50 protein-coding genes and 1 pseudogene (1 of these 51 only partly in view) are annotated in these 57,021 nt (G+C 60.8%); 33 read left to right on the forward strand and 18 right to left on the reverse strand.

What is annotated here, in order from left to right; genetic code table 11:
• The 5 genes from B2J69_RS00240 to B2J69_RS00260 form a co-directional block, all read left to right on the forward strand.
• Positions 1–470: sarcosine oxidase subunit gamma (locus B2J69_RS00240; RefSeq protein WP_143806235.1), on the forward strand; the 470-nt coding region annotated here is incomplete at its 5' end.
• A 57-nt stretch (positions 471–527) separates the two neighbouring features.
• Positions 528–1,394 carry a formyltetrahydrofolate deformylase gene (gene purU, locus B2J69_RS00245; RefSeq protein WP_081134633.1) on the forward strand — a complete coding sequence of 289 codons (867 nt, stop codon included), beginning with the start codon at positions 528–530 and terminating at the stop codon, positions 1,392–1,394.
• Between the two features lie 12 nt (positions 1,395–1,406).
• On the forward strand, positions 1,407–2,450 hold the full coding sequence (locus B2J69_RS00250; RefSeq protein ID WP_081134635.1) for a GlxA family transcriptional regulator: 1,044 nt from the start codon (positions 1,407–1,409) through the stop codon (positions 2,448–2,450).
• Positions 2,451–2,833: 383 nt separating this feature from the next.
• Entirely contained in the window at positions 2,834–3,055 is a 222-nt protein-coding gene (locus B2J69_RS00255) for a hypothetical protein (protein ID WP_081134637.1), read from the forward strand.
• 216 nt (positions 3,056–3,271) lie between these two features.
• Positions 3,272–4,660: an MFS transporter gene (locus B2J69_RS00260; RefSeq protein WP_081134639.1), complete on the forward strand. Its 1,389-nt coding sequence runs from the start codon at positions 3,272–3,274 to the stop codon at positions 4,658–4,660.
• Here the strand turns inward: B2J69_RS00260 and B2J69_RS00265 are convergent.
• From B2J69_RS00265 to B2J69_RS00300, 8 genes are read right to left on the reverse strand one after another with little or no spacing between them, the layout of a single operon-like run.
• Complete coding sequence (locus B2J69_RS00265) at positions 4,651–5,499, reverse strand: VOC family protein (RefSeq protein ID WP_081134641.1); 849 nt, start codon at positions 5,497–5,499, stop codon at positions 4,651–4,653. The genes B2J69_RS00260 and B2J69_RS00265 overlap by 10 nt on opposite strands.
• Before the next feature lie 20 nt (positions 5,500–5,519).
• A complete protein-coding gene (locus B2J69_RS00270; protein WP_081134643.1) occupies positions 5,520–6,656 on the reverse strand; it encodes an amidohydrolase in 1,137 nt (378 codons plus the stop codon).
• Positions 6,653–7,765 (reverse strand): alkylhydroperoxidase domain protein, encoded by a 1,113-nt coding sequence (locus B2J69_RS00275; RefSeq protein ID WP_081134645.1) that lies wholly within the window; start codon positions 7,763–7,765, stop codon positions 6,653–6,655. Before B2J69_RS00275 ends, B2J69_RS00270 begins: the two co-directional genes overlap by 4 nt.
• Positions 7,762–8,772, reverse strand: coding sequence for a putative FMN-dependent luciferase-like monooxygenase (locus B2J69_RS00280; protein ID WP_081134647.1), 1,011 nt, complete (start codon positions 8,770–8,772; stop codon positions 7,762–7,764). The genes B2J69_RS00275 and B2J69_RS00280 overlap by 4 nt, the downstream gene beginning before the upstream one ends.
• Positions 8,769–10,382 carry a dipeptide ABC transporter ATP-binding protein gene (locus tag B2J69_RS00285; RefSeq protein ID WP_081134650.1) on the reverse strand — a complete coding sequence of 538 codons (1,614 nt, stop codon included), beginning with the start codon at positions 10,380–10,382 and terminating at the stop codon, positions 8,769–8,771. Before B2J69_RS00285 ends, B2J69_RS00280 begins: the two co-directional genes overlap by 4 nt.
• Complete coding sequence (locus tag B2J69_RS00290; protein WP_081134652.1) at positions 10,379–11,233, reverse strand: ABC transporter permease; 855 nt, start codon at positions 11,231–11,233, stop codon at positions 10,379–10,381. Before B2J69_RS00290 ends, B2J69_RS00285 begins: the two co-directional genes overlap by 4 nt.
• Positions 11,230–12,174, reverse strand: a complete 945-nt coding sequence (locus B2J69_RS00295; RefSeq protein WP_081134654.1) for an ABC transporter permease — start codon at positions 12,172–12,174, stop codon at positions 11,230–11,232. The genes B2J69_RS00290 and B2J69_RS00295 overlap by 4 nt, the downstream gene beginning before the upstream one ends.
• A gap of 12 nt (positions 12,175–12,186) precedes the next feature.
• On the reverse strand, positions 12,187–13,776 hold the full coding sequence (locus B2J69_RS00300) for a TIGR04028 family ABC transporter substrate-binding protein (RefSeq protein WP_407944727.1): 1,590 nt from the start codon (positions 13,774–13,776) through the stop codon (positions 12,187–12,189).
• 365 nt (positions 13,777–14,141) lie between these two features.
• Between B2J69_RS00300 and B2J69_RS00305 the strand changes: the two genes are divergently transcribed.
• The 11 genes from B2J69_RS00305 to B2J69_RS00355 all read left to right on the forward strand — a co-directional run bounded on the left by B2J69_RS00305 (position 14,142) and on the right by B2J69_RS00355 (position 23,887).
• The gene (locus B2J69_RS00305) at positions 14,142–15,140 is read left to right on the forward strand and encodes an MsnO8 family LLM class oxidoreductase (protein WP_081134658.1); all 999 of its coding nucleotides are present in this window, start codon (positions 14,142–14,144) and stop codon (positions 15,138–15,140) included.
• Between the two features lie 16 nt (positions 15,141–15,156).
• The gene (locus B2J69_RS00310) at positions 15,157–16,314 is read left to right on the forward strand and encodes an amidohydrolase (protein WP_081134660.1); all 1,158 of its coding nucleotides are present in this window, start codon (positions 15,157–15,159) and stop codon (positions 16,312–16,314) included.
• 79 nt (positions 16,315–16,393) lie between these two features.
• Positions 16,394–17,707 carry an LLM class flavin-dependent oxidoreductase gene (locus tag B2J69_RS00315; RefSeq protein ID WP_081134662.1) on the forward strand — a complete coding sequence of 438 codons (1,314 nt, stop codon included), beginning with the start codon at positions 16,394–16,396 and terminating at the stop codon, positions 17,705–17,707.
• A gap of 13 nt (positions 17,708–17,720) precedes the next feature.
• Positions 17,721–18,662 carry an ABC transporter substrate-binding protein gene (locus tag B2J69_RS00320; RefSeq protein WP_081134664.1) on the forward strand — a complete coding sequence of 314 codons (942 nt, stop codon included), beginning with the start codon at positions 17,721–17,723 and terminating at the stop codon, positions 18,660–18,662.
• Positions 18,663–18,671: 9 nt separating this feature from the next.
• Positions 18,672–19,184, forward strand: coding sequence for a GNAT family N-acetyltransferase (locus B2J69_RS00325; protein WP_081134666.1), 513 nt, complete (start codon positions 18,672–18,674; stop codon positions 19,182–19,184).
• A 9-nt stretch (positions 19,185–19,193) separates the two neighbouring features.
• Entirely contained in the window at positions 19,194–20,123 is a 930-nt protein-coding gene (locus B2J69_RS00330; protein ID WP_081134668.1) for an amino acid ABC transporter permease, read from the forward strand.
• Positions 20,107–20,901 carry an amino acid ABC transporter ATP-binding protein gene (locus B2J69_RS00335; protein WP_081134670.1) on the forward strand — a complete coding sequence of 265 codons (795 nt, stop codon included), beginning with the start codon at positions 20,107–20,109 and terminating at the stop codon, positions 20,899–20,901. Before B2J69_RS00330 ends, B2J69_RS00335 begins: the two co-directional genes overlap by 17 nt.
• Positions 20,864–21,808 carry an ABC transporter substrate-binding protein gene (locus B2J69_RS00340; protein WP_081134672.1) on the forward strand — a complete coding sequence of 315 codons (945 nt, stop codon included), beginning with the start codon at positions 20,864–20,866 and terminating at the stop codon, positions 21,806–21,808. Before B2J69_RS00335 ends, B2J69_RS00340 begins: the two co-directional genes overlap by 38 nt.
• Positions 21,809–22,079: 271 nt before the next feature.
• A complete protein-coding gene (locus B2J69_RS00345) occupies positions 22,080–22,640 on the forward strand; it encodes a non-canonical purine NTP pyrophosphatase (protein ID WP_081134675.1) in 561 nt (186 codons plus the stop codon).
• Positions 22,637–23,431 carry an SIR2 family protein gene (locus B2J69_RS00350; protein WP_081134678.1) on the forward strand — a complete coding sequence of 265 codons (795 nt, stop codon included), beginning with the start codon at positions 22,637–22,639 and terminating at the stop codon, positions 23,429–23,431. The genes B2J69_RS00345 and B2J69_RS00350 overlap by 4 nt, the downstream gene beginning before the upstream one ends.
• A 105-nt stretch (positions 23,432–23,536) precedes the next feature.
• On the forward strand, positions 23,537–23,887 hold the full coding sequence (locus B2J69_RS00355; RefSeq protein ID WP_081134680.1) for a YebG family protein: 351 nt from the start codon (positions 23,537–23,539) through the stop codon (positions 23,885–23,887).
• Positions 23,888–24,239: 352 nt separating this feature from the next.
• On the opposite strand, the gene B2J69_RS00360 is transcribed toward B2J69_RS00355, so the two are convergent.
• Both B2J69_RS00360 and B2J69_RS00365 read right to left on the reverse strand, forming a co-directional pair.
• Complete coding sequence (locus B2J69_RS00360; RefSeq protein ID WP_236722667.1) at positions 24,240–25,607, reverse strand: amidohydrolase family protein; 1,368 nt, start codon at positions 25,605–25,607, stop codon at positions 24,240–24,242.
• Between the two features lie 106 nt (positions 25,608–25,713).
• The gene (locus B2J69_RS00365; RefSeq protein WP_081134683.1) at positions 25,714–26,052 is read right to left on the reverse strand and encodes a cupin domain-containing protein; all 339 of its coding nucleotides are present in this window, start codon (positions 26,050–26,052) and stop codon (positions 25,714–25,716) included.
• Between the two features lie 483 nt (positions 26,053–26,535).
• Between B2J69_RS00365 and B2J69_RS00370 the strand changes: the two genes are divergently transcribed.
• The gene (locus B2J69_RS00370) at positions 26,536–27,474 is read left to right on the forward strand and encodes an omptin family outer membrane protease (RefSeq protein ID WP_081134686.1); all 939 of its coding nucleotides are present in this window, start codon (positions 26,536–26,538) and stop codon (positions 27,472–27,474) included.
• A gap of 669 nt (positions 27,475–28,143) precedes the next feature.
• On the opposite strand, the gene proP is transcribed toward B2J69_RS00370, so the two are convergent.
• Complete coding sequence (gene proP / locus B2J69_RS00380) at positions 28,144–29,604, reverse strand: glycine betaine/L-proline transporter ProP (protein ID WP_081134689.1); 1,461 nt, start codon at positions 29,602–29,604, stop codon at positions 28,144–28,146.
• Between the two features lie 535 nt (positions 29,605–30,139).
• On the opposite strand from proP, the gene B2J69_RS00385 reads away from it, so the two are divergent.
• On the forward strand, positions 30,140–30,880 hold the full coding sequence (locus B2J69_RS00385) for an SDR family oxidoreductase (protein WP_081134691.1): 741 nt from the start codon (positions 30,140–30,142) through the stop codon (positions 30,878–30,880).
• 33 nt (positions 30,881–30,913) lie between these two features.
• On the opposite strand, the gene B2J69_RS00390 is transcribed toward B2J69_RS00385, so the two are convergent.
• From B2J69_RS00390 to B2J69_RS00395, 3 genes and pseudogenes are all read right to left on the reverse strand, one after another.
• Positions 30,914–32,188: a Glu/Leu/Phe/Val family dehydrogenase gene (locus tag B2J69_RS00390; RefSeq protein ID WP_081134693.1), complete on the reverse strand. Its 1,275-nt coding sequence runs from the start codon at positions 32,186–32,188 to the stop codon at positions 30,914–30,916.
• A gap of 15 nt (positions 32,189–32,203) precedes the next feature.
• On the reverse strand, positions 32,204–32,428 hold the full coding sequence (locus B2J69_RS23695) for a hypothetical protein (RefSeq protein WP_143806236.1): 225 nt from the start codon (positions 32,426–32,428) through the stop codon (positions 32,204–32,206).
• A 138-nt stretch (positions 32,429–32,566) separates the two neighbouring features.
• Positions 32,567–32,815 (reverse strand): annotated as a pseudogene (locus tag B2J69_RS00395) (RidA family protein); the annotation flags it as partial.
• Positions 32,816–32,974: 159 nt separating this feature from the next.
• Here B2J69_RS00395 and B2J69_RS00400 point away from each other — a divergent pair.
• The 7 genes from B2J69_RS00400 (at position 32,975) to B2J69_RS00430 (ending at position 40,861) form a co-directional block, all read left to right on the forward strand.
• The gene (locus tag B2J69_RS00400; RefSeq protein ID WP_081134699.1) at positions 32,975–35,104 is read left to right on the forward strand and encodes a TonB-dependent receptor; all 2,130 of its coding nucleotides are present in this window, start codon (positions 32,975–32,977) and stop codon (positions 35,102–35,104) included.
• A 12-nt stretch (positions 35,105–35,116) separates the two neighbouring features.
• On the forward strand, positions 35,117–36,136 hold the full coding sequence (locus B2J69_RS00405; RefSeq protein WP_081134702.1) for an ABC transporter substrate-binding protein: 1,020 nt from the start codon (positions 35,117–35,119) through the stop codon (positions 36,134–36,136).
• Positions 36,137–36,293: 157 nt separating this feature from the next.
• On the forward strand, positions 36,294–36,692 hold the full coding sequence (locus B2J69_RS00410; RefSeq protein WP_081134705.1) for a hypothetical protein: 399 nt from the start codon (positions 36,294–36,296) through the stop codon (positions 36,690–36,692).
• 440 nt (positions 36,693–37,132) lie between these two features.
• A complete protein-coding gene (locus tag B2J69_RS00415) occupies positions 37,133–38,545 on the forward strand; it encodes a sodium:solute symporter family protein (protein WP_081134707.1) in 1,413 nt (470 codons plus the stop codon).
• A 1-nt stretch (position 38,546) separates the two neighbouring features.
• On the forward strand, positions 38,547–39,716 hold the full coding sequence (locus tag B2J69_RS00420; protein WP_081134710.1) for a sialidase family protein: 1,170 nt from the start codon (positions 38,547–38,549) through the stop codon (positions 39,714–39,716).
• Positions 39,713–40,183: a YhcH/YjgK/YiaL family protein gene (locus B2J69_RS00425; protein WP_081134713.1), complete on the forward strand. Its 471-nt coding sequence runs from the start codon at positions 39,713–39,715 to the stop codon at positions 40,181–40,183. Before B2J69_RS00420 ends, B2J69_RS00425 begins: the two co-directional genes overlap by 4 nt.
• A complete protein-coding gene (locus B2J69_RS00430; RefSeq protein WP_081134716.1) occupies positions 40,184–40,861 on the forward strand; it encodes an SDR family NAD(P)-dependent oxidoreductase in 678 nt (225 codons plus the stop codon).
• On the opposite strand, the gene B2J69_RS00435 is transcribed toward B2J69_RS00430, so the two are convergent.
• Positions 40,858–41,631 carry an SGNH/GDSL hydrolase family protein gene (locus B2J69_RS00435; RefSeq protein ID WP_081134718.1) on the reverse strand — a complete coding sequence of 258 codons (774 nt, stop codon included), beginning with the start codon at positions 41,629–41,631 and terminating at the stop codon, positions 40,858–40,860. The genes B2J69_RS00430 and B2J69_RS00435 overlap by 4 nt on opposite strands.
• 633 nt (positions 41,632–42,264) lie before the next feature.
• Between B2J69_RS00435 and B2J69_RS00440 the strand changes: the two genes are divergently transcribed.
• Both B2J69_RS00440 and corA read left to right on the forward strand, forming a co-directional pair.
• Positions 42,265–43,392 (forward strand): acyltransferase family protein, encoded by a 1,128-nt coding sequence (locus B2J69_RS00440; RefSeq protein WP_081134721.1) that lies wholly within the window; start codon positions 42,265–42,267, stop codon positions 43,390–43,392.
• A gap of 116 nt (positions 43,393–43,508) precedes the next feature.
• Positions 43,509–44,474: a magnesium/cobalt transporter CorA gene (gene corA / locus B2J69_RS00445; RefSeq protein WP_081134724.1), complete on the forward strand. Its 966-nt coding sequence runs from the start codon at positions 43,509–43,511 to the stop codon at positions 44,472–44,474.
• A 42-nt stretch (positions 44,475–44,516) separates the two neighbouring features.
• Here the strand turns inward: corA and B2J69_RS00450 are convergent, their stop codons facing one another.
• Positions 44,517–45,509 (reverse strand): sugar phosphate isomerase/epimerase family protein, encoded by a 993-nt coding sequence (locus B2J69_RS00450; protein ID WP_081134727.1) that lies wholly within the window; start codon positions 45,507–45,509, stop codon positions 44,517–44,519.
• A gap of 305 nt (positions 45,510–45,814) precedes the next feature.
• Between B2J69_RS00450 and B2J69_RS00455 the strand changes: the two genes are divergently transcribed.
• The gene (locus B2J69_RS00455; protein WP_081134729.1) at positions 45,815–46,540 is read left to right on the forward strand and encodes a YoaK family protein; all 726 of its coding nucleotides are present in this window, start codon (positions 45,815–45,817) and stop codon (positions 46,538–46,540) included.
• A gap of 12 nt (positions 46,541–46,552) precedes the next feature.
• On the opposite strand, the gene B2J69_RS00460 is transcribed toward B2J69_RS00455, so the two are convergent.
• The gene (locus tag B2J69_RS00460; protein WP_081134732.1) at positions 46,553–47,248 is read right to left on the reverse strand and encodes a B3/B4 domain-containing protein; all 696 of its coding nucleotides are present in this window, start codon (positions 47,246–47,248) and stop codon (positions 46,553–46,555) included.
• A 178-nt stretch (positions 47,249–47,426) separates the two neighbouring features.
• On the opposite strand from B2J69_RS00460, the gene B2J69_RS00465 reads away from it, so the two are divergent.
• Positions 47,427–47,750 (forward strand): hypothetical protein, encoded by a 324-nt coding sequence (locus B2J69_RS00465; protein WP_081134735.1) that lies wholly within the window; start codon positions 47,427–47,429, stop codon positions 47,748–47,750.
• 15 nt (positions 47,751–47,765) lie between these two features.
• Here B2J69_RS00465 and B2J69_RS00470 read toward each other — a convergent pair whose 3' ends face one another.
• Positions 47,766–48,983, reverse strand: a complete 1,218-nt coding sequence (locus B2J69_RS00470) for an MFS transporter (RefSeq protein ID WP_081134737.1) — start codon at positions 48,981–48,983, stop codon at positions 47,766–47,768.
• A gap of 121 nt (positions 48,984–49,104) precedes the next feature.
• Between B2J69_RS00470 and B2J69_RS00475 the strand changes: the two genes are divergently transcribed.
• From B2J69_RS00475 to narH, 4 genes are all read left to right on the forward strand, one after another.
• The gene (locus B2J69_RS00475) at positions 49,105–49,662 is read left to right on the forward strand and encodes a TetR/AcrR family transcriptional regulator (RefSeq protein ID WP_081134740.1); all 558 of its coding nucleotides are present in this window, start codon (positions 49,105–49,107) and stop codon (positions 49,660–49,662) included.
• A 763-nt stretch (positions 49,663–50,425) separates the two neighbouring features.
• Positions 50,426–51,799, forward strand: coding sequence for a NarK family nitrate/nitrite MFS transporter (locus B2J69_RS00480; RefSeq protein ID WP_081134742.1), 1,374 nt, complete (start codon positions 50,426–50,428; stop codon positions 51,797–51,799).
• A gap of 37 nt (positions 51,800–51,836) precedes the next feature.
• Positions 51,837–55,571, forward strand: a complete 3,735-nt coding sequence (locus B2J69_RS00485; RefSeq protein WP_081134745.1) for a nitrate reductase subunit alpha — start codon at positions 51,837–51,839, stop codon at positions 55,569–55,571.
• Positions 55,568–57,021 carry the 5' portion of a nitrate reductase subunit beta gene (narH, locus tag B2J69_RS00490; protein WP_081134748.1) on the forward strand. The gene runs 82 nt beyond the window's last position, so the window shows 1,454 of its 1,536 coding nt (coding positions 1–1,454); it begins with the start codon at positions 55,568–55,570; its stop codon lies off the right edge, out of view. Before B2J69_RS00485 ends, narH begins: the two co-directional genes overlap by 4 nt.

A 57,021-nucleotide genomic window follows, 5' to 3' on the forward strand; every position in this document is an offset into this window, starting at 1 on the left:
CTATCGCGCTGGACAAGGCGCTGCGTGCCACGCTGGGGATATCGTTGCCGTCGCAGCCGCTGTCGCTGACCCAGGACGCATCCGGTACTTATAGTGCGCAGTGGCTGTCGCCAGACGAATGGCTGCTGATCGTGCCGCCCGGCGAAGCCTGGCGCGTGGAAAGCCAGCTGCGCGCCGAAATGGGCGGCGAACATTACGCCATCACCGACGTCAGCGGCGGTCAGACGCTGCTGGAGCTAGAGGGGGGATCCGTGCGATTGCTGCTGCAAAAATCGGTGATCTGCGACGTGCACCCGCACGCGTTCCCGGTGGGCAAAGGCGTCGTGACCTGCTTTGCGCGCGCGTCGGTCAACCTGCGTCGTCCAGATGAAGCGCGCTGGCAGCTGGTGGTGCGGCGCAGCTTTGCCGACTACAGCTACCGCTGGCTGCTGGACGCCGGCGCGGAGTACGGCATTAACGTCCTGCTTTAACCGCCTGTAATCACTATCTGAGGGCCGCTGCGGCGGCCCTGTCTGAGGATGCCCGCGATGAGTCGTAATAACGCCAACTGGATTATTACCGCGCAGTGCCCGAGCAAGCTGGGCAGCGTGGATGTGGTGACACGCTTTTTAAAAGAGCAGCAGTGCTATATCAATGAGCAGCACACCTTTGATGACAAATGTGCGAAGCGGTTTTTTATCCGTAGCGAATTCCAGCCGCAGCGGGAGGATTTTAACCCGGCGGCTTTTCGCGACGCGTTCAGCCTGCGCGCTGCGGATTTCGCCATGTCATTTGAGCTGACCGAGCCGGGCTACCGCGTGCCGGTGATTATCATGGTGTCGAAAACCGATCACTGCCTGAACGATCTGCTCTATCGCCATCGCGCGGGAAAGCTGGCGATCGATATCAAAGCGGTGATTTCCAACCACGCGCTGCTGGAACCGCTGGTCGCCTGGCACGGCCTGCCTTACTACCATTTCCCTGTGTCGGCGCAGAATCGCGCCGAGCAGGAGAGGCAGATCTGGCAGGTGGTGGAGGAGACGGGCGCGGAGCTGGTAGTGCTGGCGCGCTATATGCAGGTGCTGTCGGCGGAGATGTGCCACCGGCTCGCCGGTCGCGCCATTAATATTCACCATTCGCTGCTGCCGGGTTTTAAAGGGGCGAAACCCTATCATCAGGCCTATGACAAAGGGGTGAAGCTGGTGGGCGCCACCGCGCACTTTATCAATGAAGATCTGGATGAGGGACCGATTATCAGCCAGAAAGTCGAGGTGGTCAGCCATGCCGACTATGCCGACGATCTGGTGGATAAAGGGCGCGACATCGAGCGGCTGACGCTGGCGCATGCGCTCTCCTGCTATGCCGAACGGCGCGTGTTTCTCTATGAGAACCGCACCGTGGTCTTCTCCCGCTGAGGCGCGGCCGTGATGGATAACGAAGGACGCGGATCTGAGGCAGAGGCCAGCGCCGCGCCGCTGCGGCCGGATATTCGTATTGGCCTGGTGCTGATGAATAAATTTACGCTGCACAGCGTGGCGGAGCTGATTGAGCCCATCCGTTTCGCGGCCGACGTCTCTTTTCTCAGCCGGCAGATTTTTTGCCAGTGGGAGTGGATGAGCTGCGATAACCAACCGGTGACCGCCAGCTGCGGCATGATGGTGACGCCGACGGCGCCGTTTAACCTGCACGCTGGCTGGGACTATGTGGTCTTTGCCGGCGGCCTGCTGGATGAAACGCGCCACCCGCCGCCGTGGCTGCTGCACGAAATGGCGGGGCTGCAGCGACGGCGCATCCCGATTATCGCGCTGTGCAGCGCGACGTTTATGGTGGCGCAGGCCGGTCTGCTGGATGGCAAGAAATGCGCTATTCACTTCACCACGCGCGACGAGTTTCGCCAGCGCTTCCCTCAGGTCACGCCGATCGTCGATCAGACCTGGGTCAGCGACGGCGGCATCATCTCTTGCCCGGTCGGCGCTTCGCGCGCGCTGGCGCTGGATATCATCCGGCAGCACTGCGATGAGCTGCGGGCGAAAAAGGTGCACAAATATTTGCTTATGGAGGAGGGGAAGAAAAAAGCCGGGGCGCCACACGGCATACCCGCAGGCGGAGAGTTGAAAACCTGGGATGACGACCTGGTGCGACGCGCTATCGTCTATATGCGCCAGCATCTCTCTTCACCGGAGCCGCTGCATCATATTACCGACTATTTACAGGTCAGCAGCCGACAGCTGAATCGCGCGTTTATATGCCATACCGGCGATACGGCGGCGGCACACTGGCGCAAACTTCGGCTGGAGCAGGCAAGGAAATTAATGGTCAGCAGCAGCGAGAGTATTAACAATATTGCGCGAACCTGTGGCTTTTCCGACGCGTCACACTTAATCGTCTGGTTTAGAAAACAGTATGGCGAGACGCCGGCAGATTATCGTAAGCGACGACGCGATGTCGGGCGACTTATTCATCCCTGCTGATTTCTCTCTGGTATAAAAAGCCGATAAACACAGATTTCGGCTTTTTTTCGTTTTAAAAAATGCGTGTCAGCACGCATAATTTCTCTTTTACTATGCCCCCTTAAACTTTGCTGTCGCGATAATGTTATTGCTCAGTGTGCGGTTTATTTTTTAAGTGTCGCCTGCATCAATTTTGGCCTGTTTCACAAAAATAAGAAAAGGATATGAATAAATTGTTAATTGCATAAATTATTGCTTTTAAATGATTTAAATGAAAGCAAGTGCACAAACCTTCTACAATCTTGCTTTTTCATATTATGACGTCAGGGAAGCAATGTTGACCATTTGTTATAGGCGGTGCAATGATTAATTTGCGAATTCACAGAAAGAGTGTGAGGCTTAAAATGAAAGGTCAAACCTGTAATCTGATAGCGCGCAATACGCTTTCCCTGAATAGATATGAAATGCCGAAGGTGAAAAGCAAGAAAAATGACGTGGTGTTCTGCGCAGTGGGCAACGGCATGATAGAGACGTCTTATATTAAACCGGAAAAAAGCCTGATGCGCCTGCTTTCGTTATGCTGGCAATATATCAATGAATCGGGCGTAATGCGTTCAATAAAGTAAACGCGGTTGCCCATATTCCCCACGGGCTCACCGAGCCCTTTTTACTTTTTTTTCAGGCGCCAATGATAGCGGCTCACTATCGTTTACCCACGCCAGCTTTCCGCCTGGTGTATGAGCGCTTATTCAGACCGGAATAGTGTACGCACGTCGACCTGCTGAAACAGGGCGGGTGCTGGCATCTCTGCGCAAACGTCCATTCACTGGAGAGATAACTGCATGTCTACCAACCTGTCTGTAGAAGATGTTCCTTTTAACCGTTTTCATACCTTGCTGACGGTGCGTTCAGTCGGCGGGCTGTTTGTTGACGGCTATGTGCTGAGCATTATCGGCGTGGCGCTCGCCACGCTCTCGCCGCAGTTAGGGCTGGACGCTTTCTGGCAAGGCACGATCGCCGCCTCGGCGCTACTGGGCATTTTTGTCGGCGGCTTTATTGGCGGCATGCTTACCGATCGCCTCGGTCGTCGATTACTCTATTTTGTCGGACCCGCGATGTTCGTGATTTTCTCCGTGCTGCAGTTCTGGGTGACAAGCGGAACCGAACTGTTTGCGTTGCGTTTTATAACTGGTATTGCGGTGGGGATTGAATACCCGGTTGCCACCGCTTTTCTGGTGGAGTTCCTGCCGAAGAAGCAGCGCGGCCCCTGTCTGGCGTCGCTTAATGTGCTGTGGTTCGCGGGTGCCGCCTGCGCCTTTGTCGTGGCGGAGGCGCTGCTGCACTTTGGCGGTGAAAACGGCTGGCGCTGGACATTGTCCAGTACGGCAGTGTTCGGCGCGCTGCTGTTTTTGATCCGCATCGGCACGCCGGAATCGCCGCGCTGGCTGCTGAGCAAAGGGCGCGCCGAAGAAGCGGAGCGGATTATCCGCCGCGTGTATGGCGCTCACTTCGGGCTGGCAAACTTAAAAGAAAATCGCGAGGGCAAAAAGCTACGGCTTAACGATCTGCTGCATTCAGGTTATGGCAAACGGATGGCGTTTGTTGCCATTTTCTGGACCTGCTCCGTTACGCCAGTATTTGCCGTCTACGCCTTCGCGCCGCGCGTGCTGGATGCGTTACACCTGCGCGGCGACTGGGCCTCATGGGGATCGATCGCCATTACCTTGCTCTTCGTTGTCGGCTGTATTCTGGCTATGCGCCAGGTGAATACGCTGGGACGACGAAAATTGCTGATCCGCAGTTTTCTCTGGTCAGGTCTCGCTTTGCTGCTGCTGGGCTGGATGAATAATGGCCCTTCGCTGCTGATTCTGGCGCTGTTCGGCGCCTATGCGCTGCTTATCGGCGGCGCGCAGGTGCTGCAGTTTGTCTATCCCAACGAGATCTTCCCGACTGAGATCCGCGCCGGCGCGGTGGGCTTTACCGCCTCATTGTCGCGCATCGGCGCGGCGGCGGGCACCTGGCTGGTGCCGCTGTCGCTACAGAACGCTGGTATTGAGGCGACGATGTATATCGCCGCCGCCATTACCTTTACCGGCCTGCTGGTTTCCTGGCTCATGGCGCCTGAGACAAAGAATCTTACGCTCAATGAAGCCGCCTCGCTGGGTGAGGAGGCGCCGCTCAACCCTGCCCGACAGCCGGTTTTCTTTGAGCGACCCTCACCTTACAAATGAAACCGCAGCGCCACGTTAAATCCCTGTTCCGCCGCCACCACAATCGCCTCCGGCTCTTCGCGGAACGGGATATCGCCCAGCAGCAGGCTCGCTTTCACCTTCGCCAGATCGTCGCTGCGGAAGCTGAGCGCGGACATGCGCGCCGCGCCGTCATAATCTTCCGGCAGCGAGCCGAAACGCGTTTGCGCGTAGGCGGCGGAGGCGAAACGCACCTTCGCCGCGCCTGCTTTCAGGACAAAGGCGCCATCCTGACAGGCGAGGATGCGATCCGCGCCGAACAGGTGGCTGTAGACCTGAGCGGAGAGCGCCGGATCCTGCGCCACGATGACAAACTCGCTGATGTTCTGCACGCAGTTGGGATGGCGCTGCCAGGCAGCCTGCCACACCGCGTGCGGCGTGTCGTGCTGGCAGAAAAAGCTGCGGCCGTTGGGGATCAGCGCCGGACGCAGCCGCACGGTGCGGAAATGCGCCTCGCTTGCTTCGCCGTCCGGCAGCGTCACCGGGCGGTGAAACGCGGCCGGCGCGTCGCCGTCCAGATCCTGCCGCTGCAGATGCTGATACGCGCTCTCCGCATCCTGGGTTTTCCACACCAGCCCGGTCAGGCCAGGCGGTGCCTGCCATAAATCTTTGCGCTGCTCGCCGCGTCCCGGCTCGTAGCCCAGCAGCTCGAGATAGTTCTCAGCAAAAATCGCCAGATGGTTGCTGGACCCCAGCGTATGGTGACCGCGCTCGCTGAGCTGAAAGCCGAGCCGACGATAGAGCGCGCTCGCCTCGTCCAGCCTATCCGCCACGTTGATCACCACATGATCCAGCACAGGAACAGGAACGGGAATCGTCATCTCACTTCTCCTCTTTTTCGTCATGCGCTGGCCACGATATCCAGCGCGCGCGGCGCAAGCTGCGTAAAGTAGTCCACCGCCGGCGCGATAACGCCCTCATCGGGATCGAACCCCGGATGGTGCAGGCCAAATTCGCTGCCGCTGCCGATGCTGACAAAGGCGCCCGGCACATGGTGCAGGTAGAAGGCGAAGTCTTCGCCGCCCATCTGCGGCGTGCCGCGTTCGGTGCGGAAGCCGCGCGCCTGCGCCAGCTCCAGCGCAAAGTCGGCCCAGGCGGGGGTGTTGACCAGCGCGGGCGGCCCGGCGATCCACTCCAGCTCCGCTTCTGCGCCGAAACCGGCGGCGATGCTGCCGATCAGCTGGCGTATCTTGTGCGGCATCGCCTCGCGAATGGCATCGTTATGGGTGCGCACCGTGCCTTCCAGCTCGACGCTCTGCGGCAGCACGTTCCAGGTGTTGCCGGCGGTAAAGCGCGTTACGCTCAGCACCACCGACTCCAGCGAGCTGAACACGCGGCTCGGCAGGGTCTGCAACGCGGTAACGATATGGCTGCCGATCACAATCGAATCGATACCCTCATGCGGACGCGCGGCGTGCGCGCCTTTGCCGTGAATGCGAATGGTAAAGCGATCGACATTGGCATAAAACGCGCCGCCGCGCGTGCGCAGCGCGCCGAGCGGCAGATCCGGCGCGTTGTGCATGCCGAAAATCGCCTGCACCCCCTCCAGCGCGCCGGCGTCGATCAGCTGCTGCGCGCCGTTAAAGGTCTCTTCCGCCGGCTGAAACAGAATGCGCACCCGGCCCGGCAGCTGCTGCTCCTGCTGGCGCAGACGATGCGCCACGCCGAGCATCACCGAGGTATGCAGATCGTGACCGCAGGCGTGCATCACCCCAGGCTGCTGCGACTTCCACGGACGGTCGACGCTCTCCTCAATCGGCAGGGCGTCGATATCGGCGCGCAGCGCGATTAAAGGCTCGCCGTGGCCAATCTCCGCCACTACGCCGGTTTTCAGCGGCAGCGGCAGCAGGCGAATATCGCCCTGCTGCAGCCAGCGCGTAATGCGTTCAGTGGTCTGAAATTCGTGGTTCGACAGCTCGGGATGCTGATGCAGCTCGCGCCGCCAGGCGATCAGTTGTTCAGTGGAAGACATGGTTATCCTTGTGCGTCAGAAGGGAGAAAAGGCTCGCCAAGCGTCAGCATCAGGCGGTTCGCCCAGGCGAAAAAGGCGGTCGACTGGATCAGATCGAGCTGCGCCAGCGTATCCAGCCCGTGTTCGCGCAGCGCCTGCAGCTGCGTCAGGCTGGCTGCGGGCGGCGTGACGGAGAGCGAGGCGGCGAGGTCGATCTCAGCGGCCCAGCGCGGCGACTGGCCGTGCGACAGCACCGCGCCGGGGGCAACGTTGAGCAGCTTCTGCACCGCGTCGTTATCCTTCGCCAGCTGCGACGCCTTGCGCGCATGGACCGAGGCGCAGTAGATGCAGCCGTTGATCTTGCTCGCCACCGTCGCCGCCAGCTCGCGCTCGGCGCGCGGCAGGCCGCCGGCGGTGTAGAAAATGCCTTTATCCGTCAGGGTGCGCTGCTCCAGCAGCGGCTGGTTGCGCGCCAGCAGACGAAAATAGTCGGAGTCGCTGTGGCCGAAACGCGCCAGCAGCGCCTGCTCGTCGGCGTCGAATTCCGCCAGCGGTTTGGCCGGCAGCCAGGGTTCCCAGCCCAGTTCCGCCTGGGTAAAGGCGGTTAGCGCGCGCTGGCCGCTGGCGGTGCGCTCGGCGGTGTGCCAGCGCCCCGCGACGGCGGCCTGCGCCGGACAGTTCGCCTCTTCGCCCTGCAGCAGCTGCAACCCCGCCAGCAAGCGGCTCTGGAAGCTGATAAAGCCCACCAGCTGCGCCAGCGTCACCACGCCGCGCGCGCTCCAGCCCGCCTCGCGCAACGCCTCGATATGCTGCGGCGCGGCGGCGACCGGCTCGACGCTCAGGCGTCTGGCAAAGGCGAGCCCCTGCTGGTGGCGCGGCGCGTCGTCCAGCGGCTGAAACGCCGGATGCGCGGCATAGTGCGCGCGCAGCCGTTCAGCGCCGTGCCACTCGGCGACCTGCGCCGCCAGCGCGACGCGTTCGGCCAGCGGGAAGTCGTCATGCTGCTGGCTGAACAGCACCTCATAGCTGCCCTGCGCGTGTCGGGTGGCGGCGTCGCGCGTGGCGCGCGCCTGTGCCAGCTCGCTGGCGGGGTCGATATCGGCCAGCGTGGCCAGCAGATCCTGTGAAGCAGTCATGGTTTCTCCTCAGCCTTAAGCGTGCGCAGCCAGGGCGCAATCTGCTCGGCGATCAGTTCAATGGAGCGCAGCGTGTCGGCGGGGGATGGCTCGACAGAGTGCACCTGGAAAGAGATATCGGTGACGCGCGGCAGCACCGAGTCCTGCGCCAGTGAGGCGCGCACCGCAGCGGCGTCACCGACGTGGGCGTCGAACTGCGCGAAGAGTTCGTCCAGCGTCTCGCCGCGCAGCGCATGACCGGCGGCGCGGTGCTGCTGCGCCTGCTGCTGAATGCCTGGCTCCGCAACGCGGCGCGCGTAGCCAGCGGAATCGGCGACAAAAGCGGTGCGCGAGGCGAGAATGCGCGGCGCGACGCCCGCTGGCAGCGCCTCAAGATAGGCGTCGATAATCGGGTTCTGTATCGCATCCAGTGGGCGCGCCGGATCCTCAGCCGGGCGCGGCTGGGTGCGCGACAGCATCAGACCATGACCGGCGGCGCCGGCGCGCGCCGCGCCCTCGGCGGAGAAGGTGGCGATCCAGACGCGCTGCGCCAGCTGCGGCGCGGCGGGATAGAGATGGTTGTCAGGATGCGCCAGCGAATCGCCGCGCCAGGCGCTGAGCAGCTGATGCAGGTTGTCGGCGAAGGCGGCGGCGCGCTGCTCAAAGGTCAACCCGAACGGCAGAAAAGAGCCGGGCGTGCCGCCGGAACCCAGCCCGATCTCCAGACGGCCCTCCGCCAGCAGATCGAGCACCGCCGCATCTTCCGCCACGCGCAGCGCGTTCTCCATCGGCAGAGTGATAATCGCCGTGCCGAGGCGAATAGTGCGGGTGTGCGCCGCCGCGTGCGCCAGAAACACCAGCGGCGCGGGCAGGCCGCCTTCCGCCTCGTGAAAATGGTGCTGGGCGATCCAGGCGCTGTCGAAGCCGAGCCGCTCGGCGTGCTGGATCTGTTCGGTGGCCAGCCGGTAGCGCTGTTGGGCAGGCACCTTCTCCAGCAGTCGGGTAAAAAAGCCGATGCGTCGCGTCATGCGGAAGCCTTTATTGGTGAAGTAAACTGGGGAATGGCGGCGATCAGCTCCCGGGTATAGGCGTGCTGCGGCGCGGCGAATAGCGTGACAACGTCACCGCTTTCCACTACTTCTCCGGCGCGTAATACCGTCACGCTGTCCGCCATATGGCGCACCGTCGCCAGGTCGTGGGTGATAAACAGATAGGTAAGGCCTAGCTCATTCTGTAACTGCTGCAGCAGCTGTAAAATCTGCGCCTGAACGGTAACGTCGAGCGCGGAGGTCGCCTCGTCGAGCACCAGGATAGCCGGGTTAAGGATCAGCGCGCGGGCGAGGGCGACGCGCTGGCGCTGACCGCCGGACAGCTCGCGCGCGCCGCGCGACAGCATCTCAACAGGCAGCGCCACCCGTTCCACCACCGCCTCGACGCGCTGCCGCCGTTCACCGGCGCTGAGCCTTTCAAAATTGCGCAGCGGCTCTTCGATGATCTGCCGCAGCGTCTGGCGCGGATCGAGCGAGGCGAAAGGGTTCTGATAAACGAACTGAATTTTGCGCCGCAGCTGGCGCAGCGCGTCGCCGCGCAGGCCGCCGATCGGCGTGTCGTCAAGCGTTACGCTGCCGCTGTCCGCCCGCTCGAAGCCGAGCAGAATGCGCGCCAGCGTGGTTTTGCCGGAGCCGGACTCGCCCACCAGCGCATGGGTTGAGGCGCGCGCCACCTGAAAGCTAACGTTATGCAGCGCCTGCAGCCGCCTGTTTTTGCCCAGCGCGAAGCTTTTGCCGATGCCGTCGGCGCGGATCGCGGGCGTCGCCAGCCGGTCAGGCGCGGGCCGCGCGACGCGATGCGGCGCCGCATCCCACAGCAGCTGGCGGGTGTAGGGGTGCTGCGGCGCGCCGACCAGCTGCGCGGCCGGCGCCGACTCCTGAATTTCGCCGTGGCGAAACACCATAATGCGGTCCGCGCGTTCGGCGGCCAGCGCCAGATCGTGAGTGACAAACAGCACCGCGGTGCCGGACTCGCGGCGCAGAGCGTCGAGCAGATCGAGAATGCGTTTCTGCACCGTAACGTCGAGGGCGCTGGTGGGTTCGTCGGCGATAATAATGTCAGGGCTAAGCGCCAGCGCGATGGCGATCAGCACGCGCTGCTTCATGCCGCCCGACAGCTGGTGCGGATATTGATCGACGCGCTGCTGCGGATGGCTGAGGCCGACGCGCGTCAGCAGCTCCACCACGCGGCTTCGACGCGCCTCGCCGTTCAGCGCGGTGTGCAGGCGCAGGATCTCGTCGACCTGGGCGCCGACGGTTTTCACCGGGTTGAGCGAATTGCCGGGATCCTGCGGCACCAGGCTGATGCGCACGCCGCGCAGGCGGTCGAGCCGCGTCTGTGACCAGTCGGCAATATCCTCGCCGTTGAGGCGAATGGCGCCGCCGTCGCGCCGGCCATTCTCCGCCATCAGTCCGATAATCGCCTGCGCGGTGGTGGTTTTGCCGGAGCCGGATTCGCCCACCAGCGCCACCATTTCTCCGGCCTGCAGTTCAAAGCTGACGTCATGCACTACCTGACGCCACTGATGCCCGCTGCGATAGCTCAGGCTAAGATGTTCTACCGCCAGTAGCGGCGCGGATGCGCTCATCGGCGACCTCCTGCAATCTGCATGCTGATGCGATTGGCGGCCAGCACCACGGCGATCACCAGCAGGCCGGGAAAGGTGGTGAGCCACCAGGCGGTTGAGAGATAGTTGCGGCCTTCGGCGATCAGCAGCCCCCATTCCGGCGCAGGCGGCGGCGTGCCGTAGCCGAGAAAGCTCAGCGTCGACAGCGCCAGAATCGCCTGACCAAACTGCAGCGCGGCAAAGGCGATCACCGGCGTCAGCGCGTTGGGCAGAATGTGGCGGCGCAGCACGGCAAAAAAGGTGCCGCCGCTGCCGAAGGCTGCCTCGACGTAGTCGCTGTGGCGGATGCGTACCACTTCACCGCGCGCCAGCCGGGCGAAGCTGGCAACAGAGGCGACGCCCACCGCCAGCGCGGCATGCAGCGTGCCGAAGCCGAGCAGGATTAACAGGCTAAGCGACAGCAGCAGCGACGGGATCGAGAGCAGCACGTCGACGGCACGCATCAGCAGCGCCTCGGTTTTGCCGCCCGCCGCGCCCGCCAGTACGCCGAGCGCGGTGCCCGCCGTCAGCCCCATCGCCACCGCGATCAGCGCGGCAGAGAGGGAGGCGGATGCGCCGTAAACCATACGCGCCCAGAGATCGCGCCCCAGCTGATCGGTGCCGAGCCAGTGTGCCGCCTGCGGCGCCAGCCGCTGCGCCCCGGCAAGGCCGTCGGTGGCGCTGTAGTGGGTGTAAAGTTCAGGAAAGATCGCCGCGCCGACCGCCAGCAGCAGCACCAGCCACGCCAGCCACAGGCCCGGCTGCAGGCGCAGCGCCTTGCTGCCGGCGGCGGGCTGGGCGCGGCGCGCCGTTGAGTAGTCTACCAGGCTCATCGCACACCTCCGGCAACGCGTTGCAGACGCGGATCGAACAGCGGCATCAGCAGATCGACCAGCAGGTTAATCGCCACAAAGCCGAGCGCGGAGATCATTACCACCGCCTGCAGCACCGCGACGTCCTGATTATTCACCGCCTGCTGGGTCAGCTGGCCGAGGCCGCCGAGGCCGAACACCGTTTCGGTGATCAGCGCGCCGGCGATCAGCTCGCCCAGCAGCAGCCCGGCGATGGTCAGCACCGGCAGCATGGCGTTGCGCAGCACGTGACGCCACAGCACGCGGCTCTCGCTCGCGCCTTTGGCGCGCGCCACCGCGACGAAAGGCTGGGTCGAAACCTCGTCGATACCGCGCAGCAGGATCTGCGCCAGCGGCGCGGAGATCGGCACCGCCACCGCCACGATCGGCAGCAGCAGCCCCTGCCACGGCGAAGGGTTAATCACCGGGATCCAGCGCAGCTGAAAAGAGAAAACCTGGATCAGCGCGATGCCGAGCCAGAAGGTAGGAATGGAAATAAACAGCGCGGGCACGGACTGCAGCAGCGCGCGCAGGCCGCGCAGCGCCGGCTGACGCGACAGCGCCGCCAGCGCAAAGGCGAGCAGCACCGCCAGCACAAAGCCGCACAGCGCCAGGCGCAGCGTGCCCGGCAGGTTATCGGCGATCAGCGCGCTCACCGCCACGCCCGCCTGCACCGAGAAGCCGAAGTCGCCGTGCAGCATGGCGAACAGCGTGTGCAGATACTGCCGCCACAGCGGGCTGTCTGCGCCGTAGGCGAGGCGCATCTCCTCGATCTGCTGCGGGCTGAGCCCTAAATCCGGGTTCTGAAATTTGATCAGCACCGCGTCGCCGGGCAGCACCTGCAGCAGCGCAAAGGAGAGGGTAAAGGCCGCCCAGAGCACCAGCAGACCCGTTCCCAGCCGAGGCAGCAGAAAGTGTCGCATCCTTCACCTCGCTTAATGTTTTTCCAGCCAGGCGCCGTAAAACGCCGGGCGGCCGACCGCTTCAAAGCGCACGCCCTTCAGCCAGGGCGCGCCGGCGAACACCTGCGGCTCCTCGAAGATGGGAATGACGTAGGCGTTGTCCAGCAGGTAGCGCTGCGCGTCGCCGGTAAGCTGCAACCGTTTCGCCGGATCGACCTCGGCGGAGATCGCCAGCAGCAGCGCGTTGAGTTTGTCGTCGCGGAAGCTCTGCACTTTGTCGCTGGAGCCGCCTTTCTGCAGCAGCGCGTCGCGGTTGCTCGGGTAGAACTGGCTCTTCACCACGTCAGGATCGGCGCGGCCCACTTCCGAGACGGTCAGCGGCGTTTTCAGCGGATCGAGCGTGTCGAGGGTTTTGCTGCCGGCATCGCCCGCTTTCACCGTCAGCGCCACGCCAACCTGGCGCCACTGCTGGGCGATCAGCTGTAGCACCTCTTTGTTCTGCGGCTGCGGCAGGGATTCATAGACGGTCAGCGCCAGCGGCTTGCCCGCTTTTTCACGAATGCCGTTTGCGCCCGCCTTCCAGCCGGCGTCGTCCAGCAGCCTTTTCGCCTGCTCCGGGTCAAACTTCAGCCTGTCGCCGAGATCGACGAAGCCCGCCGCGCTGGCGGCGATCACCGATTTAGCCTGCGGATAATTAGGCGAGAAGAGGGTATCGACCACCTGTTTTGCATTGGTGGCGTGCAGCAGCGCCTGACGTACGCGCACGTCGCTCACCAGCGGGTTGTCGGGACGGAAGCTGATGCTGTCATTGACGCCGCGCGTTGGCGCCGCGTAGATCGGGAAGTTCTGCTCTTTCGCCTGCTTCTCGTCGTAGGCCTGCACCTGACGGATGATGTCCGCCTGGCCTGCCAGCAGCGCGCCGATGCGCACGCTGTCCTCCGGCGTGACGATCACTTTGATGCCGTCGAGGTTGGCTGGCCCCTGCTGCTGACCGTTTTTCGGCCCCCACTGATAATCTTTGCGCGCAACCAGATCGACCTCGCGGCCCAGCTTCTCGTCGCTGACCACAAAGGGACCGGAGCCGATAATATGCCGCGCGTCGCCCAGCTGATCAAAATTACGCGCCAGCGTGCTGAGCGAAACTAAACCCGAGCCGATGGTGGCGGTGCCCTGTAAAAAGCCCGGTGACGGCTTCTTGAAATAAAACTTCACCGTCAGCGGATCGACAACTTCGCTGTGGTCGTAGTTATTAATTACCTCGGAGACCGGCAGGCGCTGCGCCTTATTGCCCAGACCGTAGGTGTCGAAGTTTTTCGCCACCGCGTTGGCATCCAGCGGCGTGCCGTCGGAGAACGTCACGCCGGGGCGAAGGTGAAAGGTGTATTCCGTTTTATCCGCGTTGCTGCTCCAGCTCTGCGCGATCCACGGCTCGACCTGCAGCGTTTGCGGATTCTGCCAGGTGAGCTTATCGGTGATCTGATTCAGAATGCCGCCGTTGGGATAGAAGCCGCCAGCCGGCGGATAGAGATTGGTGTGCGCCTGCTGCTCAAGGTAGATCAGCGTGCCGCCCTTCACCGGCGTTTCCGCCGTGTGAACCGTGATACTCCCTGCAAGTAAAGCCATCGCCAGCGCGCGCGGCAGCGGCGAAAAGGGTGAACGCGTCATGTGAATTCCTTTGTTATCAACTGCCTTAACGGCGGAATTCATCATCGGACGCGGCGCAGGGCAAATGAACCAACGAATTGCGCAAAGCTTAGCTGAAAATAACAAATGGCGAGGTGGGTAATATAAGCGCGTTAATGCTGCTGATGACGGCTAATTGTTTTCCTCTATTGCGCGCAGCGCATTTAAGCAGGCGTTGTTCGCGCAAAAAAATAAACCTTCGCTATGCCGTTTTTCGCCATCCCTATTTCATATTTGTTGTTTTACGAATTATTAGCCTCGCTCCACACTGAGTCGCAACTGGATATATAAGTGAGGAAAGGTGAATGTCATATCGTTTAAGTCTGTTGGATAAATCGCCGGTGCTCGCGGATGAGCCGGCCAGCAGCGCCCTTCAGCGCACCCTGCAGCTGGCGCAACAGGCGGAACGCTGGGGCTATCACCGTTTCTGGCTGGCCGAACACCACAACACTGCACAGCTGGCGAGTCCGTCGCCCGAGGTGCTGATCGCCTGGATTATCGCGCAGACCCAGCATATTCGCGTTGGCTCCGGCGGCGTGATGCTGCAGCACTACAGCCCCTATAAAGTGGCGGAAAACTTCAACCTGCTGGCATCGCTGGCGCCGGGTCGCATCGACCTTGGCGTCGGCAAGGCGCCGGGCGGGCTGCCGCTCTCGACCCGCGCGCTGCAGGCGGGCGTCAACGCCGAGGCGAAAGGCAGCTTTGCCGATCAGCTGCAACAGCTGAGCCAGTGGCTCGACGCCCCGCAGCAGAAACAGGCGGACGAAGAGACGCTGCACGCCACGCCGCTGCCGCCGCGTCCGGCTAATCGCTTTCTGCTGGGCGCCAGCGCGGAGAGCGCCACGCTCGCCGCGCAGCAGGGATGGCAGCTGGTGTTCGCCGCCCATCTCAACGGCGACCGTCAGCTGATGGAGAATACGCTCGGCACCTACCATCGTCTTAGCGGCCAGCGTGCGCTGGTTGCGGTGCAGGTGGTGGTAGCCGACTCCCCGGCGGAGGCGGAGCTGCTGGTGAACGGCCTGCGCCACTATCATGTGAAGGTCAACGGCGGGCAGAGCGTGAACGTCGGCAGCCTGGAGCAGGCGGAGCGCTATGTGCGTCAGGGGGGCTTTAGCGACTACGTTATTGAGCCGCGCACGCCGTCGCTGCTGAAAGGCACCGCCGCGCAGGTGCACGCCCAGCTTGAGGCGCTGCATCAGCACTACGCCGTCGACGAGTTCGTGATCGACACGCCGATTGGCGAGCCGAAAGCGCGCCTGCGCTCGCTGGAGCTGCTGGCGACCCATCATCTGGTCGCGGCATAACCCGGCGGAGGCGATAATGAACACCCCTTTTGAAACTCAGCTGACTGAGTGGCGGCGCGAGCTGCACACCTGGCCGGAACTGTCCGGCAAGGAAGAGGCGACTACCGCGCGCCTGCGCGCCTGGCTGCAGGCGGCGGAAATTACTCTGCTCGACTATCCGCTGCAAACCGGGCTGGTGGCGGAGATCGGTCAGGGCGACGCCCTGATTGCCCTGCGCGCCGATATCGACGCCCTGCCGGTGCATGAGGCGAGCGGGCTGGCCTTTCACTCGCGGCGTCCCGGCGTCATGCACGCCTGCGGTCATGACGTGCACAGCGCGGTGATGCTCGGCGCGGCGCTGCTGCTGAAACAGCAGGAGGCGCAGCTTAACGGCCGCGTGCGCATTCTGTTTCAGCCGGCCGAGGAGATCGCCGCCGGGGCGCGGCAGTTTATTGACGCGGGCGTGCTGGAGGGGGTGCAGGCGATTTTTGGCATGCACAACGAGCCGGGCCTGCCCACCGGCGTCTTCGCCACGCGCGGCGGCGCCTTCTACGCCAACGCCGATAAATTTATTATCCGCGTTAACGGCAAAGGGGCGCACGCGGCGCATCCCGAAGAGGGCGTTGACGCCATTGTCGCCGCCAGCCAGATTATTCAGGGGCTGCAGAGCCTCACCAGCCGCAGCTTCAATACCCTCGACAGCCTGGTGCTGAGCATCACGCGCATCGACGCGGGCAAAACCTGGAACGTGCTGCCCGGCAGCGTCGAGTTCGGCGGCACCGCGCGCACCCACGATCTCGGCGTGCGCGCCGGGCTGGAGGCGCGCGTGCGCGCGCTGGTCACGCATTTCGCCGAGGCGGCGGGCGCGCAGGCGACGCTCAGCTGGCATGCGGGGCCGCCGGTGCTGGTCAACGATGAGCAATGGGCGCGCGTCGCCAGCGAGGTCGCCGAACAGGCGGGCTATCGCGTGCAGACCGCCGATCTTCATCTTGGCGGCGAAGATTTCGCCTTCTATTTGCAGCAGATCCCAGGCGCCTTTGTCAGCATCGGCAGCGCCAGCGCGTTCGGCCTGCATCACTCCGCTTTCAATCCCGACGAGGCGCTGATGGCGCCCGCGGCCCGCTACTTCGCGCAGCTGGCGCAGCACGCGCTGCAGCAGCTCAACGCGCGATGTCGCGACGCCATCCTGACCTGATCCCTGACCTGAACGGCGTTCGCGCGGCCCTGGCCGCCGCGCGATAAGCAGCGCTGCCACAAATACAGAGAGAGACATCATGACCACAAGAGAGCTTCGACTGGGCACCATCCTGCATGGCGCATCCGGCAATATGTCCGCGTGGCGCCATCCCGCCGCGCAGGCGGATGCCAGCATTAGCTTCGACTACGCGAAGCGCATCGCGCGTAAGGCGGAAGAGGGCAAACTCGACTTCCTGTTTGTTGCCGACGGCCTCTATATCAATGAAAAATCGATCCCCCATTTTCTCAACCGCTTCGAGCCGCTGACGCTGCTGTCGGCGCTGGCGGGCGTCACCGAACACCTCGGGCTGGTGGGAACGGTGTCGACCTCCTACAGCGAGCCGTTTATCACCGCGCGCCAGTTCGCCAGCCTCGATCACCTGAGCGGCGGCCGCGCGGGCTGGAACGTGGTGACGTCGCCGCTGGAAGGGTCGGCGAAAAACTTCTCCCGCAAGCAGCACCCGGAACATGCGCTGCGCTACCGCATCGCCGATGAGTATCTCACCGTGGTAAAGGGGCTGTGGGATTCATGGGAAGAGGACGCCTTTGTGCGCGACAAAGCGAGCGGCAAATTCTTTGACGCCAGCAAGCTGCACGCCATCGACCATCATGGCGATTTTTTCCAGGTGGCGGGGCCGCTGAATATTCAGCGCACGCCGCAGGGTCGTCCCATCGTTTTCCAGGCGGGCGCCTCCGAGGATGGCAAAAAGCTGGCGGCACGCCATGCCGACGCCATCTTCACCCACCAGCCGACGCGGGAAGAGGCGCAGGCGTTCTACCGCGACGTGAAGCGTCAGCTGGCGGAGAACGGCCGCCAGCCGGAGGATCTGCATATTTTTCAGGGCGTCAGCGTGATTGTCGGCGACAGCGCCGAGGATGTGGAGCAGCAGTATCAGACCACCGCCGCGCTGGTGTCGATTCAGGACGCGCTGAACTATCTGGGACGCTTCTTCGATCATCACGACTTCTCGCAGTATCCGCTCGACGCGCCGTTCCCGGAGCTGGGCGATATCGGCCAGAACAGCTTCCGCAGCACCACCGACGAGATCAAGCGCAAGGCGCGCGAGCATGGTCATACGCTGCGCCAGGCGGCGCTGGAGGCCGCGACCCCGCGTCCGCTGTTTCACGGCACGCCGGAAGAGGTCGCCGACGGCCTGCAACAGTGGTTTGAAACCTTCGCCACCGACGGCTTTATTATCCAGGGCGGCACGCCCGACACCTTTGAGCGCTTTGTCGACCGCGTGGTGCCGGTGTTGCAGGCGCGCGGCCTGACGCGCCGCGACTATCCCGGCACCACCCTGCGCGCCAGCTTCGGTTTGAAAGAGCCGGTTAATCAGTTCTCACCACAATAAGAGCCCTTTCGCTATGCAGAACACAAAAACCCTTATTGCCCTGATGCTGCTGGCAGCGTCCGGCACGGTTAACGCCGAAAGCACCAACGTCGACTACAACGGCCAGCGCGTCAGCCTCGAGGCCAATAAAACGCCGATCAACACCGCGAAGAACGACCAGGCGGTGGCGCAGCTGCCGGCGGGCCATCACTTTGTGGTGCCAGGCTCCTTTACCGTGGCGGTCGCCGCGCAGAATTCGCCGCCGCTGACGGTCTTCTCGGATGACAACAAAACCCTGCTCGGCAGCGAAGTGGATATCGCCCGGCTGGTGGCCGACAGCCTCGGCCTGAAGCTCAACGTGGTGCCGACCTCGTGGGAGGACTGGCCGCTCGGCGTCGCCTCCGGCAAATATGACGCGGCCATCTCTAACGTTACCGTCACCCGAGAGCGCAAAGAGAAGTTCGATTTCGCCACCTACCGCCGCGACACGCTCGGCTTCTACGTGAAAGCAAGCAGCAGCATCAAATCGATTAGCCAGCCGGAGGATATCGCCGGGCTGCGCATTATCGTCGGCTCCGGCACCAACCAGGAGGCGGTGCTGCTCGCCTGGGATAAAGCCAACCAGGCGAAGGGGCTAAAGCCCTTCACGCCGATTTACACCAAAGATGACGCCTCCCAGACGCTGGCGCTGCAGTCGGGCCGCGCTGACGCCTACTTCGGCCCGAACGTGATCGGCGCGTGGAAGGCGGCGCTCACCGGCAAAACCCGCCTGGTGGGCAGCTTCGACGGCGGCTGGCCGAAGGTGGCGCACATCGCGGTGACGGTGAAGAAGGGCAGCGGCCTGGCGGAGCCGATCAACACCGCGCTCAACGGCGTGATCCAGAACGGCGACTACCTCAAGGTGCTGAACCGCTGGGGCGAGGGCGTAGAGAAAATCGACCGCTCTGAAATCAACCCGCCGGGCCTGGGCGATTAGGAGGGAGCGATGAGCCAGCAATTTTTTCGCGACGTGTCGCCGGAGGCGCCTGAGCTGCAGCCGATCCTGACGGGACTGTTCGCCTTTTATGAATCGCGCTACGGCGACTTTTTCCGCAATAACCAGGAGGTCGAGCAGACCGAATGGTATCTGCCGCCCCACGGCCTGTTTATCGTGCTGGAGCGCGACGGCGAGATTATCGCCATGGGCGCCTATAAGCCGTTTGACGCCGAGACCGCCGAGCTGAAGCGCATCTGGACGCGCGGCGATCTGCGGCGTCAGGGGCTGGCGCTGCGGGTGGTGCAGGAGCTGGAACGCCGCGCGCGGCAAGCCGGCTACCGGCGACTCTATCTCACCACCGGTTTCCGCCAGCCGGAAGCGGTGCATCTCTACAGCAGCTTTGGCTATCAGCCGCAGTTTGACCTCAGCGGCGATCTTGAGCGCTACGGGCAGCCGCCCTATGACGGCCGCCTGCGTTTTACCAAAACCCTCGACGTCGACAGCGTCGCGCAGGCGAGTTAAGGAGCGAATATGAAAGGGGATCATCAGCAGTTAAAAGTGGTGCCGGCGCGCTATCCGGCGCGCACCGTCGGGGCGATCGTCGCGCTGTTTATTCTGGCGGGCGTGGTGGAGTCGGTGGCGCTCAATCCGCGCTGGGAGTGGGGCGTATTCGCCCGCTGGTTCTTCGACCCGGTGATCCTGCACGGGCTGGGACAGACGCTGCTGCTGACGCTGCTCGGCACCCTGTTCAGCCTGATTTTCGGCGGCCTGCTGGCGCTGGCGCGCCTCTCATCGTCGTGGCTGCTCAGCAGCCTGGCCTGGGGCTATATCTGGCTGTTTCGCTCGCTGCCGCTGATTGTGGTGCTGATTATTCTCTATAACTTCTCCTACCTTTACGACACGCTGTCGTTCGGCGTGCCCTTTACCGCGCTCGCCTGGGGCCATTTCCAGACCATTAACGTGCTGGGGCAGTTTCCGGCGGCGGTGATCGGCCTGACGCTGGTACAGGCGGCCTACAGCGCCGAGATTATTCGCGGCGGCTTCCTCGGCGTCGATCACGGCCAGATGGAGGCGGCGTCGGCGCTCGGCCTCTCCGCCACGCGCCGCACCTTTCGCATTATCTTGCCGCAGGCGCTGCGCGCCATTATTCCGACCGCCTTTAACGAGATCATCAGCCTCGCCAAGGGCACGGCGATGGTTTACGTGCTGGCGATGCCGGAGCTGTTTTACACCATCCAGATGATCTACAACCGCAACCAGGAGGTGATCCCGCTGCTGATGGTGGGGGCGGCCTGGTATCTGATCATCACTACGGTGCTGTCGGTGATCCAGCACAGCGTTGAGCGCTGGCTGGCGCGAAGCGTGACCCGCGATCCGCAGCCTTCACGCTGGCGCCAGTGGCGCAGCCGTCTGAACCCCGTTGCCACCCATGAGGAGATTAGCCATGTCCGAAGCCATTGATTATCGCCAGGCACACGCCACCGGCGCCATCAGCATTACCGGCGTCAGCAAAAGCTACGGCCGCCACAAGGCGCTGGATGACGTCTCGCTGGAGCTGGATCCCGGCTCGGTGACGGTGATTGTCGGCCCGTCCGGCTCCGGCAAGTCGACCCTGCTGCGCACCCTCAACCATCTGGAGCGCGTCGATACAGGCTTTATCCAGATCGACGGCGACTATATCGGCTACCAGCGGCGCGGCGACAAACTCTACGAGCTGAAAGAGAAGGCGATTTTGCGTCAGCGCATCAACGTCGGCTATGTGTTCCAGAACTTCAACCTGTTCCCGCATCTGACGGTGCTGGAGAATTTGATCGAGGCGCCGGTGGCGCATCGCCAGCTGTCGAAGCGTGACGCGGTAACGCGCGCCGGCGAACTGCTGGATATCGTCGGGCTGCGGCATAAGGCGGACGCCTGGCCGCGCCATCTTTCCGGCGGTCAGCAGCAGCGCATCGCCATTGCGCGCGCGCTGATGCTCAACCCGCGCGTGATGCTGTTTGATGAGCCGACCTCGGCGCTCGATCCCGAACTGGTGGGCGAAGTGCTCGACGTGATCAAAAAGCTGGCGCGCTCGGGCACCACGCTGGTGATCGTCACGCATGAGATCGGCTTTGCGCGCGAAGTCGCGGACAACGTGGTGTTTATGGTGGACGGGAGAATCGTTGAGCAGGGCAGCGCGACGCAGGTGCTGAACAATCCGCGCCATGAGCGCACGCGCCGCTTTCTTGCCCGCGTGCTATAGGAGAGAAACAGTGAAAAAAGTCCTGCTCTGCGCGCTGCTGCTCTGCGCGACGCGCACCGCGCTGGCGGCGCCGCTCGATGCCGCAAAAAATGAGACGCCGATAGCCGCGCCGGCGAACCCGCAGGCGATTAGCCAGATCCCGCAGGGATTTGCTTTCGTCGAGCCGGGTTATCTGACGGTGGCGACCGCCAATACCAACTCGCCGCCGCTGGGGCTGCTGGCGTCGGATAATAAGACGCGCATCGGCAGCGACGCCGACTTCGCACGGCTGCTGGCGGACAGTCTGGGGCTAAAGCTGCGCCTGGTGCCCGCTTCATGGGAGGACTGGCCGCTCGGCGTGACTGCCGGTCGCTATGATGTGGCGATGTTCAATATCGCGGTGACAGAGGAGCGTAAGAAGAAGTTCGATTTCGCCACCTACCGCGCCGACGGTCACGCTTTTCTGGTGAAGGCGAACAGCCCCATCAGCAGCATTAATAAAGCGGAAGATATCGCCGGGCTGCGTATTATTGTCGGCTCCGGCACCAATCAGGAGCGCATCCTGCTGGGCTGGGACGCGCAAAACCGCGCCAGGGGGTTAAAGCCGGTGACGCCAGTCTATCTGACCGACGAGGCGGCGGCGACCCTGACGCTGCTTTCCGGGCGCGCCGACGCGCTGTTCGGCCCACAGTCGATGGCGGCCTGGAAGGTGGCGTCGCGCGGCGACACGAAGATTGTCGGCTATGGCCCGGTGCGATCCTGGGTGGCGGTCACCACCAAAAAAGGCAACGGGCTGGCAGAGGCGTTGCAGACGGCGGTAAACGGCACCATCGCGGGCGGCGAGTATCGGCAGGTGCTGAGCCGCTGGGGCGAACAGAACGAGGCGATCGCGGCGTCGACGGTGAATCCGCCGGGGATTGTTTATTAGCATCCGGTGAGACAGTCGCTGAGGGTGCAACGGAGTCTGCTGGCGCCGTTGCACCCTTATTGATTCCCCCGAAAATGATGATTTAGCCCGCCGCAAACGGCCCCGTAGGGCGGAGCACAACATCCGTTACGGCTATTTCATCCGTTTTTACCATAGAAACCTACCCTCCGTTTATCAGTGATGATAACTGCGCTATCCTGTTTGAAAGCATTCCACATAACACTGCATAAAAACGCTTTCATCTTTAATTAAATTAGATCAGTTGGTTGCAATGAAAATCCGCTTTCTGTCGGCCAATGAGCATAAGCTGACCGAGGTACGCAAAATCCTCGAACCGGTCGGCGTCGATGTACTGCCCATCGCGCGCCGTATCGAAGAAATCCAGACCGAAAATGAAATCACGCTGGTGCGCGACAAGCTGACCAAGGCGTTTTCCCTTATCGGACGCCCGCTGTTTGTCGAACACACCGGACTCTATCTCGACGGGCTGAACGGCTTGCCCGCCGGGCTGACGCGCATCTTCTGGAACCGGCTGGACGCCGAGCGCTTCGCCAAGCTGGTACAGGGGCTGGACAGCCAGGCGGTAACGGCGAAAACCGTGCTGGGCTACTGCGACGGGCGCAAGATGTACCAGTTTCACGGCGAACTGCGCGGCACCATCGCCGCGAAGCCCGCCGGGCCGCGCGAGTTCCAGTGGGACTGCGTGTTTATCCCCGAGGGCCATACGCAGACCTTCGCCGAGATGGGCGAGCTGAAAAACGAGATCTCGATGCGCAAGCTGGCGCTCGATCGCTTCGCCGAATTTCTGAAAACCGCCCGAGGAGTGGCATGAAACCTGAACTTAAACGCGCCTACGACTCCGGCAAGCTGATCCTGTTCGCCGGCGCCGGGATTTCGCGCAATCTGGGGCTGCCGGAGTGGCATGAGCTGATCGCGCACCTGGCGAACGAGCTGGGCTACGATCCCAAAATATTCAACACTTACGGCACGCATCTCTCGCTGGCGGAATATTACAAGCAGAAGAAAGGCTCGCTGGGGCCGCTGCGCAGCTGGATGGATCGCGAATGGCATCGACCGGACATCGACGTTCGCTCGTCGGAAATCCATACCATGATCACCCAGGGCAACTTTAGCCGCATCTATACCACCAACTACGACCGCTGGCTGGAAGCGGCGCACGAAGCGCACGGCGTGCCCTACAGCAAGGTGGCTAACGCGGCGGATCTGGTGTCGCTGACGGAAGACAAGCGCCACATTATCAAGCTGCACGGCGATTTTGACGACGACACCTCGATTGTGCTGGATGAGAGCAGCTACTTCGAGCGCCTCTACTTCGACTCGCCGCTCGACATCAAACTGACCCATGACGTGATGGGCAACTCGGTGCTGTTTGTCGGCTACAGCATCAGCGATTTTAATATCCGGCTGCTGTTCTACCGCCTGACCAAAATGTGGGGCAGAACCGGGCTGGCCACCGCGCGGCCCAAGTCCTATCTCTTCACCAACCGCAACAATCCGGTGGCGCGCGAGGTGCTGGGACAGTGGGGGATCGAGATGATCGTTTCAGAAGAGGACGATCCACGCAAGGCGCTGGCAGACTTCCTTAATGAGTTGATTTCGTAAGGAAAAAAATATCCCTTTCCTACGCGACAGCGCCACTGAAAAAAGGATGCAATCCCGCCGCAGGCGATATATACTGTATATATTAACAGTATCGGAGAGGCAAAAATGGCTGTCGAAATTAAATACGTAGTCGTCAAGAAGGGTGAAGAGAAAATGACGTTTGCCAGCAAAAAAGAGGCGGATGCCTACGACAAGATGCTCGATATGGCGGAGGCCTTTACCGACTGGTTAGCGCTGCATCAGCCCGATATGAACGAGTCTCAGGCGGAAACCCTCGGCCTGCTGCTTGCCGAGCAGAAAGACGCGATTCAGCATATTCTGCGCACCAGCAAGCTGCCGGATGCGGCGGATGTTGCAGATGCAGAGAAGAAAGCGCGCCCGGCGGATGTCACCGACGAGAACGCAGAAGGTGAAGCGGCTCAGAGCAAAAAAGTCCGCGCCGTTAAAGCCGCGTAATGCGCTGCCTGATGAACGCGCCGCAGTGATTGTGCCTGCGGCGCGTTTTTATTTTGCCGCCCAGGAAACGCTTGCCGGCGCATGCAGCCGTCAGAACGCAAAGCCGCAACATGGCTCAGTGGGTGAAAACAGCAAAAGTACCGAAGTAGTAGCTTGCCATCCATGCTACATAGACCAGCCATACCACCAGTCCACCTGCCAAACCGATTTTACCTGTCATATGCCTTTCTCCTGTCTGTGTGCCGCGGGAACAACCGTTGACACAAATTGACAGAAGGCGTCTCTGCGCGAATTGTTCTGGATCAATAAAGCTGCATAGCGCGATAAACAGGTTAATCAATACAGATCAAACTTACGGAGCAGTGGGGGTAGTCTGCGCGGCGCGCTGGCGTATCGCCTCGGCAGAACGTTGTGCGTCTGCCAGCACCTCGGCAAGATCCACCCCGCTCAGCGTGCCGTTCTGCTTGAGCACGCGACCATCGACGATCACGGTAGTGACGTTCTGCGGCTGCGCAGAATAGAGCAGCAGGGCGGCGGGATCGCCGCCGCCGAAGCCGCTCATGCTCAGCGTATCGGGTGAGATAATCTGAATATCGGCCCGTTTCCCCACCGCCAGCGATCCCGTCTCCTTCTCCAGACCCAGTGCCTGCGCGCCGCCCAGCGTGGCCATTTTTAACAGCTGACGCGGATCAGGACGCGTTTCATCAGCGGCGGCGCCGCTCATCGTCAAGGCGGCCAGCCGTAGATTAGCGTACATGTCGCCGCTGCCCGCCAGGCTATTGCCGTCGATGCCCAGCCCAAACCGTGATACCCCTTTGAAATGATCGATCCGGGTCAGACCATAGCCGACGCGCTGCTCGCTGACTGGCGTCACCACCAGCGAGGCACCCGCCGTTTCCAGCGCCTCTAGCTGCGCGGCGCGCGCATCGGTGGCATGCACCACAGTGACAAACGAGGCGAGGTAATGGCGATCGATCAGGGCGTTAAACATCGCGTCCGCTTCACCGCTGACGTGCACCTGAAGAGGCAGGCTATGCTGCTTCGCCCACTGATATTCGCGATCGCGCATCGCCCAGTTCTGCTCATCCGCAAGCTGCCGCGGTAGCCGCCACGCCAGCCCGACGCTGACGCGCGGGTCATGACGACGCGCCAGGCTTGCGGCATGGGTAATATCGATGGGATAACGCGTGGTTTTATCCGGCCCGCCGTAAAACATAATGGCGCGGATCCCGGCTTCCTGAAGCGCGCGAAAACCGGCGTCGCCCCATGCCGGGGCGTGAATGTTATCGAAGAAGTCGCCGCTGGTGGTGACGCCGCCATTCAGCAGCTCCAGCGCGCCGGTATAGATGGCGGTGTGGATATCCTCAGGCTGCATCGCCTTGCCCAGCGCGCTGCTGACCGGAAAAAATTTTCCCGCGCCATTACGAAACTGCCCGCGCTGCGTAGTTACCCAGAGATGCGAATGCGCATCCACGAAGCCAGGCAGTACAAAACTGCCTTTAGCCTCGATGATGTTCGCGCCGGGCGCGGAGAGATGCTCACCTATCGCCACAATGCTGTTATTGCGTATCAGAATATCGCCCTGCGGCAGATCGTTGCCGTCAGGCGTCATCGGCATAATATAGCCGCCGCGAATCAACAGCGTGCTCTCTGCCGCGGCGCAGGCGCTAGCCAGCGCGAGAAGAAGCGCCGCAAGCGCGCAGTAACCGGTGGTTTTCATGTTCTCTCCCAGACGTGACGTCATCGCGTTAAATGAAATATAAATTCCATTTAACCTGGCAGTAAAAAGTAATTACCGCCAGCAGCCAGACGCATTAGCAGGCGTTTCAACGCAGGTCGGTGCGATCCCCGCGCGTAGTGGGATGGGAGATAACCAGAAATTCTACGTCGCGCTCGCTCTCATTGCGCGCCTGATGCCTGGCCTGAGGCGGGATTTCCAGCCCCTGATGGGTCGTAAGAAGGTGATGTTCGCCTTCCAGCTCCATGCATAGCGTGCCGCTCAAGACAAAAAAGAACTGCCTTGCCTGAGCGTGATAGTGACGTATTTCCTGTGTGTGAGCCGGCATCCGCTCATGGATTACGCTGAGATCCTGCCGCTGCATCAGCGTCCAGCCGTCGCACTGCTCGCCCCAGTTGTAGTGGTCGGCATTCTCTTTTGAAACCATGTTTATCTTCCTTGCGCAAAACTAGAACCGATACCCTAACGATTTTCCCGCCTGAACGCACGACCTTGAAAAGAGAAAAAATTTGCCTTAGTCAGAGAGGTGAAAATTTTTCAGGTTAGCGCCAGCGGTTTTATCTTTGTCTGTTTTGTATGCGAAGTAAAATTAAGCCAAATTTGACCCAGATAATCATAAGCAGAGGCGTGATGGCGAGTGAATGTCAGCAAACGGCGCTAAAACAGGGACCAGAAAAAGGGCGTGTGCAAGCGCGTAATAAATAACGACACTGCACGACGGTTAAAAAAAGGTCATTTTCCTGCCAGGCGCAGTCAGACATTATCGTCGCGCTGTAAGGAGATATTAATTAATTCTGCTTAACTCTCATTGCCCTTTTTCAGCGCGAAAAATAGCCCTTGCCTGCGTTTATTTCGCCTCTTAGTCTGTGCCCGCAATTCAGGGATATTTACTTTTAACGCAGGATATTTAATGAAAAAGAGCACCGTTGCGGTAATGATGATGGCCGCACTCTCTGGCACCGCGTTCGCCGACGCTTCGCCCTATACGCCAGATTTCTCTTCCCAGAGCCTGAGCGTTTCTACCTCAGTGGGTATGCTGGGCGGAAAATCTAAAGAGCTGGTGTATGACGCCAGCAGTGGGCGTAAAGTCAGCCAGCTTGACTGGAAGATCAAAAATGTCGCTATCCTCAAGGGCGATATCGCCTGGGACGCTTACTCCTTTTTGACGCTGAACGCGCGCGGCTGGACCTCTCTCGCCTCGGGTTCCGGTCATATGGACGACTACGACTGGCAGAGCGCTCGTCAGTCAAGCTGGACCGATCACTCTTCGCATCCGAATACCGATGTGAACTACGCCAATGAATACGATCTGAACGTAAAAGGCTGGTTCCTGCAGGATGACGACTACAAAGTCGGCGCAGTGGCGGGCTATCAGGAGACGCGCTTTAGCTGGACGGCCTACGGCGGCTCGTTCAACTATGACAACGGCAGCTTTATCGGCAGCTTCGCCGACGGCGAACGCGGTATCGGCTACAGCCAGCGCTTCTCCATGCCCTATGTCGGCCTGGTGGGTCAGTACCGCATCAACGATTTCGAGTTCAACGCGCTGTTTAAATTCAGCGACTGGGTGCGCGCCCATGATAACGATGAGCACTATATGCGCGACCTGACGTTCCGCGAAAAAACCTCGAACTCGCGCTACTACGGCGTGGCGGTGGATGCGGGTTATTACCTGACGGAACACGCTAAAGTGTTTGCCGAGTTTACCTGGAGCAAGTATGAAGAGGGCAAGGGCGGCACGCAGGTGATCTATACCCCAACCGGCGAATCGGCCTCATACGGCGGCGACGCGGCGGGCATTTCCAACAAGAACACCACGCTGACCGTTGGTCTGCAATATCGCTTCTGATAAACAAAAAAAAACCCGCCGCTGGCTAGTGCTTGTCAGTTAAGGTCATGTGCAGGTAAGGTCGCTATTTTCTTAAAATGGCGGCCTTTTCGTATACGCGTGTGAGCATGCTGGTGCGGGCCACCGTGCCTCCTCTGCTGCCGGGCCGTCCTCGCGCCGCTGCGCGGTGCCTTCGGCTGCAACGTCGTGCCGGCCGGACCGTTCGGGTACGGCCATCCAGGCCTACCCGAACTGCCTGTCGCATCCCTGCGACAGGCTCCTGGCACAACGTTTCCGCCTCAGCGCTGCGAATAGCCCTCTACAGCAGAGGAGGCGCAGTGGCCTCAGACAGAGTGCCCTTTGCAGCAGTAGAAACGCTGCCGTCCTTTTCCAGCAGCGCACACGGAAGCTGGCCAGCAGGCTGGTGCCGCTCAGGGGCGGGCATTTCGCAGCGCTGAACAGAGTGAGTATGTCAGGAGAGCCCGCAGGGAAGCGGGCGAAAGGTGGGGCTGGAACAGGGATGTTCCATCCCCACCGGTCCGTCAGGCAGACGAATGGCGTGAAGGGACCGCGTCAGCGGCGCGAGGACCGCCCGTCCCTGAGCGGCCCCAGACTGCGTTATCACCCCGTGCTTAACTGCCAAACATTACGCCGCTGACAGGTTTTTTACGCAGTAAACGCAGATGCAAGTTACTGCGCCGCCCGCTCTTTACTCCGCGAACGCAGCTTCTTCACCAGACGATGCGCTTCCGCTTCGCTGGCCACCGCCGGGGATGAGCCGCGCAGCGGTTTGCGCGCCGACTCATGCAGCGTCAGCACCGTGATCAGACCAATGACGCCCGCGCCCATCAGATAGTAGGCGGGCATCATCAGGTTGTGGGTGGTGTCTACCAGCCAGGCGGTAATCAACGGCGTGGTGCCGCCGAACAGCGAGACCGAGAGGTTAAAGCCGATTGCCAGCGCGCTGTAGCGGATATCCGTGACAAACAGCGCCGGCAGCGTTGCGGGCATGGTGCCGCTAAAGCAGGTATGCAGCACGCCCAGCACAATCAGTCCGGCGAACACCAGCCACATATTGCCCGATGTCACCAGCATCATGCAGGGGATCGCCAGCAGGATCAGGCCTACCGCGCCGCTGCCGATCACCGGACGGCGACCCAGGCGGTCCGCCCAGTGTCCCCAGAACAGCGTCAGCGGCATCATGACAAACATCACCACCATAATCAGCAGCAGGCTGCTCAACTCGCCCATGCCGAGAATGCCGGTCAAATAGCTCGGCATATACGAGGTCAGCATGTAGTTGGAGACGTTAAACAACAGCACCAGCCCGATGCACTTCAGCATCGGCTTGTGATATTTCTTCAGCATCTGCATCACGGTCAGCGCCGGTTTGCTGTGCTCGAGCGCCTCCTGCTTTTCCATATGCTGCTGGAACGCCGGGGTCTCTTCCAGCTTCAGCCGCACATAGAGACCGAACAGGCCAAGCGGCGCCGCGATAAAGAAGGGCACGCGCCAGCCCCAGTCAAGCATGGTTTGCTCAGGCAGAATTGAGGTCAGGGCGGTAACAAATCCCGCGCCGAGCAGATAGCCGCCAAGCGTACCGAATTCAAGGAAGCTGCCCATAAAACCGCGGCGCTTATCGGTCGAATACTCGGCGATAAAGGTGGCCGCGCCGCCATATTCGCCGCCGGTAGAGAAGCCCTGCACCAGACGCGCCACCAGCAGCAGGATCGGGGCAAGAATGCCGATACTGGCGTAGGAGGGGATCAGGCCGATACAAAAGGTGCCGATCGACATCATGATCATGGTCATCGCCAGCACTTTCTGTCGGCCGATGCGGTCGCCGAGCGGACCAAATACCAGTCCGCCAATGGGGCGCACCAGAAACGCGGCGGCGAAGGTGCCGAATGCGGCGATCAACTGCGCGGTGTTACTGGCGTTGGCGAAAAATACCTTGCCAATCGTCACGGCGAGGTAGCTGTAGACGCCGAAGTCGAACCACTCCATAGCGTTGCCGAGCGCCGCCGCGCCGACCGCGCGCTTCAGCATGTCGTTGTCGACGATGGTAATATCGTCAACCGTTAGCTCTTTCTGTTTTTTCTGCCAGAAATGCTTTTTACTTTTTTCCGTGGGTGGGTTCCCGGTGCTCATATTATCCTCATCTTAACCAATGAGGCTCTTATAGCTTTCGTCGCCGTACCGCCAACAAAGGGAAAGAAAGCTATAAGCAGCCTGCTAAATAAATGACGGCAGCTTGTTTACAACAATTTACCTTACTATAAAAACGGCCTCGCTTACAAATTAGCAGATTTTTTCGCTGTTATGGCGGTGAGAGCAGGCAATTGATGCCATGCTGAAATCAAATGAAGCGATAAATTACTGGCCGTCAGCGGGTTAGCACGCTGAAAAAATAGTGATGGCAACGGCCGGTGGGCATATACCCGGCAACGCAACCTGCTCAGCGAAAATAACCTGATGTTAAGTGGGGATAAATAGCGCGTAGCATGATCTTATGCGGTAAACGGTAATTAACCCTGTCTGGCGTGCGGGTTTAATTAGCAGCAAATGTCATTAATCTGTCACCGGGTTGATAAGGCGTTATCGCCGCCGCCAGCTAACATTCAGAGACGACGTGAATTGAGACTCAGCGGCCGCGCAGCGAGGCGGCTCGCCTGATGGAGGAGTTATGGCCCGATTTAGTGACAAGCGTATCCTGATTACCGGCGGCACCAGCGGCATGGGGCTGGCGGGCGCGCAGCGCATTCAGGCGGAAGGCGGCCGCGTGGCGGTCACCGGACGCAACGCCAGCCGGCTGCAGTATGCCAACAGCGTGCTGCACGACAATGCGCTGGTATTGCGCAACGACGCCTCGCTGGAGGCGGATATCGACGCGCTGGGCGAGGCGGTGGAAAAGTGGGGCAAGCTGGACGGCCTGTGGCTTAACGCTGGCTATGCCGAGCTGGGCGAACTGGAATCGGTCACGGCGGAAGCCTTTAACGCCATGATGAACGCCAATGTGCGCGGCCCGATGCTGCAGCTGGCCCGGCTGTCGCCGCTGCTCAATCCTGGCGCCTCTGTGGTGGTGACCTCCTCCTCGTCGACCTATGAGGGCGCGGCCTCCACCAGCCTTTACGCTGCCACCAAAGGGGCGATTGTGGCGGTGGCGCGCAGCTGGGCGTCGGCGCTGGCGCCGCGCGACATTCGGGTGAACGTGGTGATCCCCGGCCCGATCGAGACGCACTTCCGCGACTTTCTGCCGGAGACGGCGCGCCAGCAGTTTGAGGATTTTATCGTTGGACAGGTGCCGCTCAGGCGGGCGGGAAGGGCGGAAGAAGCGGCGGCGGTGGCGCTGTTTTTGCTCTCCAGCGACGCCTCTTTCGTGACGGGCAGCCAGTACGCGGTAGACGGCGGACTGGTGCGCTACTGATAAGCAGGGCAGCCTGTGCTGCCCTGTAAGCGGTTAGCCTGGATAGATGCCGCGCTCTTTACGCGCCATCAGAATGCGTTCGCAGGCGACGATATAGGCCGCCGTACGCAGCGAACAGGCTTTCTCTTCGGCTTTGTGCCAGACGTGCACCATGGCGTCGGTCATGATCTTATCCATGCGCGCATTGATCTCCTCTTCGCTCCAGAAGAAACTCGCCATGTCCTGCACCCATTCGAAGTAGCTGACGGTCACGCCGCCGGCGTTACAGATGACGTCCGGCACCACGATAATATTGCGCTCGGCCAGCACATCGTCCGCTTCGGGATAGGTAGGGCCGTTTGCGCCCTCCAGCACCAGCTTGCAGCTCAGTCGTTCAGCGCGCTCCCGGGTGATCTGTCCTTCCAGCGCCGCCGGAATAAAGATATCCATTTCGCTGCGCCAGAACGCCTCTTCATCGATCTTCTGCGCGCCCGGGAAGCCGAGGATCTGCTTGTGCTCCTGCTGCCAGCGCGTCAGCTCCGCCATATTGATGCCGTCTGGATTAGCGATGGTGGCGCTATGGTCCTGAATTGCCACCACAAAGGCGCCCGCCTCGGAGAAGAGTCGCGCCGCTTCGCTGCCGACGTTGCCGAAGCCCTGTACCGCGACGCGCGCGCCCTCGACGGGAATGCCCGCGCGACGCGCCACTTCGCGGCCGGTGATAAATACGCCGCGACCGGTCGCCTTTTCACGTCCCAGCGAGCCGCCCAGATGCACCGGCTTGCCGGTCACCACGCCGGTGACGGTGGTGCCGCTGTTCATGGAGTAGGTGTCCATCATCCACGCCATAACTTTGCTGTTGGTGCCGACGTCTGGCGCGGGAATATCTTTTTGCGGTCCGATAATAATGCCGATTTCGCTGGTGTAGCGGCGCGTCAAACGTTCCAGCTCGCCTTCCGACAGCGCGAAGGGATCGCAGCGAATGCCGCCTTTGGCACCGCCGTAAGGCAGATTGACCGCGGCGCACTTGATGGTCATCCACGCCGAGAGCGCCATTACTTCGTTGAGATCGACGTTGGGATGGTAGCGAACCCCACCTTTGCCCGGCCCGCGCGACAGGTTGTGCTGCACGCGGTAGCCTTCGAAGTGACGAATAGAGCCGTCATCCATCTGTAGCGGGATATCGACAATCAGCGCGCGTTTCGGATGACGCAGGGTGTCGATCCAGCGCGCCAGCTCGCCCAAATAGGGTGCGACGCGATCGATTTGTTGCAGGTAGGTGGACCAGGCAGATGTACCGTTTTCAGACGCGTAGGATAACTTTTCCATAAAGACCTTTCTTTTTTACAGGCGTTTATTATGTGTTGCCGAGGATGCGCAGCGGATTTGACCGCACCCGGATAATTTACCACTTACTGAAGAAAGATAATTTTTCTCCGGCCCCAGAAAAAAACCTTTCTGCCACATTTTGGTGCAGGACAGTGCATAAATAATGGAGCAGGCGCGATTGAGCTGAATAAAGATGTGGCAATGGTGCATGCAGGCTGCATAAATGAAATCTGTTGCCACTTTTCAGTTCCTTGAGACATCTCATAATTTGCACAAATTACGCCCGCCGCGTATTGACTTTACCTGCCTGAATTAGCTGCATGAGCGCAGCTAATGCGTTGATTACTTTTCGTAATGGCTAACGCGGCGGGCGACTGGCTAAAGCGCCATAACCGCTTCGATTTCAATGCGCAGATCGGGCGAAAAGAGCCGGCTGACCTCTACTAGCGAGCAGGCGGGAAGGTGGTCACCATAATAGCGAAACAGCACCTGACGCAGCGCGTCAATGTCGTCAAATGAGGTGATAAATATTGTCACCTTAATCAGGGCGCTGAGGGTGCTATTTTCCGCCTGCGCAATATGCAGGAACTGTTGAAATATCGCCTCAGCCTGCTGAGCAAGGGAACCGGTTTTTAAATCCCATTGAACATCTCAATCGCGCGATAAATTATTGACGCTGTTATTAACGCATCTTTTCGCTATATAATTGTAAATATAGCGACACTGGTTTTCACCTGTCACCATTTCGCTGCGTTAATATCACCCTAATCACTGGCAAAATAAATAATGAAATTGACTTCCCGCGCGCTTTTCCAACCCAGCCTGCTCAGCTTACTTATTTTCTCTGCTTTACAGGCGCAGGGCGCGCAGCAAAATAGCGATCAGACGCTGGTGGTTTCCGCCGCGCCCACAGCCGCTCACACGCGCGAAGACGCCACGCAGAAAAGCGCCATGCTGGGCAATGCAGGCAAACAGCCGGTGCGCAACACCCCTTTTTCTATTCAGTCGCTGTCGCCTGAATTAATGAAGCAGCAGCAGCTGAAAAGCGTCAGCGACCTCTACCGCTATATGCCGTCGGTGCAGGGCGACGGCGCGCGCCCGCAAACGCGCGGCATGCAGGGCAGCGTGGTGCAAAACAGCATGATCGACGGCCTGAACGTTGTCTCCACCACCGACTATGCGGCCGAGCAGTTTGATCATATTGAGGTGCTAAACGGCCTGGCCGGCTCGCTTTACGGCCCGGCCAACCCGGCGGGGCTGTTTAACTTTGTAGCGAAGCGCGCCACCGATCTGCCGCAGCACCGACTAACGGTCGCGGGCGGCAGCGGCGGCAATCACAAAGTGGCCGCCGACTTGAGCGGGCCGCTGGATCAAAATGATCGCCTGCGTTATCGCCTCAACCTGCTGGATGACGAAGGCGGCGGCTATGTCAGCGGCAGCAAGGTGCGCCGCCAGCTGTTTAGCCTGGCGCTGGACGCCAGCCTCAGCGACCGCACCGAGCTGGAGACTAACTTCAGCTACTATCACTATTACGATAAAGGCCTGCCGGGCAAATTCGCGCTGGGCAACGGCCTGACCTTTCCGGCGGCGCCGGACCCGAAAAAAGCGGGGCTGGGACAATATTACGCCGGGGATGACAACCATACCCTGACCGCCGGTCTGCACCTGAAGCATGACTTCGACGGCAACTGGCAGGGCGAGATCGGCGTGCTGCGTCAGATCGCCGATCGCGAGTCGACCGGCGTCACCAACACCTTTACCGATCGGGCAGGGCATTACACCACCACCACTTCATCCGCCACCGCCAGCCGCTTTACCATTAACAGCTATATGGCGAACCTGAATGGCGAGGTCGACACCGGCTGGATCCATCATCAGATCGCCACCGGCGTGCGCGGTTTTGTCTGGAAGAACATGAACCCGGCGCATGGCGCTACCTCGACGCTGGGCAGCGCCTCGCTGGATCAGCCGTTGCGCTTCGACCAGCCCGACTATCCCGACTTCACCGACCGCTATCACTCCGCCACCGCGACGCAGCACGCCTTTCTGCTGAGCGATAATCTGCAGTTTTCGCCGCAGTGGAGTTTACTGCTGGCAGGCAGCGAAAGCCTGCTGAGTTCGGCCAACTACGCCAAAACCGGCGCGCGCAGCAGCGCCTCCTCCAACAGCGGGTTCTCCGGCTCCGCCAGCCTGATGTATAAACCGGTGGATCCGCTGACGCTCTATGTCACCTGGGCAGACAGCCTGCAACAGGGCGATACCGCGCCCGCCGGTGCCAGCAACGCGGGGAATATTCTCGCCCCTTATCGCAGCAGGCAGGTGGAAGCGGGCGCGAAACTGGCGGTAAATCGCCTGCTGCTGACGGCGGCGCTGTTTGAGATCAAACGCCCCTTTGCCTACACCAACAGCAGCGGCGACTACGCGGTGGACGGCGAGCAGCGTAACCGCGGCGTAGAGCTGATGGCGGACGGCGACCTGACCGACGCGCTGCATCTCTATGGCGGTATGACCTGGCTCGATCCGCGCCTGTTCGATACCGCCAGCGCCACCACCGACGGCAAGCAAATCGTCGGGCTGCCGCGCTACACCGCCAGCCTGTTTGCCGCCTGGGATCTGCCGGGGATAATGGGCGCCGATCTGCATGGCGGCGCGCGCTACGTCGGCCAGCGCCCCACCGACAACACCAACAGCGGCTGGGTGAGCGGCTACACCACCCTCGATGCGGGCGCGGCCTGGAAAACCCGTCTGATGCAGACCGACACCACCTTCCGCCTTGACGTCACTAATCTCACCAACCGTCACTACTGGACCAATATCGTGCCGGGCGGCCTGAACGGCTACAGCGGCGCGGGCTACGCCAGCGCGTCGATCGGCGCGCCGCGCCAGCTGCAGCTCTCTATGCAGCTCGATTTCTAAGGAGCCGAACCGATGAAAACCTCTCTGCGCGTCAGCCTGGCGCTGACGCTGGCGCTGACGGCGGGCACGTCGCCGGCCGCCACGCTAACCGACGATCTCGGGCAGCCGGTGGAGCTGCCGCATCCGGCACGGCGCATCGCCGACGCCTGGTACGCGCACCATTCGCTGCTGATGACGCTGGGCGCGGGCGATCTGATCGTCGCCACGGTCAACCATCCCGCCGATCGCCCCTGGATGTTTAAGGTGCAGCCCTCGCTGAAGCAGGCGCTGCAGGCGCACGGCAAAACCTTCTCCAGCGAGGCGCTGGTGGCGCGCCGCGTCGATGCGATTTTCGTACCGGCGCAGGATCCTGACGTCATCAGCTATCAGCAGGCCGGTATCCCGACGCTGAGGATGCAGTTTGACGACTTCGCCTCCATGAAGCGTTCACTGCTGACCACCGCGCAGGTGGTCGGCACGCCACAGGCGCAGCGCCGGGCGCAGGGCTATAACCGCTATCTCGATGCGCAAATTGCTGCCATCAGGGCGAAAACCGCGTCGCTGCCGGAAAGCGCGCGACCGCGCGTGCTGCACATTCAGTCGCTACATCCGCTGAAGATCGACGGCAGCCAGACGCTGATCGACAGCTGGATCCGGCTCGCCGGCGGCACAAATGCGGCCGCGCCGGTGACGGGCAATATGAAAGAGGTGTCGCCGGAACAGGTGATCGCCTGGGATCCCGATGTGATCATCCTCGGCGCGGGGGCAGGAAAGTTAGAGGCGTCGGACTACGCCGCGCTGTTGGCCACAACGAAGGCGGTGAAAAACCATCGCGTGCTGCAAAATCCCTCCGGCGTCTTTCCCTGGGATCGCTACGGCACGGAAGCGGCGCTGCAAATCCAGTGGGCGGCAAAGCAGCTGCATCCACAGCTTTTCCGCCAGCTCGATATCGTCGCCGCCACCCAGGCCTTCTATCAGCGCTTTTACGACTATCCGCTTACCGCCAGCGAAGCGGCACGGATCCTGGCGGGGTTACCGCCGATTTCAGGCTGAAATCGCCAGCCGTCGCGCTAAACAACCTGTGCGGTGGCTGGCGTAAAAAGCGGCGAAAAGCGCGAATTCGGAACATGCCGACGCATTGCCCACTGGGAGAAAGTGTGACGTAGCGCTAAAATAGTCGCTTAGTCGCAGCAGAGGCCTGACAAAGATAATGATTTCACGTTTTTCCCCGATAGCCCTTTTCGCCGTGGTCGCGCTCAGCGGATGCGCGAACAAACACTCTTACCAGGACGATCCCTCGTTCGCCGCCGGCCCCGCGCAGGTGAGCGTGTCACACGTGATGACGCGCACCGACGACGGTTCCTCGGTATTCGTTACCGTCGACGGTAAAGATGCCGGCACGCTAAACGGCGGGCAGAGCAAAGACCTCTTCCTGACGCCAGGCAAACATAAAATCGGCGGCTACGTCGCCACGCTGTTCGGACTCGGCCGCGTCACTATCAATCCGGTTGAAGTCACCACGGCGAAAGGCGAAGTGAAGCACGTCGCCTACGAAGTAAAAAGCGACAAACCCACCTTTACCGAATGGACGCCGCCTGCCGAAGGCTAATCTCTCCTGCTAGCCGGTTACGTGCTGACCGGCTTCGCCGTTTCCTCTCCTTTGCTCTTCACACTCTTGCCGGAAGTCAGTGCTGCGCGTTTTGTGATTATATGTAATCATATTTGACCATATGTGAGCACGATCAATTTATTCTCTCGCCGCATATCCTATAAATTCTCCTGTGACGCCTTCATCAAGAAAGTGCGCTGATTAAATTCAATCAATCTGCTTCCCTACAGGAGATCATCGTGGCATTTCATAACAGCGGGATGTTCAGCCCCGACCCAACGGCCTTGCCGCCGCGCCTCATGCAACCGCACCGGCTACGCCGCAGCGCGTGCCGTTCTGACAGGACGAGGCGCTAACCCGCCAGCCTGCGCATTCACGCTTCAAAAAACAGTCGAGGATGAAAATCCTCAGGGTTTCGCTCGTCCTCAAGAGAGGCTCAGATGAAAACGTTTAACGCTGAAGGTACGTTGATCATTGTCGGCATCGTGGTGGCCTATATCCTGTTCACCACCTGGCTGACCTGGCGGCTGCGCAGTAAAAGCAGCGGCGATTTTATGGAAGGTTCGCGCGCCATGCCGGCGCTGGTGGTCGGTATTCTGCTGATGTCGGAGTATATCGGCGCCAAGTCCACCATCGGCACCGCCCAGGCGGCGTTCGAAGATGGTTTCGCCGCCTCCTGGTCGGTGATCGGCGCGGCGATCGGCTTTCCGCTGTTCGGCTTTTTACTGGTCAAACGCATCTATAGCACCGGTAAAATCACCATTTCCGGCGCGATTGCGGAAAAATATGGCAATACCACCAAGAACATTATCTCGGTGATCATGATCTATGCGCTGCTGCTGGTGAACGTTGGCAACTACGTCAGCGGCGCGGCAGCAATCGCCACCATTCTTAAGGTCAATCTGCCGGTGGCCGCCTTTATCACCGCCATCGTCAGCACCTTCTATTTCTGCTTCGGTGGCATGAAAGGGCTGGCCTGGGTCACTATGCTGCACAGCGCGCTGAAATATTTCGGCATTATCGCCATTATGAGTTTCGCGCTCTATAAAACCGGCGGCTTCACGCCGATGATTGAGCAGATGCCCAGCTACTACTGGACGTGGGATGGCCATATCGGCGCCAGCACCATCGTTGCCTGGCTGATTGGCACCATCGGCTCTATCTTCTGCACGCAGTTTGTTATTCAGGCTATCTCGTCGACGAAAGATGTGCGCTCGGCGAAGCGCGCCACCTGGGTCGCGTTTTTCTTCTGTTTACCTATCGGCCTGGCGATCGCGGTAATCGGCGTGGCGGCGAAATACCTTCACCCGGAGATCAACAGCCTCTATGCGATGCCGATCTTCCTGCAGGATATGAATCCCTGGATGGCGGGCGTGGTGACAACGTCACTGGTGGCGTCGATATTCGTCAGCGTCAGCACCGTGGCGCTGGCTATCGCCTCGCTGGTGGTGAAAGATTTTTACGTGCCATACCGCAAGCCAACGCAGGAGCAGGAGTTTAAGGCGACGCGCTGGCTGTCGCTGATTATCGGCTTTCTGCCGCTGATTTTCGTGCTGCTGGTGCCTGAAGTGCTGAAGCTCTCATTCTTTACCCGCGCCATTCGCTTATCGATTTCCGTGGTGGCGGTGATCGCCTTCTACGCGCCGTTCTTTAAAAGCGCGCGCGGCGCCAACGCCGGTTTGATCGGCGCCTGCGTGGTGACCTCGATCTGGTATCTGCTGGGCGATCCCTTCGGCATTAACAATATGTATATCGCGCTGGTGACGCCGGCCATCATCATGGCGATCGATTACCTGATCCCAAACCGACAACAGCAGAAAACGCCTCAGCGCGTGCAACAGAGGGGAGTCTGAGATGACCGAAACCGTAAACCGCGACGGCGTGCTGCGCCCGACCGAACAGGACGCGCGCGTCGTCACGGCGATGCTGCCGTCGCCGTGCCCGCAAAATCACGCGGCCAATATTATGCCGCTGCCGGACGGCGCGCTGATGTGCGTCTGGTTTGGCGGCACCCAGGAGGGCGTGGCGGATATCTCTGTCTACAGCTCGCGCCTGGCGCCGGGCGCCGACCGCTGGAGCGAGGCGAAAAAACTGTCCGACGACGCCACGCGCTCCGAGCAGAATCCGGTGCTGTTTCTGGCGCCCGACCAGGTGCTGTGGCTGCTCTGGACGGCGCAGCTTTCCGGCAACCAGGACACCGCCATTGTGCGCTGCCGCCGGTCGCGCGACCTGGGCGTGAGCTGGGGCGAGATTGAGACGCTGCTGGATCAGCCCGGCACCTTTATTCGGCAGCCGATCGTGGTGCTGGAGAACGGCAACTGGCTGCTGCCGGTGTTCTACTGCCGCACCCAGCCGGGAGAGAAGTGGGTCGGCAATGACGACGTCAGCGCCGTGAAGATCTCCAGCGATAGCGGCAAAAGCTGGCGCGACGTCGCGGTGCCGGGCAGCCTCGGCTGCGTACATATGAATATCACCGCGCTGCCGGGCGGCACGCTGGTGGCGCTCTATCGCAGCCGCTGGGCGGACCATATCTACTACAGCCAGTCAGAGGATGGCGGCGAGAGCTGGTCGCAGCCTGAACCCACCGCGCTGCCCAATAACAACTCTTCTATTCAGGTCACCACGCTGCAGGACGGCACGCTGGCGCTGGTGTTCAACAATATGAGCGCGGCGGGCGCGAAAGAGCGCCGCGCCTCGCTCTATGATGAAATCGACGACGGCGACGACAGCCGCAAAGAGCCGCCGCCGCGCGCAGGTCGCAGCGCCTTCTGGGGCGCGCCGCGCGCGCCAATGACGCTGGCGCTGTCGTCGGACGGCGGCAAAAGCTGGCCGTGGCAGCGCAATCTTGACGAAGGCGACGGCTACTGCATGACCAACAACTCGCAGCAGAAGCTGAACCGCGAATTCTCCTATCCCAGCATCAAACAGGACGCGGCGGGTAATCTGCATATCGCCTACACCTGGTATCGCCAGGCGATTAAATATGTGCGCCTGGCGCCAGCGTGGGTTAAGGAGGCGTCATGATTATCGGCAACCTGCAAAACCTGTCGCTGGCAGGTCTGCCCGCCGCGCTGCGCGCCATTCTGGAACGCGACGAATGCCGGCTGGCGGCGCTGCAGCAGCGCGAGGATGGCCGCTTTCAGCCTGCGGATGCGCCCTGGTTTTGCACTATCGGCCCGGCGCAAACCGAGCCTGCCGCGCAGCGCCACACCGAATATCACCGCCAGTGGGCCGATATTCAGGTGGTGCTGAACGGCAACGAGGTGATCAACGCCAGCCAGCAAAGTCTGGCCCAGCCCGGTGACGAAGAGCGCAAAGCGGATCTCTTTATCGCCGCCGCGCGCGCGCTGCCGATCACGCTACGCTTAGGCGCCGGAGACTTTGTGCTGTTTATGCCGGGTGAGCCGCATCAGGCGCTGTGCGCCGCGCAGCGGCCGGAAACGGTGCGCAAGGCGGTGTTTAAAATTCCCCTTTCGCTGCTGGAGGCGTAGATGCCGCATGCCATTGTAACCGGCGCCAGCTCCGGTATCGGTGAAGCGATCGTCACCGCGCTGCTCGATCAGGGGTGGCAGGTAACGGGCGTCAGCCGCAGCCGGGTCACGCGCCACAGCGCGCTGTTCCGCAGCGTGCAGGTCGATATCACTGATGAGCCGGCGCTGATGCGCGCCATTGCCGATCTTGCCGCGCCGGACGCGCTGGTGCACGCCGCCGGCATGATGGCCGCCGCGCCGGTGGGGGAGATTAATCTCGGCGTGAGTTCGCGCCTCTGGTCGCTGCACGTGCGCGCGGCGGAGATCCTTGCCAGCCGCTTTGCACCGCAGATGGCGGCGGGCGGGCGCATCGTGCTGATTGGCAGCCGCACCTCGCGCGGGGCGGCTAACCGCTCGCAGTATGTCGCGACCAAAGCGGCGCTGGTGGGACTGGCGCGCAGCTGGGCGATTGAACTGGCGCCGCGCGGCATCACCGTCAACGTGGTGGCGCCGGGCGCGACGGAAACGCCGATGCTCTCACAGCCGGGGCGCGAAGCGTCCAGGCCGGTGATGCCGCCGATTGGCCGGCTGATCCAGCCGCAGGAGGTGGCCGCATTGACCGCTTTCCTGCTTTCGCCGCAGGCGGCCGCCATTACCGGGCAGGAGATGGTGATGTGCGGCGGCGCCTCGCTGTTTTAGGAGCGGGTGCGCAGCGTGGCGAGCTGCGCACCGAAATGCTGCTCGATCACCTTAAAGGTTTCCAGCGCCTTGATGCGATAGAGCTGCTCGGACGGATGTATACAGTCGGGCGACATCATTTCGCGCCACGCCGGCATCCGCTGGATGCGCTGGTACTGGCTGACCAGCGGCACCTTTTCGGCGCGGGCGACGGCGTCAAGCCGCGCGGCGTAAGGGGCGACATCCCACTGTTCCGCCCGTCCGCACAGCGGATGCGGCTCCTGCAACACCACCGCTTTGCCGTTGGCTCGGGCGCTGTCGATCAGCGCCGTCATCACCTCGCTGTAGCGCGCTGGACTCACCTGATAGGGCTGTTCAATATCGTGAAAATGGTAGTGACGCGCGTCGTTGGTGGCGAAATTAAGCAGGATCAGGCTGGCGCTGGAGCGCTTCATCGCCTCCTGCCACGGCGGGTTATGCGCATATTTATAGCGGCCGTTTAGCAGCTCGATCGCCTGCGCCGAGGGCGCGCCGCGATTAACAACCTGCACGCCGCTGCCATATTTCGCCTGCAGCAGCTGGTTCAGCACGGCGATCTCGTTGTGCTCGCTGACCACATTACGCAGCCGGCCATTTTCACGCACCGCCAGCACCCCTTTGGTGCTGGAGCCGCCCCAGGCTTCGATAATGAAGGGGGCGCGGGTGACGGTTTGCGCCACTGCGGCGGCGCAAAAGCCAACGAGCAGCGCAGCGGACAGCGCCAGTTTTAAATAACCATGTTTTGCGGACATATCGCTCTTAGCCTGTGGCGTAGATTGCCTGGTGCGGTTTAATCACCGTTTCGATCAAGGTAACAAATTTAATTAGCCGCCAACAAGCCTAAAAATTTCGCTAATTTCCTGCAGAACGATATCAATGCGTTGCATTATGCCGAGCGCGACGTTGCACATTTATCAGCCCCGCTGGTCCTGTTTTTTTCTTTTCCCCAATGAAAATAAGCGGAATCTCATTCGTTAAGGTTATTTCTTCTATTAATCGGTCTTAACGGCCGTCTCGTTTAAGCGCGTCAGGCCAGTCGGCGCGCCCGCGGCCTGCGCATCAAAAGCGATAAAAATAGTAAATTCATGTTTTTAATAGGGAAGAGCACGCAATCGCTTCTATCCCTGACGATGAATGCCCCTTTAGCATCTGGCCTTTTTCCTAATTAGGCCGGTTATCTCCAGGCATATTCCTAATGTCCTGCTGGCTGAAGGATTTTTAAGGTTAAGTGATGATACGCTTTAGCTACGCAAGCCATGCGGGATTTTTCTGATTTACGCCTGGCTGACTTCACCTGGTCAGGATTATCTCTCTTTAACGTCTCGCTGTTAAAAAGGCGGCAGGAGAGAGGCGCTGTTCTGACGACTTTCTGAGAAGGGTATAACGTGGAAAATAGAGCGTTTCTTTCAAGCCGAAATATCGGCCTGGATTTCCTGCGCGCGCTGTTAATACTGGAAGGCGTGTTATATCACGCCGCGCGCAGCCTTCCTGGCGGAAATAGCTGGTACTATATTTCAGGGAAAAATGAAGCGGATGGTTTTACCGCGCTGATTGAATTTATGCATACCTTTCGCATGGAGGCCTTTTTCTTCCTGTCGGGCATGTTTTCCGCCATGGTGATCCTGCGCAAAGGCAGCGACTTTTTCTACAGCAACCGACGCAAGCGCGTGCTGGTGCCGCTTATCTCCGCCTTCCTGTTTATTCCGGGCTTGATGTATCTGATTAACGCCGAAATCGACGGCGAAGCCCTCACCACCCAGGGGGCGCTGGGCGCCTATACCTCGCTGCATCATCTCTGGTTCCTGGTGTCGCTGTCGGCGATGTCGTTTCTGGTGCCGGTGAGTTTTTATCAGCGCACGGCGGCGATAATACGCCGGCTGCCTTTCCCACTGCTGCTGGCGGGGCTGGTGGTGGCGGCAAACGCCTTCTTTGTGGTGAAGTTCTTTGTGAAAGACTTTGGCGAATGGGTCAACCTGATCCCGGTCACCGCGCGCTTTATGGTGTTCTACGCGGCCGGCTACGCGCTCTATCTCAACAGCGATCAGATCCCGCAGCAGGCGCGCAATCTGCTGGTCAGCACCAAAGTGGTGGCGGCGCTGGGCGTGGCGTGCTGGCTGGTGTTCTACGCTATTTTCCATTTCAACATCACCAGCAGCCTGAAATATCTGCCGGTGCTGTGCGCCAGCGTCTTCTCGGTGATCTTCTCCTATTGGGTGGTATTCACCTTTGAAAAGCTGCGCATGAAAGAGAACCGTCTGGTGAAAGGCGTGGTCGACTCTGCACTGGTGATCTACCTGATGCACTACCCGCTGGTGATTACCTTCGCCTGGCTGCTGGATGGCTATCTTCCAGATTCGCTGCCGGTGACCTATGTCGCGGTCGTCACCACGCTGGGGCTGATCTGCAGCGCCGCGCTCTATCTGATCATCAAACAGCTGCCGCTGCTGTCGATGCTGTTCGGCCTGAAGCCAGCTGGCGCCCAGCGCGTTTCCGCCGTTACGCCCCGCAGTTAAGCCGCCTGCCCGCCGGAGAAGCCGCCGGCGGGCATTCTGTTACAAACCTCTTGATTTCCTCGCGCTGAAAACCGTTATGCTCTATGCACTTTAGACAACCGTGTAGCGAAGGGATCATGATTTTAAATTGCATGGTATATCGTCCGGGTCAGGCCGGGCAGGAACTCGACGTAGAAAAAATCAGCGATGTGATGAGCGAGCCGGATGCCTTTATCTGGCTGGGGCTTTACCAGCCCGAAGCGGAATTTATGCACAAAATTCAGCGTGAATTCGGGCTGCACGAGCTGGCGGTGGAAGATGCGCTCTGCGCCCATCAGCGGCCGAAGATTGAACAATATGGCGAGTCGATGTTTATCGTCGCCAAAACCGTCAGTTCAGAAAATGAACATCTGCACTTCGGCGAAACCCACTTTTTCGTCGGGAAAAACTTCCTGATCACGCTGCGCCACGGCGCCTCTGACAGCTATGCGCCGATCCGCGAGCGCATTGAGCAAAACAGCGCGCTGCTCGCTCACGGGCCAGGCTATCCGCTCTACTGCATTCTCGACTTTATCGTCGATCGCTACGGCGAGTTCACCGCCTCGCTCGGCGACAAAATCGGCAAGATGGAGGCGGCGCTGTTCCGCTCGGAATTTGACAGCGCCGCGGTGAAGTCGGTCTATCGCCTGCGCCGCGAGCTGTTAAGCCTGCGTAACGCGGCGCAGCCGCTGGAGGAGATCTGCCAGCAGCTGGTGCGTCTGCATGAGGATATCGTGCCGAAAGAGCTGCGCGCCTATCTGCGCGACGTGCAGGATCACGCGCGGCATGTGGTGACCGACGCGGAGGATATGCGTGAAATGCTGACCAGCGCCATGCATGTCAACCTGGCGATGGTGGCGGTGCAGCAGAACGAGGTCACCAAAAAGCTGGCGGGCTGGGGTGCGATACTGGTGGTGCCGACGGTGATCTTCAGCATGTACGGCATGAACTTCAAGGATATGCCGGAGCTGAACTCGCCGCTGGGCTATCCGCTGGCGCTGGGCGCCACCTTTGTCGCCTGCTTCCTGCTGTGGTGGCGACTGCGCAAGTCGGGCTGGCTGTAAGCGGCGCGCGCCGCGACGCACAAGGCGTCGCGGCAGAGGCATCTACTCTTCGATTGAGGTCAGCAGCGCATTCTGAATAATGCGCTGCGCCTTCAGCGGGTTCTGCTCAAGCTGCGCCGCCTGCAGTGCGGGCATATCCAGCTTGTCGAGCGCGCGGTAGATATGTTTGAGGAAGCGGATGGAGAGGTTGGCCGCCTCGACATGGTCTTCGCGGAACGGAAACTGATCGAGCTGCCAGACGCCGTCCCAGTTGTTGCACTTCAGCACGTAGAAAAACTCGAAAATCTCGGTCATATGCACGGTGCCGACCACCAGGTCGTCGTCCCAGCCGCGCAGGTTATCGTTCACGTCCATGCCGAACAGGCGGCCGCGATCGAGGATCAGCTGCGCTGAACCGGCAGGCGACTCGCCGGCGAACAGCGCGTGGCCGAAGTCGAGCAGAATGCCGACGTTGTCGAGGCCAATCTCCTCAATGCCCAGCAGTGATTTCGCCGCCGAATCCCAGGTCATTTTGACGCGCGGCTCGCGCGGCTTGTACTCAATGGCGAACTTCACGTCGGGATTGGCGCCCGCCAGCTCGCGCATGCCGTCCACCGCCAGCTTCCAGAGGTTTTTATGATCCACCTGGAAGGGATAATCCCAGCCATCCTGACCGGGCCAGACTTTGACATAGTTCGCGCCCAGTTCGCGCACCACGTCAGCCGCTTCATTCATCAGCGCCAGCGCCTCGGCGCGCACCGCCGCGTCGGGATGGGTGAACGCGCCGCGCGAAAATTTGCGCAGATAGATCTCCGGCGTCACGCCGATCGCTTTCAGCCCGACCTCCTGCAGCGCCTGTTTGACGTCAGCCACCGAGACGCCAGGGGTAAAAGGATAGGGCACGTCCACATAGGCGAGGTCTTCCACCTGCGCCGCCAGCTTAATCTGCTCCAGCGTGCTGAGCGCCGGACCGTAACCGTCTACCGCGTAACGATCGATATAGTTGGCGAAATGCCACAGGCCCGCGCCAAACTTCGGATAATTATAGGAACTCATTGCCGCTATTCTCCGTTCAGGATGCAGACAGAAGCGTGAAGGTCGCGCTGCTGCTGTCAGTGAGTGAATATATATTCATATTGGATTATATATTCCATTGTGGGGGCGGAACGGCCCACCTTGCCAGCGGCGCGCGCAATAACTGTAAGGCAGGTCACAGAAAATCGCGGGTTTAAGATAAGCCGCAGGCGGCAGAGCGCGCCTCGGCCGCGCGAGGAAAATCGTTGCGTAGGGCAAGCGTTAGCTTGTGCATTGCGCGCAACAGGAGGATCATCCCGGCAGTTTGGTTCACTCGCGTAGACGCTATGCTTATCAGCACTGAAAACTTTCGCAGCCACACGGCAGATACTCAGCTCGCCTGCACCCTCGCGGCGGTGGCGGGCGCGCTCAATACCGCGGCGTTTGAAGTCGTTGGTTTTTTTTCCGCCAACATGACCGGCAACGTGTCGTCGCTCTCGGATAATCTGGCAAAGAGTAGCCTGGCGCCAGCCGGCTTCTTTCTGGCGATTATCGCGCTGTTTATTGCCGGCTCCGCCTTCTCCACCCTGCTGATCAATGCAGGGCGGCGCAATAAAATGCGTAAAGTCTATGCGTTCAATATCCTGGTGGAGGGCGTGGGCCTGGTGCTGTTAGGCGGCGTGGAAACCTGGACGCCGCCGCTGTCGCCTGGCGTGATGCTGATACTCTGCCTCAGCTTCCTGATGGGGCTACAAAACGCGGTGGTGACCCGAATTTCAAACGCCCGCGTCAGGACCACGCATGTCTCCGGCACCTCAACCGATATCGGCATTGAACTGGCGATGCTGTTCGATGTGCTGAGGCGAAAAGAGTCGCCGAAAGAGGCGCCGCTCTATATTGAGCGGCTGAAACTGCATGCGTTGACCCTGCTGGCGTTTACGGCGGGGGGCGTAGCGGGGATCTGGCTCTACCGCCTGTTGGGCTATCCGTTCATTATCGCCATCGGCCTGATGCTGATCGCCCTCACGCTGCGTACCCTGCTGGGCAAACAGCCGGACGAGGCGAGTCAGTAACGGCAGGTAAAATCAGCTAAAGCCCGCGCCAGTCAGCTGTTTTTCAATGCGCGAGCCGGGCATCATCGCCTCCAGGCCGGCGATCAGCGCATCGCTGGCCTGATGCAGCGCATCTATCGGCATTTCCGGCAGGCTCTCCAGGATAAACCACATCTTCTGCGCGCTGGCGTCCAGCCGGGTGCGGACGCCCTGACGCCAGTTCCAGCGACGGCAGGTGACGCCAAGGTCGTCGCGCCAGATCACCTCGCCCGGTTCAGGCGACTCAATGCAGGGATCGCCCTGTTTCAGCGTGTCGAAACGTTCGCTGCCGTCGGCGCGCACCAGACGTGGGTTGCCGACACAGGCGGCGGCGTTTTCACCGCCGATCGGCAGGGCGTACTGGATGCTGATGGCGTTATAGAGATCCACCACCGGATCGATAGCTGGCAGGGCGCCGTCGCGGGCGACCCGTTTGCGCAGCGCCTCGACCGAGCTGGGCGTGCGGGCCGGTTTGGCGCCGAACTGTTTAAACACCTCGCGCCAGGCGTTGATATGCGCCTCGGCATAGGGCACGTCGTCAGCGGCCATGGCGCGACAGGCGTTGTCCACGGCGTCGCGCGCCACCTGCGGGTGCTGCACGCCGGCTGACTCGACCAGTATGCTGATGGCGCGGAAACCCGGCGCCAGCGCGATAATGGTCAGTTCCACATCGGGAGTAAAAGAGAACATCGCTTTTCCTTGAAGATGAATATGGCATGAAGTGTAGCGACGGATGGTCGACGTCGCCGCCGCAGGCCAGATAAAAATCCAGGAATATGCTGAATCCGCGCAAAATCTCGTGAGATTTCCTGTGCGGTTGCGTTATTTGTCTATACTGACTCTGGACTTGATAATTAGTGAGGGAATCATGAAAAAGACAATTATTGCACTTTCTGCTCTGATGCTGGCTGCGCCGGTTTTTGCCGCTACCACACATGCGACCGATGAAACCGTGGCTGAAGCGCATAAAGGCGCGGATACCGCGAAAGAAAAACTGCACAAAGCGCAGCATGCCGGCGCTGAGCAGAAGCTGAAAGCTGAGCACGCCGCGGAAGGCAAAAGCGACGCGACCACCAGCAAAATCAGCGAAGGTTCACAGAAAGCCTGGCACGGCACTAAAGAAGGCAGCGAAAAAGCCTGGGATAAAACCAAGCAGGGCGCTGAAGACCTGAAAAACAAAGCGACCAACTAAAAGAGAATGGCCGGTTTAACCGGCCATTTTTTTATCCTCTTCCGCCGTCAATACCACTCCGCTTCGCCCCGTCAGCAGTGATAGAGCTGCCATCAGCAAGATGCCCAGGCAGTAGTAATTTGCCGTTGCGGCTAGTCCCAGCACCGAAACCAGACAGCCCGCCGCCAGCGCCGGCAGCGCGAACGCGAGATAGCTCTTCACCATCAGGGCGGCGAACAGTCCGGCGCGCTGATGACTCTCCGCCAGCGGCATGATGCTTTTCATCACGTTAGCAAATATTGAACCAAAACCCTGTCCGGCGACGGCGGTGCCCAGATAGAGCAGGGTGACGAGATGCTGATTAATGCCGAACAGCGTCAGGCCGACGCCCGCCATTAAGGCCAAAGTGCCAATAGAGCGCGCACGCGAGGGCGACCAGCGGCGAAAAATAAACACTGACGCTGTGGCGCTCAGCATCAGCGTGGCCACCACGGATCCGCCGACAAACGGCGACGTCAGCCCGGTCGACAGGATCACCAGCGTCGGCATCAGCGAGAGATAGAATCCGCCCAGCGACCATGTCGCCACGATAGCCGGCGCCATACGCAGCATGGGCCGCAGCGCGCGTGGTGGAATGGCGATCTGCGGCTTCAGCGCGCGCAGCGCGCCAGGGGCGGGCGACGCGGTTTCCGGCATAACCGGCAGCAGCGCCAGCGCGAACAGCATCAGCGTCAGCAGCAGCGCGTAGATGGCGACAGTGGGAAGAGGGACGAAGGCGATCAGAATCGCGCCCGTTAGCGTGCCGAGCATCAGCCCGAGAAACGGCGCAACCGCATTAAGCAGCGGGCCGCGCGCCTTGTCGCCATCGAGGATCGCAGCGCCGAAGGTGGGTAGCGCGATGCCGGTCGCCAGCCCCTGAACCATCCGCGCGACAATCAGCATATCGGCGCCCTGCGCCAGCATAAACAGCGTCAGCGCCAGCGCGTTGCACAGCAGCGCCGCCAGCATCATGGCGCGACGGCCGACAAAATCAGAGAGGCGACCAAAACAGAGCAGCGCGACCAGCAGGGCGAAAGCGTAGCTGGCGAAGATCAGCGTAATGGTCACCGGCGACAGATGATAGAGCGCGCGGTACAGGGGATAGAGCGGCGTCGGCGCGCTGCTGGTGGCGGCAAAAAGCATGGCGCAGACAAAGCCGTACAGCGTGATGCGCGCGGCGGCAGTGGCAGACAAGCTGGCTGTAGCGAGAGACATAGTGTTCACCTTAAAGCGAAGTATTAGCTTTAAGGCAGGTATACTTGCAATTTGCGACTAACGCAATATCTTTGCATTAAACATTTTTTATCATGCTAAATCCGTTAAAGGAGGTACTGAGATGGCCAGGGAGATGATCAGGCAGGGCGGGCGCAGCGCGCGCATTCAGGAAGAGGTGCACAAGGCGGTTAACGCTTTGCTGAAAACCCGCGATCGTAGCGAACTGACCGTGCCTATGGTGGCGGAGTCAGCGGGCGTCACGCCTTCAACCATTTATCGTCGCTGGGGCGATCTGTCGCAGCTGCTGGCCGATGTGGCCGTGGCGCATATGCGGCCCATCAGCGAACCCGAAGATACCGGCGATATGCAGCGCGATGTTGAAGCCTTTATCCTGCAATACGCCGAAGAGATGTCGTCCAAAGTAGGTCGGCAGATGCTCACCGACATTATCGGCAGCGGCGGCGGCGGCGCCACGGTGAAGTGCTGCGGCTTTACCCAGCTCCACCTGGAAACGCTGCATCAGCGAGCGCTGAAGCGCGGCGAAGCGGGGTTCTCGGTGGCGGATGCGGTCGATTTCGTTGTGGCGCCGGTGATCTATCACATCTTGTTTGAAGATCGCGAACCTGAGCCGGACTACTGTCGCGCTCTGGTGACGCGACTGTTTCAGCGCGCAGATTAACCCGCAATGGCCTGGCAGCGGCAGCGTTGGTCTGCCGCTGAACGCCTGTAATGGTATATAGTTACAACATACCATAAAGTGTTCAGGTAACACATGTCGGCATAAGTGCCAGATGTAGCCTAAAAACGTCAATAGCGAACAGCAGCGGGGAAGCTATTTCAGATGGCGCGTTTTTTTGGCATTTCTGCCCGGCTTGCGCGCCGCCAGATAAGCCTGAGCAGAAATATTTTTTGTTATCGCTATATAATTAAATAAATAACGACTGGCGGGGGTGATATACTCTTTACCACGCAATGCGAATTATTCTCGACTGTGGGGGGTAAACCGATCGTCGATATTTATCGCCTTATTGAATCTTTATTTGATTATTATCAAACTGGCATGTGCTAAATATCAGCACCCCATTTCATTATCGCTGCAATATACCTAAAATGAGGTAGTTAGCCCAGCGCGCGCGTTTCCCCAACTCAGCGTTGCTTTGCGCTGCGTCATGAAAGCCCCTACAAATCCTCTTGTTTTTAAACCCCGCTGCGATAGGCTTATTAACCATTCTACCAGGTGAGCAGATTTGCCAAATAACGGTTTGCGATCCTTATTGCATCCGCCGTTTACCCGGACGACAGGGAGAAACTTGCCCTGCGTCGTATCGGTTCGCCTTTTAAATCCGTATTACTGCGGCTTTATTCAGCCTCATATTATTTATTTTTTAAATACTACTCGCAGAGAGCGGGAGCGATCCCTCTGCTGCTTATTGGGAGGATATGTGAGCGTAAAACCTCATGCCGGGCACGGCGCACTGGAAAACTGGGCGCCAGAAAATCAACAATTTTGGGAAAGCCGCGGTAAACATATCGCGCGGCGCAACCTGATTATTTCCGTGAGCGCGCTGCTGCTCGCGTTCTGCGTCTGGATGCTGTTCAGCACCGTCGCCGTCAACCTCAATCGGGTGGGATTTAACTTCACCGTCGATCAGCTGTTTCTGCTCACCGCGCTGCCTTCGCTTTCCGGCGCGCTGTTCCGCGTGCCGTACTCGTTTGTGGTGCCGGTGGTCGGCGGCCGTCTCTGGACGGTGATCAGCACCGCGGTGCTGATTATTCCCTGCGTCTGGCTCGGCTTCGCGGTGCAGAACCCCAGCACGCCCTATGGCGTGTTTATCGTTATTTCGCTGTTTTGCGGGCTGGCGGGCGCCAACTTCGCCTCCAGCATGGGCAACATCAGCCTGTTCTATCCCAAGAGCAAACAGGGCTCGGCGCTCGGCATCAACGGCGGCCTCGGCAATCTCGGCGTCAGCGTGATGCAGCTGGTTGCGCCGCTGATTATCGTGGTGCCGTTCGTTGTCGGCGGCGCGACGCTGGAGGATGGCAGCCAGATATGGCTGGCCAACGCCGCGTGGATCTGGGTGCCGCTGCTGGCGCTGGCCTCGATCGCCGCCTGGGGCGGCATGAACGATATCGCCGGCATGCGCGCCTCGCTGCGCGATCAGCTGCCGGTGCTGAAGCAGGGCCATCTCTGGACGCTGGGCCTGCTCTATCTCGCCACCTTCGGCTCTTTTATCGGCTTCTCGGCGGGCTTCGCCATGCTGGCGAAAACCCAGTATCCGCAGGTGGACATTATCCATCTCGCCTTTTTCGGTCCCTTCCTCGGCGCGCTGGCGCGCTCGGCGGGCGGCTTTCTCTCCGATAAGTTCGGCGGCGTGCGCGTGACGGCGATTAACTTTCTGCTGATGACCTTCTTCTCTGCGCTGCTGTTCCTGACCTTGCCTGGCAGCGTCGCCGGATCCTTCCTCGCCTTCTACGTGGTGTTTATGGGCCTGTTCCTCACCGCCGGCCTCGGCAGCGGCTCAACCTTCCAGATGATTGCGGTGATCTTCCGTCAAATCACGCTGGATCGCATGACCGCCAAAGGCCACAGCGCGGAAGAGGCGCAGCACGCCGCGGTCACCGACACGGCCGCCGCGCTGGGCTTTATCTCGGCGCTGGGCGCGGTCGGCGGCTTCTTTATCCCTAAGGCGTTCGGCACCTCGCTGACGCTGACCGGTTCGCCCGTCGGTGCCATGAAAATTTTTCTGGTCTTTTACATCGTCTGTCTGCTGTTGACCTGGCTGCTGTATGGCCGTCGCAAAACCCATAACAACTAAGCAGAGCAATGAGCACTAACCATACTGGAGATGCGCAATGAGCAAACTTCTCGACCGCTTCCGCTATTTCAAGCAGAAAGGGGACAGCTTCGCAGAGGGGCACGGCCAGGTGTACAACACCAACCGCGACTGGGAAGATGGCTACCGCCAGCGCTGGCAGTACGACAAAATCGTGCGCTCGACGCACGGCGTCAACTGTACCGGCTCCTGCAGCTGGAAAATCTACGTCAAAAACGGCCTCGTCACCTGGGAGACGCAGCAGACCGACTACCCGCGCACGCGCCCGGATCTGCCCAACCACGAACCGCGCGGCTGCCCGCGCGGCGCCAGCTACTCCTGGTATCTCTACAGCGCCAACCGGCTGAAATATCCGCTGGTGCGCAAGGCGCTGCTGGAGATCTGGCGCGACGCCCTGGCGCAGCACAGCGATCCGGTGGCCGCCTGGGACGCCATTATGGCGGACGGCGAAAAGGGCCAGCGCTATAAGTCGCAGCGCGGTCGCGGCGGCTTTGTGCGCGCCAGCTGGAAAGAGATGAATCAGCTGATCGCCGCCGCCAATATCTGGACCATCAAGAAGTATGGCCCGGACCGCATCGCGGGCTTCTCGCCGATCCCGGCGATGTCGATGGTCTCCTATGCGGCGGGCACGCGCTATCTGTCGCTGATTGGCGGCACCTGCCTGAGCTTCTACGACTGGTATTGCGATCTGCCGCCGGCGTCGCCGATGACCTGGGGCGAGCAGACCGACGTGCCGGAGTCCGCTGACTGGTATAACTCCAGCTATATCATCGCCTGGGGCTCCAACGTGCCGCAGACGCGCACCCCGGACGCCCACTTCTTTACCGAAGTGCGCTATAAAGGTACCAAAACGGTGGCCATTACCCCTGACTATTCGGAAGTCGCCAAGCTGAGCGATCAGTGGCTGGCGCCGAAGCAGGGCACCGACAGCGCGCTGGCGATGGCGATGGGCCACGTCATCCTCAATGAGTTGCACCTGAAAAACCCCAGCGACTATTTCCTTAACTACGCGCGTCACTACACCGACATGCCGATGCTGGTGCTGCTGGAGCCGCGCGAAGACGGCAGCTATGTGCCGGGACGCCAGCTGCGCGCGGCGGACCTGGCTGACGGCCTCGGCGAAGCGAACAATCCCGAGTGGAAAACCGTGGCCTACAACCAGGCAGGCGAGCTGGTAGTGCCGAACGGCTCTATCGGCTTCCGCTGGGGCGAAAAAGGCAAGTGGAACCTCGAGCCGAAGGCGGCGGGCACGCCGACCCAGCTCACGCTCTCGCTGCTGGATGGGCACGACGCGGTGAAGGATGTCGCTTTCCCCTACTTCGGCGGCATTGAGAACCCTCATTTCCGCCATGTGAAACAGGATGAGGTGCTGCTGCATAAAGTGCCGGTCAGAATGCTGACGCTGGCCGACGGCCGCGAACTGCCGGTCGCCTCGGTCTATGACCTGACGCTGGCGCACTACGGCCTCGATCGCGGCCTCAACGACGACAACTGCGCGCGCGACTACAGCGAGGTACGCGCCTATTCGCCCGCCTGGGCGGAGCAGATTTGCGGCGTGCCGCGCAGCCAGATTGAAAAAATCGCGCGCGAGTTCGGCGAAACGGCGCACAAAACCCACGGACGCTCGATGATTATCGTCGGCGCCGGCATGAACCACTGGTATCACATGGACATGAACTACCGTGGGCTGATCAATATGCTGGTGTTCTGCGGCTGCGTCGGACAGAGCGGCGGCGGCTGGGCGCACTATGTCGGCCAGGAGAAGCTGCGTCCGCAGACCGGCTGGACGCCGCTGGCGTTCGCCCTCGACTGGAACCGTCCGCCGCGCCAGATGAACAGCACCTCGTTCTTCTACAACCACGCCAGCCAGTGGCGCTTCGAGAAGCTGCAGGTCAGCGAACTGCTGTCGCCGCTCGCCGACGCCAGCCAGTTCAGCGGCCAGCTGATCGACTTTAACGTGCGCGCCGAGCGCATGGGCTGGCTGCCATCCTCGCCGCAGCTCGGCATCAACCCGCTGCGCATCGCCGAACAGGCGAAACGCGCCGGTCAGACCGAGCAGGCCTGGACCGTGGAGGCGCTGAAGTCCGGCACGCTGCGCATGGCGTGCGAAGATCCCGACAGTGGCAGCAACCATCCGCGCAACATGTTTATCTGGCGCTCGAACCTGCTCGGCTCGTCGGGCAAAGGGCACGAATATATGCTGCGCTATCTGCTCGGCACCGAGAGCGGCATTCAGGGCGAACCCTTAAGCGACGAAGCGGATCGCCCGGAAGAGCTGGAGTGGCGCGGTGAGGCGCTGGAGGGCAAGCTCGATCTGCTGGTGACGCTCGACTTCCGCATGTCCAGCACCTGTCTCTTCTCCGATATCGTGCTGCCGACCGCCACCTGGTATGAGAAAGACGATATGAATACCTCGGACATGCATCCGTTTATTCATCCGCTTTCCGCCGCAGTCGATCCGGCCTGGGAGTCGAAAAGCGACTGGGAAATCTACAAAGGCATCGCCAAAACCTTCTCGGAACTCTGCGTCGGCCATCTCGGCGAGGAAACCGACGTGGTGCTGCAGCCGCTGCAGCACGACTCGCCGGGCGAACTGGCGGCGGGCGAGGTGCGCGACTGGAAAAAAGGGGAGTGCGATCTGATCCCCGGCCAGACCGCGCCGCAGATTATCAGCGTGCAGCGCAACTATCCCGCCCTCTATGAACGCTTCACCTCGGTCGGACCGCTGCTGGAGAAACTCGGCAACGGCGGCAAAGGCATCAGCTGGAACACCGATAAAGAGGTCGATCTGCTGCGTCGCCTCAACTACACCAAAGCGGAGGGCGTCGCCAAAGGCCAGCCGATGATCAACAGCGCCATTGACGCCGCCGAAGTGATCCTGACGCTGGCGCCGGAAACCAACGGCCAGGTAGCGGTAAAAGCCTGGCAGGCGCTGGGCGAATTCACCGGCCGCGACCATACCCATCTGGCGCAGCCGAAAGAAGAGGAGAAGATCCGCTTCCGCGACATTCAGGCGCAGCCGCGCAAAATTATCTCCAGCCCCACCTGGTCAGGCCTGGAAGATGAGCATGTCTCCTACAACGCGGGCTACACCAACGTGCATGAGCTGATCCCGTGGCGCACGCTGTCGGGCCGTCAGCAGCTCTATCAGGATCATCCGTGGATGCGTGCCTTCGGCGAAGCGTTCTGCGCCTACCGTCCGCCGGTCGATACGCGCAGCGTGCAGAATCTGCAGCATATTCCCTCTAACGGCTTCCCGGAGAAGGCGCTCAACTTCCTGACGCCGCATCAGAAATGGGGCATTCACTCCACCTACAGCGAAAACCTGCTGATGCTGACCCTGTCGCGCGGCGGGCCGATTGTCTGGATGAGCGAAGCGGACGCCAGCGAGCTGGGCATCGAAGATAACGACTGGATCGAGGTGTTCAACGCCAACGGCGCCCTGACGGCGCGTGCGGTGGTGAGCCAGCGCGTGCCGGCCGGTATGACCATGATGTACCACGCCCAGGAGCGTCTGATGAACATTCCAGGGTCAGAAGTCACCGGCCAGCGCGGCGGCATCCACAACTCGGTGACGCGCGTCTGCCCGAAACCGACCCATATGATCGGCGGCTACGCCCAGCTGGCGTACGGCTTCAACTATTACGGCACCGTCGGCTCGAACCGCGACGAATTCATCATGGTGCGCAAGATGAACAAAGTGAACTGGCTGGATGACGAAGGCCGCGATCAGGTACAGGAGGCGACAAAATGAAAATCCGCTCTCAGGTCGGCATGGTGTTGAATCTCGATAAGTGCATCGGCTGTCATACCTGTTCCGTGACCTGTAAAAACGTCTGGACCAGCCGCGAAGGGATGGAGTACGCCTGGTTCAACAACGTGGAAACCAAGCCGGGCGTCGGCTATCCCAACGACTGGGAGAACCAGGAAAAATGGCGCGGCGGCTGGATCCGCAACATTAAAGGGCGGCTGGTGCCGCGCCTCGGCAGCCGCTCGTCGGTGCTGATGAAGATCTTCGCCAACCCGGTGGTGCCGGGCATCGACGACTACTACGAACCGTTCACCTTCGACTATCAGCATCTGCACACCGCGAAGGCGGGCAAAAGCCAGCCGACGGCGCGCCCGCGCTCGCTGATCAGCGGCCAGCGCATGGATAAAATCCACGGCGGCCCGAACTGGGAAGAGCTGCTCGGCGGCGAATTTAGCAAGCGCTCGGCGGATAAAAACTTCGAGGCGATGCAGAAGGAGATGTACGGCCAGTTCGAAAACACCTTCATGATGTATCTGCCGCGCCTGTGCGAGCACTGTCTCAATCCCGCCTGCGCGGCGACCTGTCCCAGCGGCGCCATCTACAAGCGCGAAGAGGACGGCATCGTGCTGATCGACCAGGACAAATGCCGCGGCTGGCGTCTCTGCGTCAGCGGCTGTCCCTATAAAAAAATCTATTTCAACTGGAAGAGTGGCAAATCGGAGAAGTGCATCTTCTGCTATCCGCGCATCGAGTCGGGCATGCCGACCGTCTGCTCGGAAACCTGTGTCGGCCGCATCCGCTATCTAGGCGTGCTGCTCTATGACGCCGATAAAATTGCCGACGCGGCCAGCACCGAGCAGGAGGTCGATCTCTATCAACGCCAGTGCGACGTCTTCCTCGATCCTCACGATCCGCAGGTGATCGAGGAGGCGCTGAAACAGGGCATTCCGCAAAGCGTTATCGACGCGGCGCAGGCGTCGCCGGTGTGGAAGCTGGCGATGGACTGGAAGCTGGCGCTGCCGCTGCACCCGGAATACCGCACGCTGCCGATGGTCTGGTACGTGCCGCCGCTGTCGCCGATCCAGTCGGTGGCCGACGCGGGCGGGCTGGTGTCCAGGAGCAGCGTGCTGCCGGACGTCGAAAGCCTGCGCATCCCGGTGCAGTATCTCGCCAACCTGCTGAGCGCGGGCGATACCGGCCCGGTGCTGCGCGCGCTGAAGCGCATGATGGCGATGCGTCACTTCAAACGCGCGCAGAGCGTGGAGAAGGCAGACGACACCCGCGCGCTGGACGAAGTCGGACTGAGCGTCGCGCAGGCCGAGGAGATGTACCGCTACCTGGCGATCGCCAACTACGAAGATCGTTTCGTGATCCCCAGCAGCCACCGCGAGCTGGCGCGCGAGGCGTTCCCGGAGCGCAATGGCTGCGGCTTCACCTTTGGCGACGGCTGCCA

The organism is Pantoea latae, from assembly GCF_002077695.1.
Classification (GTDB): domain Bacteria; phylum Pseudomonadota; class Gammaproteobacteria; order Enterobacterales; family Enterobacteriaceae; genus Pantoea; species Pantoea latae.

Coding starts and splice junctions, on each gene's coding strand:
- purU (WP_081134633.1), top strand. CDS start 528: ATGAGTCGTAATAACGCCAACTGGATTATTACCGCGCAGTGCCCGAGC.
- B2J69_RS00250 (WP_081134635.1), top strand. CDS start 1,407: ATGGATAACGAAGGACGCGGATCTGAGGCAGAGGCCAGCGCCGCGCCG.
- B2J69_RS00255 (WP_081134637.1), top strand. CDS start 2,834: ATGAAAGGTCAAACCTGTAATCTGATAGCGCGCAATACGCTTTCCCTG.
- B2J69_RS00260 (WP_081134639.1), top strand. CDS start 3,272: ATGTCTACCAACCTGTCTGTAGAAGATGTTCCTTTTAACCGTTTTCAT.
- B2J69_RS00265 (WP_081134641.1), bottom strand. CDS start 5,499: ATGACGATTCCCGTTCCTGTTCCTGTGCTGGATCATGTGGTGATCAAC.
- B2J69_RS00275 (WP_081134645.1), bottom strand. CDS start 7,765: ATGACTGCTTCACAGGATCTGCTGGCCACGCTGGCCGATATCGACCCC.
- B2J69_RS00280 (WP_081134647.1), bottom strand. CDS start 8,772: ATGACGCGACGCATCGGCTTTTTTACCCGACTGCTGGAGAAGGTGCCT.
- B2J69_RS00285 (WP_081134650.1), bottom strand. CDS start 10,382: ATGAGCGCATCCGCGCCGCTACTGGCGGTAGAACATCTTAGCCTGAGC.
- B2J69_RS00290 (WP_081134652.1), bottom strand. CDS start 11,233: ATGAGCCTGGTAGACTACTCAACGGCGCGCCGCGCCCAGCCCGCCGCC.
- B2J69_RS00295 (WP_081134654.1), bottom strand. CDS start 12,174: ATGCGACACTTTCTGCTGCCTCGGCTGGGAACGGGTCTGCTGGTGCTC.
- B2J69_RS00300 (WP_407944727.1), bottom strand. CDS start 13,776: ATGGCTTTACTTGCAGGGAGTATCACGGTTCACACGGCGGAAACGCCG.
- B2J69_RS00305 (WP_081134658.1), top strand. CDS start 14,142: ATGTCATATCGTTTAAGTCTGTTGGATAAATCGCCGGTGCTCGCGGAT.
- B2J69_RS00310 (WP_081134660.1), top strand. CDS start 15,157: ATGAACACCCCTTTTGAAACTCAGCTGACTGAGTGGCGGCGCGAGCTG.
- B2J69_RS00315 (WP_081134662.1), top strand. CDS start 16,394: ATGACCACAAGAGAGCTTCGACTGGGCACCATCCTGCATGGCGCATCC.
- B2J69_RS00320 (WP_081134664.1), top strand. CDS start 17,721: ATGCAGAACACAAAAACCCTTATTGCCCTGATGCTGCTGGCAGCGTCC.
- B2J69_RS00325 (WP_081134666.1), top strand. CDS start 18,672: ATGAGCCAGCAATTTTTTCGCGACGTGTCGCCGGAGGCGCCTGAGCTG.
- B2J69_RS00330 (WP_081134668.1), top strand. CDS start 19,194: ATGAAAGGGGATCATCAGCAGTTAAAAGTGGTGCCGGCGCGCTATCCG.
- B2J69_RS00335 (WP_081134670.1), top strand. CDS start 20,107: ATGTCCGAAGCCATTGATTATCGCCAGGCACACGCCACCGGCGCCATC.
- B2J69_RS00340 (WP_081134672.1), top strand. CDS start 20,864: ATGAGCGCACGCGCCGCTTTCTTGCCCGCGTGCTATAGGAGAGAAACA.
- B2J69_RS00345 (WP_081134675.1), top strand. CDS start 22,080: ATGAAAATCCGCTTTCTGTCGGCCAATGAGCATAAGCTGACCGAGGTA.
- B2J69_RS00350 (WP_081134678.1), top strand. CDS start 22,637: ATGAAACCTGAACTTAAACGCGCCTACGACTCCGGCAAGCTGATCCTG.
- B2J69_RS00355 (WP_081134680.1), top strand. CDS start 23,537: ATGGCTGTCGAAATTAAATACGTAGTCGTCAAGAAGGGTGAAGAGAAA.
- B2J69_RS00360 (WP_236722667.1), bottom strand. CDS start 25,607: ATGAAAACCACCGGTTACTGCGCGCTTGCGGCGCTTCTTCTCGCGCTG.
- B2J69_RS00365 (WP_081134683.1), bottom strand. CDS start 26,052: ATGGTTTCAAAAGAGAATGCCGACCACTACAACTGGGGCGAGCAGTGC.
- B2J69_RS00370 (WP_081134686.1), top strand. CDS start 26,536: ATGAAAAAGAGCACCGTTGCGGTAATGATGATGGCCGCACTCTCTGGC.
- proP (WP_081134689.1), bottom strand. CDS start 29,604: ATGAGCACCGGGAACCCACCCACGGAAAAAAGTAAAAAGCATTTCTGG.
- B2J69_RS00385 (WP_081134691.1), top strand. CDS start 30,140: ATGGCCCGATTTAGTGACAAGCGTATCCTGATTACCGGCGGCACCAGC.
- B2J69_RS00390 (WP_081134693.1), bottom strand. CDS start 32,188: ATGGAAAAGTTATCCTACGCGTCTGAAAACGGTACATCTGCCTGGTCC.
- B2J69_RS00400 (WP_081134699.1), top strand. CDS start 32,975: ATGAAATTGACTTCCCGCGCGCTTTTCCAACCCAGCCTGCTCAGCTTA.
- B2J69_RS00405 (WP_081134702.1), top strand. CDS start 35,117: ATGAAAACCTCTCTGCGCGTCAGCCTGGCGCTGACGCTGGCGCTGACG.
- B2J69_RS00410 (WP_081134705.1), top strand. CDS start 36,294: ATGATTTCACGTTTTTCCCCGATAGCCCTTTTCGCCGTGGTCGCGCTC.
- B2J69_RS00415 (WP_081134707.1), top strand. CDS start 37,133: ATGAAAACGTTTAACGCTGAAGGTACGTTGATCATTGTCGGCATCGTG.
- B2J69_RS00420 (WP_081134710.1), top strand. CDS start 38,547: ATGACCGAAACCGTAAACCGCGACGGCGTGCTGCGCCCGACCGAACAG.
- B2J69_RS00425 (WP_081134713.1), top strand. CDS start 39,713: ATGATTATCGGCAACCTGCAAAACCTGTCGCTGGCAGGTCTGCCCGCC.
- B2J69_RS00430 (WP_081134716.1), top strand. CDS start 40,184: ATGCCGCATGCCATTGTAACCGGCGCCAGCTCCGGTATCGGTGAAGCG.
- B2J69_RS00435 (WP_081134718.1), bottom strand. CDS start 41,631: ATGTCCGCAAAACATGGTTATTTAAAACTGGCGCTGTCCGCTGCGCTG.
- corA (WP_081134724.1), top strand. CDS start 43,509: ATGATTTTAAATTGCATGGTATATCGTCCGGGTCAGGCCGGGCAGGAA.
- B2J69_RS00450 (WP_081134727.1), bottom strand. CDS start 45,509: ATGAGTTCCTATAATTATCCGAAGTTTGGCGCGGGCCTGTGGCATTTC.
- B2J69_RS00455 (WP_081134729.1), top strand. CDS start 45,815: ATGCTTATCAGCACTGAAAACTTTCGCAGCCACACGGCAGATACTCAG.
- B2J69_RS00460 (WP_081134732.1), bottom strand. CDS start 47,248: ATGTTCTCTTTTACTCCCGATGTGGAACTGACCATTATCGCGCTGGCG.
- B2J69_RS00465 (WP_081134735.1), top strand. CDS start 47,427: ATGAAAAAGACAATTATTGCACTTTCTGCTCTGATGCTGGCTGCGCCG.
- B2J69_RS00470 (WP_081134737.1), bottom strand. CDS start 48,983: ATGTCTCTCGCTACAGCCAGCTTGTCTGCCACTGCCGCCGCGCGCATC.
- B2J69_RS00475 (WP_081134740.1), top strand. CDS start 49,105: ATGGCCAGGGAGATGATCAGGCAGGGCGGGCGCAGCGCGCGCATTCAG.
- B2J69_RS00485 (WP_081134745.1), top strand. CDS start 51,837: ATGAGCAAACTTCTCGACCGCTTCCGCTATTTCAAGCAGAAAGGGGAC.